This window comes from Streptomyces inusitatus (assembly GCF_014651115.1).
GTDB classification, from domain to species: domain Bacteria; phylum Actinomycetota; class Actinomycetes; order Streptomycetales; family Streptomycetaceae; genus Streptomyces; species Streptomyces amakusaensis.
Genome location: NZ_BMWG01000011.1, coordinates 1 through 57,671 on the forward strand (window position 1 = coordinate 1; position 57,671 = coordinate 57,671).

Genomic DNA, 57,671 nt, shown 5'->3' on the forward strand with positions numbered 1-57,671 from the left:
TCCTCCGCCTTGCGATCTGGGGGCACCTCCCGGGCCGAAGGCCCAGGGGGAGCACCAGACCCCGCCAGACCCTCCCTACGGGAGGACGACGCTACTTTGAAGACACTCCCTAGCGCCGCGCACGAGCCCCATCCGGCGTTCCGCCAACCCGGAACGAGCAGTTCACCCGTGCACGTCGTAACGGCCCCCGCTGCCTGCGCCCGGTGGCAGTCGTCATGATGCTGCGGCGGCGCGGACGCGCGCCTGCCCGATCGGAGCCGGAGCATGGTCCGGGAACGGCGTCGGGCTCGGGTAACGCCCGCCGTGACAGCTCCCGCATCGCGGCAGTCTGCCGCTCCACCGCTGCCGCGATCCCCGGATCCACCCGGGACGGTCGGGCGGCCTGGCGGTGCGCCTCGACCGCACGGCGTGGCGGGCACAAGGAGAGCGAGGCGACCGTCCACGACCTGCCCACGCGGCAGGCGGAGAGGGCACCGGCCCACAAGACCGCGGCGAAGAAGACGCCGGCCGGGACGGCCACCGCGAAGAAGACCACGGGACGGAAACTGAAGAAGTCGGCGCAGACCGGCATGCGGCCTCTCGGCAGCAGACGTGTGACTGAGTGCGGCAGTTGGCCCTTGGGCACCGTTGTTGGGCTACGGCTTCGCGACCTGGGAGCCGGTGCTGTGAGCCAAGGTCCGATGGTCGTCACCGAGACTGGCGTATGTCACCTGAGTCCTGCTGGGGGCTGTCTGCTGTGGCGCCGGTGGTGAGCAGGACGTGGTTGTGGGGGCCTTGTTCCAGATGGTTCTGCGGTGCGCGGACGGTTTCCCGCCCGGCCGGCCTGGTTGGCCTGCTCGGGCGGGAGACGCGCCTTTGGTGTGACCGTCAGTGGCCTGCGGGATCAACGTAGTTGACGGGGTCCCCGCTGCAGTAGGCGTACGCGTTGAGCCCGCCCGCGCCGAAGGGCGACGCGGCGTCCGGACTGTGGAAACGGGAGAGCGTCGGGCTGTAGGCGCGGTAGCCGTTGCCCAGGAGATACCAGCCTGTGGAAGAGTCCGGAGCCGGGCTCCCGGCCGGCCCGCCGCTGCCGTATGCCCCGTACTGGAGGCGCTCGGAGGCATCCTCACGGCGGCCCGCGGGCGTGAGCCTGTCGATGGCCGCGGGCAGTCCCCGCGCGATCTGTGCCGCAAGGTCCCGGGCTTCCACGCCATGGTCCGCCGCCACCGCGGCCAGCGGCCTGCCGCCGGCCTCCAGCACCTCGTCGGCCGACACCGGCTCATTGGCTCCGTCGGCGAACCAGGAGTCGGCCTGGTCCAGCGTCAGCGCCAGTTCGACGTCCCCAGCAACAGCCTGCGCCGGGTCCTTGCCCGTGAAGAGGATCGTGATGGCCAAGACATTCCCTCCCAAAGGCGGGCGCGCCATGCCCGACCGGCCCGCGCGCCATGCATTCATGATCATGACATCCGAAACACACCGTCCGGGCCCGCCCCCGGACCCGCCGGACTCTCCGCGCCCAGTGACTCCCGGTCTTCGGCACTGGCGACAGGAAGGCTGCCGTACGAGTGCTTGTGACCAGTCGAATGACTCGTTGGTGACAACCAGACCGCCTCGACGGACGTCAGCATCAAGATCGTCTATGTCTATCGGGTGATCGGTGGTCCCGCGCCGGGCTCGGACCGCTCCTGCCGCGGCGCGCCTGCACACCCGCGGCGGCCAGCGGCACAGCTGGCATCGGCGGGAACGGCCGGGCCAGCCAGAGCGCTCAGGGGCCGCCTATCGCGCTCAGTCACAAAGGCTGTGACTGAGGCACCGCCCCGGTGGTGGGGCTCAGCCCGGCAGCATGATCACCGCAAGGACGGCCATTTCCGCGAGGACCTGTGCCGCGAATGCCGCCCGCCGGACCGTGCCGGCGTGCTGGAGCCGCTCGGGCAGGAAGAGAACGGCGAGGAAGGCGACTCCGGTTTCAAAGGGCTTCGCCGACCGCTTTCACCGCGAAGGAACTGGCCGTGTCATTCATTGCGCTGCCGACCCAGGTCGTGCGGTCGTAGAGGTTGCTGATGCCACCGTAATTGGGCTCCGCCCACAGCTTGACCTGGCAGTTGTTGTAACTCCACACGGAGCTGATGGTGTTGTCGAAGCCGTGGCTGCTGAGGTTGCCGCTTCCGTCCCAGTCCGCGTCGTTCTTGCAGTAGTCGCCGTTGTCGCCGCCGTGATGGAGCGAGAGTGTGAGGGAGTAGCCCTGGTACGAGGCGTCCTCGAAGAGGACGGCGCCGACGCCGACGGCGAGGGTGCCGGCCGTGGTGCTGCGTGGGGCGGCTGTGTTGAGCCGGGCCTGGAATTTCTTGTCCGTGGCGGCTTCCGCAGGGGTGATGGGGGCGTTGGTGATGCGGCCGCCGGTGGCGGCAGCGATGCTCTCGCGGAAGGTGGTGTAGCAGGCGGTTGTCCCGGTGGCCAGGGTGGCGACGCAGTGGGGGCCGGTCGTGGCCCGGGGGGGCTGGGCTGCGGCGGCGGGGGCCGGAATCAGCAGGACGCTCGCGCACGCGGCTGCGGTGAGTCCGGTCACAGCTGTTCTCATGTTCATGTTCTTCCTCATTTCCGTTTGGGGTGGGGGCTGTTGTCCGGGGCCGGCCGGTGCGGCGGTGCGGGTGTTTACCCGCTGATCCCGCCACAGCGGGCGGAGCGGGGCACGGTCTGGCCGGGGATGGGGTGGTGCGGCCCGGGGCCCTGTCAGGTCCCCCGGCCCGGCGGCGTCCGCCGGGCCGGGCAGCTGTGGGAAGGGTTCGCGGCCCGGTCAGTCCGGCGGCGTGCGCGGCGGGGACGGGGGAACCGTTGACCGGAGCCGGAATCGTCGGCTGGGGGCTGGAGGTCCTTGGCTGCCCGTCACCCGGCTGTCAGCCGTGCCAGGAGTAGCCGTTCAACATGAGGCGGTCCAAGTTGCGGTCGCCGCTGCCACTAAGGGCATGCGGGACGTTCCGGTAGCCGCGTGTGGCATCCACGTAGAACCAGGAGGGGTCTGCTCCCCTGGTCGAGTTCGCGGCCCAGAGAGATAGCGCGGCCCAATCCCGTTGCAGTTCCACTCCGTACTCGCCGAGGGTACTTGAGTACATGCCGTTGTCTTCGAGGATGGACCCGTATCGCATGATGGTTTCAATGCGCCTTGCCATCCAGCCGAACCGGAAGGACTCGGAGGTCGCGGCAATGATGCGAATAAAGGCATCGCGAACCGCCGGCACATCGTTGGTACTGCTCAGACCCGTCAAGACAGCAATGGCGGCGGCCATACTTTGAATGGTGAGTCCCAGGTTCTGCCGCCTCTCGCCCGGGTCGAGCTGGCCTGAACCGCTGTACCTGCTGCCGAAGGCGAGAGACTGGAATTCGACATTCGGGTCGTTGAATACATGCCGGAGAATGTCCCGGGCGCGACGCGCATCTCCGTTCGCGACCATGTCGCGGAAGGCGTAGAAGCGAGACGGACGGTTGCGATCAGGTTGGGCTCTGATCCCGATGAGATAGAGGTTGTCTGCCCAGAGGTAGAGGGTCAGCCGGTGTTGATGGCTCTGATTCCGATCGATCACCTGGATCTCGATCAGATTATTCCCAATAGGCTCGGTGTGCCGCACATTGGCAACCGGTGTTGGCGTACCTATTGAGCGGTGGATGTCGTCGAGAAAGTGACGGAACGCATTGGCAGCAAGGCCGGGGTGCGTTAGACCGACGATGTCGGTGACGTCCCATCGGTGGGCCCTGAACCCGTACACCGGCGGCTGCGCGCGGGCGGGGGCGGCTGTCAGCACCGGCGTCAGGAGGGTGGCGGCCAGGCCTGCGGTCAGCAGGGAGCGCCGGCGAAGGGCATGCTGTTCGGTCATGGAGAAGGTGTCCCTGGTCGATGGGGTAGCACAGCGGGGCGTGGCCCCGAGTACCGCTTTCGTCCGCTGAGATCTGCCGCCCATTCCAGCACCGGGGCGGTTGCCGTCACCAGGCGGAACACCGGCGGAACACCGGCAGAAGCAAGGGCGTCCATACTTGTGCCGGATGATCAAGGCCCCGCCCGGGGGGCGTGCATGTGAGGGGGAACCATGACCACGACCACGGACGGTGGTTTCGGGCAGCGTCTGCGTGTCCTGCGCGCTGGTGCCGGACTCAGCCAGGAGCAACTCGCCCACGCGGCGGGGGTGAGCGTACGGGCGCTCGCGGACATGGAACGCGGCCGCACCAGGGGGCCGCAGTACAGGACCGTGAAAGCGCTGGCCCGCGCCCTGAAGCTGGACCCCGACGAGACCCGGGAGCTGGAGGCGGCCGCCGCCTCGGGGCGGTCGGGCACCGGCCGGGCACCGGCCGGAGCCCTGGACCTCCCCAGGGACACCCACGACTTCACCGCCCGCGGTCACGCCCTCGCCACTCTCGCCGCCCTGGCCGACACCGCGGAACCTGCCTGCCCGCCGGTAGCCGTCGTCGCGGGCGCGCCGGGCCTGGGGAAGACCGCGTTCGCCGTCCACGCCGCCCACCACCTCACCCCCCGCTTCCCCGACGGACAGTTACACCTCGACCTGCGCGCCATGGACCCGGAACCGATTGACCCCCTGGACGCGCTCGCCCGGCTGCTGACAGCCCTCGGTGTCACCGGCCAGGCCCTGCCCCGGAGTCTGGAGGACCGGGCCGCGCTTTTCCGCTCCCTCACCGCTGCCCGCCGTCTGCTCCTCGTCCTCGACAACGCCGCCGACGAACCCCAGATACGCCCCCTCCTCCCCGCCACCGGCCCCTCCCTCGCCATCGTCACCAGCCGCAACAGCCTCACCGGCCTCGACGCCGTCCACCGCCTCGACCTCCCCCTCCTGCGCCGCGAGGAAGCGGTCGAACTCCTCACACGCATCGTCGGCCCCGACCGGGTCGCCCGCGAGACACAGGCCGCCCGCGACCTCGCCGACCGCTGCGGGCACCTGCCGCTCGCCCTGCGCATCGCCGGACAGCGCCTCGCCGCCCGGCCCCGCGAAACCCTCGGAAAACTCGCCGCCCTCCTCAACCAGGAGGAACGCCGGCTTGACCTCCTCCAGACCGGCGACCGCCAAGTCCGGGCCGCGTTCGCCCTCTCCTACCAACAGCTCGACCCCGCCTCCCGCCTCCTCTGGCGACGCTGCGCCCTCGCGGCGGGCCCCGACGTCAGCCCTGAGACCGCCGCCCTCCTCGCCGGCATCCCGCTCCGCGACACCCGGCTCCGGCTGGAGGAACTCTGCGACCGCGGACTCCTCCACCCCGACCCCACCGCCGAGCGCTACCGCTTCCACGACCTCCTCAGGCTCTTCGCCGCCGAACGGCTCGCCGCCGACGACGACCCGGCGACCCGTGAGGAGGCCCTGGACCGGACCGCCCGCTGGATGCTCGCCCGCGCCACCACCGCAGCCCTCCACTTCGACGCCGAACGCCACAGTGCTCCGGCCGGTGACCCCGACCCCGTCACCGCCCCGGCCGACCGCGACCAGGCCCGCGCATGGCTGGAAGCCGAACGGGACCAGTGGCTCGCCGCCCTCGACCACACCCACACCGCCGGCCATCACCGGCAGGTTCTGGACACGGCCGAGGCCATGCACTGGTTCTCCGACCTCGCCCAGCACTGGCCCCAGTGGACCGACGTCTTCCGGCACTCCTCCGACGCCGCCCGCACCCTCGCCAGCCCGCATGAAGAAGCGACCCACCTCAACTACCTCGCCTGGGCCCACAGCATCTGCGCCCACAACCCCCCGGCCGCCCTCGAAGCCGCCGACGCCGCCCTCACCGCCGCACGCGCCTGCGGCGACCCGCTCCAGACCGGCTGGGCCCTCGCCTACGGCGCCGGAGCGCTGCGCCGCCTCGGCCGCACCGACGAGGCCATCGCTCGCCTGCGTGCCTCGGCCGCCTGCCACCACGACAACCCCACCACCCCGGGCAGACTCGCTGAACTCACCAGCCTCAATGGCCTCGGCGAGACCCTGCGCCAGCACGGCCGCGCCGACGAAGCCCTCGAACACCACCTGAACAGCCTCACTATCTGCCAGCAGGACCACCCCGGGCTCTCACCCCACCTGCTCGCCATCTACCGGGCCATAGCCCTGCGGCACCTCGGCAACACCTACGCCGCCCTCGCCTGCTGGCAGGAAGCCGAACCCCCCCTGCGCCAAGCCCTCACCGCCTTCGAACAAGCAGACTCACCCGCCCGCAGCGGACCCGTCCAGCTCGAACTCGGCCGCGTCCTGCTGCGCCTCGGCCGCCCCGACGAGGCCCGCACCACCCTTGCCGCCGCCCTCCACACCCTCACCACCCACCACCACCCCCTCCAGACCGAAGCCGCCACCGAGCTCGACGCCCTCGCCCCGACCCACCACTGATACCCGCCCTGCCCCTGGCCCTTTGCGAGCCGACTGGCCCAGGGCGCTAGCGCGGTACTCCGGCAGCGCGGTCTCCACGGCCTGGAGCGCGGCGTGGGCGACGTCCTTGCTATCGGAAACGCCCTCCCGCTCGTGATCACCGGCGGGTACGCCGTACAGGCCCACGGCCTGGTCGACCGGCTCTCGCAGGACCTCGACGTCGCCACCGAGAACCCGGCCCCTCTCGACGAGATCATCCGCACGGTCGGCGACGGTCTCGCCGAGCGCGGCTGGGGCGTCCCGGCACATCGAGTCCGGCCCGCTGGCGGGCCGGCTCATCGCCACCGACCGCGCCACCGGCGAGGAGTGCGAGGTCGATGTCCTCAAGGAAGCCTTCTGGGCCCCGCCGACGATCACTGAGTACGGTCCCGTCCTCGCTCTGGACGACGTGATCGGCACCAAGGCCCGCGACCTCGCCGACCGCGGCGCGGTCCGCGATCTCATCGACGTCCACGCCGCGATGCGGCACCGCTCCACCGCGGAGCTGGAGAACCTCGGCCGCCGCCACGCCCGCTTCGAGTTCAGCCTCCACGACCTGCGCGACCGGCTCCAGGGAGCCGAGTGGTGGGACGACCAGGACTTCGCCGACTACGGCCTGGACCCCGGGCACGTGGCGGACCTGCGCGCATGGGCACTGGACTGGGCCACCGACCTCGACAACCGCCTCCACCACAACGACCACAGCGACGACGGGTAACCATCTCCCCGACCCGACCCGACCCGACCCGACCCGACCCGACCCGACCCCCGACGCCGAGCCGGGGACCGGGCGTGCAGCGGAGCGCCGGATTTCGGTGCCAGTCCGGTAGGCGGGCGGTCTCCCCCGCACCCCGAAAACATGATCCCCTGCACCAGTCCGATCAAAGGGGGTGGGAAGCGGTGGACAAGGCACGCCTGTTCCAGAACGGCACGGCCGGACCCGTGGTCTTCGCGCGCGAGATCGGCGACGAGCCCTGGTGGCGTTGTCAGAAGACCTCGCTGGTCTGCGCGTTCTGCCTGACGCGCGTGGTGTCGGTGCGCTGTTCCGGTGGGCCGTGGTGCTTCTCGGGGTGCGCTGTTCCGGCTAGTGCTGTGACCGGGATGGTTCACCGTGGGATGGAGGCGGCTCACGAGACGAGCGCGGTCCGCGAGGCGAGTGGTATTACTGGTGGATGCAGGAAGAGACCGCGCGGTCCGCGATCGACACGTTCATCTCCGCGTTCAATGCCTCGGACGACGGCTATGTGACTGCGCTGCTCTCTCAGGCCCTGACCTCGGACGTGGTCTTCTGGGGACCGTTGGGCCGCAGTGAGGGGATCGAGGCGGTCGAGCGGTTCGTGCTTGACATCCGGCGCCACCCCGCGGGCACCGGCACGATGGTGCGCTGTTCGGCGGTGGACATGCCGGACGAGTGGGCCCGGTACCAGTGGGTCTTCACGACGCCGGATGGAGGCCCCCGCCTGGCGGGAACGGACGTCGTCCATCTGCGGCGGAGCCTCATCGACCAGGTCATCGTCTTCGCGGGGGAGATCGAGCCGTCCGCCTCCTGAGTCATTCTCCTCTGGCGCGCGCCGTCAGCTCATGCGGGCCGGTCACCGGAGCGACTTCGAACGCCCTTTCAGCGAGCTGATGGCGGCGCTGATCATGGAGCAGTGGTGGCACGGCATGTACTTCGCGATCGGCGCGGGCAGCCTGGTCGAGGCCCAGCCCGACCGGATCGCCGGCGACCGGGCACACAGCGAGGCGTCCACGGCGTGATCCCGGGCCCGGCCCTCAGGAGTCACGCCGTGCCGGGCATCGAACGTTCGGACGGTCGAGGTCCATCCGGATTGCCCCGCGGAGCGGGTGGGGAAAGCAGATGGCGGTGCCTGAGCCGCCCGCGGTGCGGCATCGACGAGGACGAGGGATGGTCGGACACCAACGGCCGCGGCTCGCGCGTGACGTGAAACACGCCTGCGCGGCCTACCCGCACTGACAGCAGTGTCGCGGACCCGGGCCGTGGCAGGTCCACCGCCGCCCGGGACCCTCCTTCCACCGCATTTGCGCGGAAAAGCGCCTTCGGCGTCGCTGTGACCGGGAAGGTCGTTGAGGAGGGCGGCGAACTGATGCTCGCCGTCAGTCACGGTCGACATCCTCTTGTTGGGCGTCCCGCCGTTCATCGTGTGCGGGGCGGGGTCATACGGGCGTGGAGCGGGGCCGCGCCGACCCGGCCCGAAACGGCGGGCGATCCCGGCGGGTCGGCTTCCTCGGGGTGCGGGCCCCGGCGGGCCGGGTGCGGACGGCGAGCACGGTGCATCCGGCGCTGCTGGACATCTGATGCTCGGTGCCGGGGCCCTCCACGATCAGATAGCCCTTGGCGATGGACATGCCGTCGCTCCGGGCGCAGTGTGAGCTCGCCGGTGTCCGTCTCGTACCCGACTGCAGCGATGTGCCCGGCGAGGTCGGGGGCGATGGCCGCCCACCGCTCGCGCAGCGCGCCGCCGGCGGCCGGGAGCTCCCAGGCCCGCTCGGCGATCAGCGCGCTGATCGCCGCACCGACCCCGAGCGGCTCGCGCCCGTCGCGCCGCACGTTCATCGGGGTCCCGCTGTCTGGGATGGCCTGGTACATCCACGGTGCCCACCCTCTCGGCGACACTGCCTTCAGGGTTCGGCTCCACAGCCCCGGCCACCCAGCCGAGCCCGCCGACTCCCTCCTGGTCGGCCTTCCGTTACCCGCGAGCGCCGCGGAGGATCGCGGCTGGTGGTGGTACGTCGGAGCCCTGCGCCGTATCACCTGTCTCATCTCCAAAACCAGGATCCCGCTCGCGTACGGAGACGACGGCGTGGCGGTGGTAGACGCCGCCGCTGTCCTGGAGCAGGAGAGCTTCCCGGATGAGCCGGAGGCCACGGTGGAGGATGGAGTGGACTACGTCATCGGCGACCTGCGCGGCGACGCGCTGTGGCACGAAGCCCCCGCATCCGCAGTGCCCGGCCTGTACCGCATAGTGGGCTTCGACCTGCGCACCTCCGACACCCTGTGCGTCTACCCGTCCCACCAGAACCGGGTGATCGGTATCGACCTCGCCGTACGGGACAGCGAAACCGGACGGCCGCGCACCGTGGGCTGGTGGGCCTCCGCCAAACTTATGGCCCTCCTCCGTCCTGAGGACCCCGAATCCCTCGCCGTTCATAAGGTGCCCGGAACCGAGGGACCGCGTCTGTGAGGCGGTCTACGACCTCACCCGCTGGGCCTGACCAGCCCCATCGCCCCGGTCCGCGTGTCAGGACGGATTTGGGCGTTCGGCTTCGGTGGCCTGGTGGCGGTAATGGCCCGCCGGACCGACGAGCTGGTTGCCGGGCTGGTCCAGAACTCGACCATGCCGCCGATGAATTCCTCCCGGGACAGGGTGCCGTCCCCGTCCCGGTCGAGGCGGCGGAACGCCTCGCCTGCCGCCTGCCGCGTCAGCGCGGGGAAGTGCCCGTGCTGGAAGGCGAAGGACTCCTCCCTGTCCACCGCTTCGTCGCCGTCCGTGTCGGCCACCGCGAGGAACACCTCCGCGCGACGCCCTCCAAGCCCGGCAGGAGGCCCCGGACAGGGAGAGGGGGCCGAGCTTCCACGGCGAGGAGGGTGAGAAAAGCCACACCCCGACATGGTCCCCCACGCACGCTAAAGTCGAGCTAGACCCGCCCTGAACTGGGATTTTGCGTCGTCCACAGAGATGTGATCGCCGCGGGTCGAGCTTTTCTGGAGGTTCGCATGACCGATCTGGCATTTCGCTCCGCAGGCCAGCTCGCTGCCGCCGTCGCGGCAAAGGAGGTATCGAGCGTCGAGTTGCTCGACCACTACCTCGCCCGGGTGGAGCAACTCGATCCGAAGGTGAACGCCATTGTCGCCCGGGACGAGGAGGGTGCGAGGGCCGCAGCGCTGGAGGCCGACCGCACGGTCTCGCGCGGCGGACCGCTCGGCCGCCTGCACGGCGTCCCTGTGACGATCAAGGACAGTCTCGAAGTTGCGGGAATGCGGACCACCGGGGGTTCGGCCCGCTGGGGGAAGCATGTCTCGACGAGCGACGCCGAGTCGGTCGCGCGCCTCAAGAACGAGGGAGCGATCGTGTTCGGCAAGTCCAACATGCCGCCGGACGCCCGGGACTGGCAGACCTACAACAAGGTCTACGGAACCACGAACAATCCGTGGGACCCGACCCGCGGACCCGGCGGTTCGTCCGGCGGATCCGCCGCGGCGCTCGCCGCCGGGCTGACCGGTCTGGAGCTCGGCGGCGACTCGGCGGGCTCGATACGGGTGCCTGCTCACTTCTGCGGCGTCTACGGGCTGCGCACGTCGTTCGGGATCGTGCCGAGGTACGGAAGCGTCTCGGGACATGCCCCTGGGACGCTGGCGGATTTCGACATGGCCGTGCTCGGTCCGCTCGGCAGGCACGCCGACGACCTCGACCTGGGTCTCGACATCCTCGCAGGAGCGGACCACGACCGCGCCCCGGCCTGGCGGCTGGAGCTGCCCGCCGCCAGGTCGACCACTCTGCGGGGCTTTCGGGTCGCGGCATGGCTCGAAGACCCGTTCTGCCCCGTCGACAGCGAGCTGGCCGCGATCATGCGGGCGACGCTGGAAGCGGTGCGGGCCGAGGGCGCCGTCGTGATCGAGGGCAGGGGACCGGTCGGGCTCGAAGAAACGATGGCCCTCTACGAGCCGTTGCTGATGGCGCAGAGCGGGCTGGTCGAGTCGGACGAGTCGTACGCCGGGCTCGTGGACTCCGCCGCCGCCGAAGGGGCCGCAGGCGGGTTCGCGTCGGACCTGACGGTCAGCTTCCGTGAGTGGCACGCGCTCGACGAACGCCGGCAGCACTCCCGGCGCCGCTGGTCCGAGTTCTTCCGCGATGTCGACGTGCTCCTCTGCCCGGTGACCCCCACGGCCGCCTTCCCCCACGACCAGCGGCCCGATCCCACCTGGTCGGTCCGGACACTGCGGGTCGACGGCGCCGACCGGCCGTATCGCGACATGCTCACGTGGATGGCACTGTCCGCGGTCAACCATCTGCCCGCGGCGGTGGCACCTGTCGGGACGACCCGGGACGGGCTTCCGGTCGGTATCCAGGTGATCGCGCCCCACCTGCACGACCGCACCGCGGTCCAGTTCGTGCGGTGCCTTGCCGAGGTGATCGGCGGATTCCGCCGCCCGCCGGGCTTCTGAACGCCGCCACCGGGATTGGGCGATGATTTCTGCAATCTTTTGGGCAGCACTCGTATATGAATAGATCCGGCGAGTGTCAGCTGTCTGAGTGATTGGAATGTTCGTTCACGGGCGGCCCGTGGATGAATATTTCGAGAGGTCCCGCCGGACTGTTCTGGCGGGACCTCTGCGACGTTTTGACGGTCCGGTCGATGATCTCGTCGTCGGGATGGGCATCCCCGGGCTGGCCCGGAGTTGGAGGTCTAGGCTCGCCGTCCGCTCAGGGCCAGCCGTGAAGCCATACGAGTTCGACTTCGGCACGGTGGGTGTAGACCCGGTACGCGATGGGGTTTGTTTGACCGGGCGGCTCTCGGAGCAACCCCCGCGCGGGCAGGGCGGATTTGACGTTCGGCCCGTACGCGGTGGTGATGGTCGAGCGACCCCCGCGCGGGCGGGGCAGACGCACATGCCGGTGGAGCGGAGTCTCACATGCGGTTGAGGCCGAACATCTGGTTCACGGCCTGTTTGATCGTGAGGGTGCCCTGGCGGCGGGGGCAGCAGCGGGGAACCGGAGGCTCCCGCTGGTCCTAGAGGGCGCTTCGGACGCTGCTGAGTCTGTAGATCGTGGGTCTTGTGGGGTCGTGTATCGAGCTGAGGCGTTCTCGCGGGATGTTCAGTTTGGCCGTCTTCAGAGAGCATGCGGGCCTACCTCGCCGAGCCGGCTCGCTGTCACAGGTCCCCACCGGGCCGGTCACGTGTTGCCGCACCGGGACCGGCCCGTGGCGCCCGCCCCGCAGGACCCCGGCACGGGTTCTTGAGCCCGATTTCAGCCGTTGCCGACGAAGTTCGCCGGATCTGGTGATTCTGCGAGCCTGAGGGCCTGGGGACGAGGCTCTCTCCGGCAAGGTCCGTCATATGAAACACCCATGTGAGCTGCCGCATCCTGCTGGGCCGGCCGATCTTCACGGGCGCGGTCCCGGTTCATTCCTCCCGGCCCTTCTCCCGGAGGCGCCGGAGATCCGGTCGCCGGATCGAGCGGCATGCCCGGGCGTCCTGGAGCCACTGGCGGAACGCGTCCACGCCCGGGACAGGGACCGGGCCGAGGACCGGCGAGCGCCTGGCTTCAACGCCGGGCCGACGGGGCTGGGCACATCGGCTGCCCGGGTGTTCAGGCCGGCCGCGGCGGCCGGGGCCGCCGCGCCGCCACCGCTGGACGTGCTGTGGACCCGCAGGCGCGCGGACGGTTCCCCGCTGGCGGCGCATGTCGCCGCGGTGCGCCGCCGGCTGGCCGAAAGTCCGGGATCGCGCCGCCCGGGCGGCTGGGTCTACGACCCGGAGGCGACGCTGGAGGCGATGAGGAGCGACCCGACCGCCTGGGGGCAGCAGTTCACGCCCTGGATGATGGAGTGCGCCGAGATGGTCGGGAACGGGCTGGCCCTGCTCGAAGAGATCCGTGAAATCCGGGGCCGGGGCTTCGGGTTCACCGCGTCGGGCCGGGTCGGGATGGCCCCGCTGACCGTCGGCGCGGACCCGGTGGGGGCGCTGCTGGCCCGGGCCCGGCTGGGGGAGAACGCGGGCCGGTCCACCAAGTCGAACCTGTCGACGTGCAGTTCACCGGACTGGGCCGCGGTGATGAACGAGTTCGGGCTCCAGGGCGTGGCCGCGTATCCGAACTTCGCCGCGGGCGCCTGGGGCGGCGGCCTGATGCCCGACACCTACGACGACTGGCGCCAGGACTACGTGGTCATCCTGATCTACGGCTTCTACCTCGAATACAACATCGACACCGCGTACGAGGCGAGCGGCAACAGTCTGACGCACGAGATCCTCTCGCTGTGGGACATGCCGGGCCTTCCCGCCGACCTGGTGGCGCGGCGGGCGCACGTGGAGGCCGACCTCGCGTTCTTCGACGCCAAGCGGCGCGACGAGGCCGACGCCCATCAGGCGGTCACCAGCGGCCTGGCCTCCTGGGTATACCGCGACCGGGACACCTGGCGCGACATGAAGGCCGCCGACAGCGGCTACTTCACCTACCACCTGTCGTTCCTGCCCAACGACGCCGGCCGCGACGACATGATGCTCACCGGCCTGGTCGCCGACTGGGCCGACATCGGCCCCGATCTCCGCTTCCAGGAGTGCGGCCAGTCCGTACTCGCCCTGACCCGGGGTTCGGTCGTCATGGCGGACCTGCTGGACGCGTACGAGCGGACCGTGTGGATGTTCAACACCCACTGGACCGAGACGGGCGGCATCCGCCCCGAACGTTACGCGGCGTGCACGGCGGTCCTGGCCGTCGGCCCGTGGCTGCTCGGCAACCACCGCCACGACGCATGGCGCTATTACGCCCTCGCGGCGGACCTGTCCCACGCGGCCCAGCAGCGGGACCTGTACGCCTCGGGCCAGCTCGCGCACTGCTACGCCGAGGACCTGACCCCGACCACCCCGGCCGGCGGGCCGCGGGTCGCCGTCCCGAGGCGCGACCTGCCGTTCGACGTCGAGGTCGAGGGCGTCCGGCACACCGGAACCGTCGGGCTGCACACCGTGATCTGCGACGCCGTCGCCCACGGCACCCTGCCCATGGGCGTCGTCGAGTACGAGTTCGTCGTCCCGTGGCTGCTGCGGGAGGGAAAGATCTCGCCCGTGGCCTTCCTCGAACACATGGACCGCGCCTACTGCTCACACTTCGCGCAGCTCATGCGGGCCGGTCACCGGAGCGACTTCCAGCGCCCTTTCAGTGAGCCGATGGCGGCGCTGATCATGGAGCAGTGGTGGCACGGCATGTACTTCGCGATCGGCGCGGGCAGCCTGGTCGAGGCCCAGCCCGACCGGATCGCCGGCGACCGGGCACACAGCGAGGCGTCCACGGCGTGATCCCGGGCCCGGCCCTCAGGAGTCACGCCGTGCCGGGCATCGAACGTTCGGACGGTCGAGGTCCATCCGGATTGCCCCGCGGAGCGGGTGGGGAAAGCAGATGGCGGTGCCTGAGCCGCCCGCGGTGCGGCATCGGCCACGTGCTGGCCCTCCCGGACAAAGCCGCACCGCAGACTCGTCGAGACCAGGAGGGTGCAGCCGCAGAAGACCGTCGCGTCTTGTCCCGCGCGTGGCCGGGCCCACCCGGGACTCGGCGCCCACGGGCGCAGGGTGCGCCGCAGGGCCTTCCCCTCGTCGAAGGGGAGGTTGAAGGAGTGGTTCCCGGCGCGCGCCGGTCAGCTTCAGCTCGCCGTCGTGCGAGCGGAAGAACAGGGCTCCGTCGCCGCGCTGTACGGCGGCGACGATCTCAGCCAGGGTCTCCAGCTCGCTCTCGTCGCCGTCTCCCCATTCCCCGGGCCCCAGGCGAAGTCCGACCAGGAGTAGCCGCCGACCCACAGCCGGGTCGTCGGCTCGGACAGGACGGCTGCGGTGAGGTCGGCGTTGCCGTCTCCTGTGGCGAGGAGGACGCTGAAGTCGGCGGATTCGAGCAAAGGTGCTCTGTAGTTGGCGGCGGCCGTCCGGAAGATCGCCCGTACGGGATGGGCGTCAGCCACAGGGGTTCTTCCTCGGGTTGCCGGCTCCCCAGTTGCCGTAGCGCATCGTGCCGGATGCCCGCAGTGTGCCCGTCGCCGTCCAGAAGGCAAATGCGTGTGGCCTGGACGTCGATGTCGCGCAGTACGCCGACGGCAGCGAGTTCGCGGCGCGACTTGACGCGGCCAGTGATGACCTCCTTCGCCGATGCCTCGACTGCTTCGACCGCGTGCTCCAGAGCAGTGAGGGGCTTCCCCTCGCCAGAGTCGAAGCCTGCCATGCGCAGCACTGCTTCGGCTGACTCCGTGGCCTGAGGCAAGGGCCACGGCGGCACCGTGCCCACCGCCATCACTCGGTCGTGGGCGGTGCGGCCGTTGCCCCAGTCCGGAAGTACCGCCGCCGTGAAGCCGCTGGGCACCTCGATCATCATGAGCCGCTCGTCGATGTGGATGCGCTCATAGCTGTACAGGCCGGTGTCCAGCTGGACCCGAACGCGTTCCGGCCGGCCGGGAAGCGCGGCGAAGGTCGTGGCGGCTTCCACGCCGATGACCTTCGCCAGTTGGCCCTCAAGGTTCTGCATCGCTCGTCGGTCGGGGACATGCGGCAGATTGATGACGCCGTACGGGGTGGGGTGGCGGGTTGCGCTCGTCATCGACCTGGACTTGCGCGGTGCCATGAAGTGCCTTCCTCGCAGGACGCATCAGTCGTCTGCTGATGGTCGTGGGTACGGTGATGCACCACGGCCCGAGGGCAAGGCACGGTCACCGCAGAGACTTCCCTCCCCTAAGGGCGGGCGGGTCCCCGAACGGGAGCTGCGCGGGCTCGTGCGCGGGCTGTGGCCTGGTTTGCTTGTGTGCCGCGAGTTCCGCGGGTGCGCTCAAATGCGAGCATAGAGAGCTGCATTCGTCGGTCCGATGCGAGCAATCTCGCCCGTGAAGGGCCGCTTGCGGTGACGGTCGGTAGTGCCGAGGATGTTCGGGTGAGGGTTGCTCTCGGAGGCGGATCGGGCCGGATCTGCCTCGTGGGCACCCTTGTAGAGGGCACCCACGTGTGCCTGCTCCTCGCGGCTCAGCTTGCCAAAGTCTCTGCTTGCCTTCGGACGGATCAGCCGATCGCCGAGTGTGCGAAGGCAATTGTGGCACCGAAGGGGGCTCCGCCGGCGAGCGCGGCGGTGGCCGACTGGTCACCACGCTCTCCCGGACAGGGCTGATCATCACCGCAGACAAAACCGCCTACGGGGGCACCACCGGCAAGGTCGCCCTCTGGGAGACCCCGAGAACGCCGTTGGCGACAGCGTTACCACAGGCCGCTACCTAGTGGTGTGGGTGAGCATCACCAAGCACTCGCCAGCCCCCGCTACCACGGCTCCCACCTGCCCACGGAGATGCGCGGCCGGATCGAGGAGTTCACCCGCCTCTCCCCGCCCTACCGCCTCGGACCGCCCGTTCCCCTGGTGGCGATCACCCCCTGACCTACAGGGACGCGAGGATCCGCGCCTCCTTCCCGGGAGCGATTCCGTGGTCCGCCCACCGAGGATGGTCCACGGGACGCCCGTCCCCCGACCCCCACCGCCGCGGCGGGAGCGCGTGGACCCGCGGGCCCCGCCGCCACCGGGTGGATGACCGCTTCCGTGGACGGCAGGATCGGTCCGCACTGGGACGCGTACGCGCCAGACCCCCGGTACCGTGCCCCGGAGCTGGACATGCCCGGCGGCGAACCGACTCGCGAGTCCGACGTGTACGCGCTCGGTGTCATCCTCATGGACGCGGCAACGGGCGAGGGACAGGGGGAGTATCAATCCGAAGCCACGTTGGCGCTGCCCGCTGGCCTGCTCTCTCCCGACTGGAGGGCGATTCTGGAGGCATGCACGCGGAGGGAGCCCGCGCGCCGGCCGTCTGCGGCCAGGCTGCAGCGTGCCTTCGACTCCTTTGCGCTCCAGCGGCCCGGGGGCGGCCAGCCCATGCGGGTCTCCCTCGGGCTTGATCCCAGCCTGGATCCGGTGGGACTGGACCTGGAGAGCGAACACCGCGGCGGCCAGGGCCCCCATCTCCTGCTCTGCGGGCTTCCGGCCGCAATCCGCAGGAGCGTCCTGCGTCGCGTGCTGGACCAGCTGACGCGGCAGAACCCGACAGGTCTCGAACTGGTCCGTGCTGACTACGACGGACGCAGTGGGCTCATCGGCTTCGAGGACGTCGCGCGCGATGTCTCATTCCTCAGCCTGAGCGACCAATCGGCGTACATCCTCTCGTTCTGCGAGAAGCTCCGACAGGAAGTCACGAAGCGCTGGAACATGCTGGGGAGGAGCATCGACGACTCAGACTTCGGGGCGCTCGCACACCACGCGAAAGAGTACGGCATCCCGCATATTCTGCGACGCCTCGTCGTCGTTGTGGAGGACTTCCAGAAGGTGCTGCTGCTGGCACCGGAAGTGTTCACGGCGCTGAGACAGGTTGCGATGGAAGGGCCACGGATCGGCATGCATCTCATCGTCAGCACCGACGACACGAACGAAGCCACGCTCGCGCGGGTATTCGGGGAACTGAAGCCGGCGCGCATCGATCTGCGGGGCCAGCGGCGGCGGGACGGCGACCTGACCGTGCCTCTGACGGCGGAGGCGACCCTGCAGGTTCCGTCGGCGGACGGGCCGGTGTCCTTCCCCGCAGGAGTATGAGGCCGCCGCCTTCACCGTCGTGATCGCCCTTGCCGCTGCGGGTGACAGCGGCCTTCGCACCCTTTCCTGTCTGATCGGTTGATGGTCGCCTACTTGGGGGCCGGTTGGGGACCGCGCGGTCTGGCGACGTCTTCCGGGGAGGGGCTGGACGGCGGGGCTGAGGGGCGCGCGGACGGGGTTGAGGTGGGCGGTGAGGGCTGTCCCGCCGTTGACGAGTGCGTGGGAAACGACAGACCGGTAGCCGCATCGGCGGATACCGTGGGCCAGGCGCACTCAGCGGTTCGGACGGCGTGGAACCGCTCTCACCAGGAACGCTCGTTCTGCGGGACGCCCGCTGTGACGGTCCCCCACGAGTTGTCCCGTACCTCGTGGAGGAGGGCCGACCCGTTGTCCCAGGGAGGCACGGCCGGATTCAGGGGCTCCCGCCGCGGGGCGACAGCCATTGGCCGGAGGAGTGCCAGGCGGAAAGGACGCCTGGCAGGTAAGGAGATCGCATGCTGAAGAGCCCGTCACCGATCCGTTGCCCCGAGTGCGCGAGCGAAGAGGCGCAGCCGCACCTGGTTGGGACGTCTGGCGGAAACCGGGAAGTCGTGTCCTTCACCTGTGTGCGGTGCGAGGCTCGCTGGTGGGCGTACGAGACGCCGACGGCAGTCGCGCCGAACTATATGGAGGCCTACGGCGACGCGCCGTCGCTGGCGGCGGAGGAGGCCGTCTTGGAGATGTGGCGGCAGGGGATCGCGGTGCGTGCGCAGGCGGCGAGAGCGGGCGATGGCACCCCGGTCGATCAGGGCGGCCTGCGGTTGTTCCTTCTGCGTCAGGCCGCGTTCGCCGACCGGACAGCGCGGAAGTGGGAGCTCGCCGTGTACTCGGACAGGGTGCCGTCAGGGAAGGTCGCGGAGGCGAGCGCGATGGCTGATGAGACGGCGGCCGCGCTTCTGCGGATCGATCTGGAGATGGACGGGATCCATGTGGAGAGCCCGCTCGGGCCCAGCTCGCCGGAGTGGAACACTCCCGGTGGAGCACGTGCGTACGTGCGCACAGAGTATGTGGCCTGGCGGGAATGGAAAGGGGACTCGGCCGCCGCCTCCGGGTAACAGCTCGTGGGGGCCGGGCACCTGGACCGGAATCCCGGCCATGGGCCCGGCCCCTCATCCGGGCCCGGCCCCGATGCCGCCAGCGGGGCCGGTTCTCCCAGCCCCTGTGGCGCGCGGTCTGTTCGTGGGCACCGACTCGGTCGGCAGGGGCACGGGCCGGCCACGGCGGAGCCCGGAGTGCTCACCCGCCTGCGGCTGCGGCACGCTGAGCTCCTCCGGCCCGGCGACTCTTCCGATCAGAGGCGCTTCCCTCTGCCGTGATCACTTGTCTGGCCGTCCGCTTCATGGAAGCGCGAGGCCAGAAGGCGTTTGAGTACCTTTCCACTGGGGCCGGTGGGCAGGGTCTCCGCGAACTCGACATGGCGGGGATGTTTGTAACCGGCCAGGCGGTCTCGACTCCAGGCGACTATGTCGGCCGCCAGCCCGGGGGTTTTCGTGAACTCCGGCCGGGCTATGACGACCGCGTAGATCTCTTCGCCCAGGAGGTCGTCCGGGATTCCGATCACCGCGGTCTGCTCGACGGCGGGATGTCGCATCAGCACCTCCTCGATCTCACGGGGATAGACGTTGTAGCCGCCGCGGATGATGATGTCCTTCTTCCGGTCGACCAGCCGCAGACAGCCGTCGGTCTCCAGCACGCCCAGGTCACCGGAGCGGAACCAGCCGTCGACCAGAACAGCGGCCGTCTCTTCGGGGAGGCCGAGATATCCGGTCATCACGTTGTGGCCGCGGACGACGACTTCGCCCGTGTCCCCCGCGGGCAGCAACTCGATGCGGTCCTCAAGGTCGGCACGAGCGATGCCGACCTCGACGCCGGTGATCGGCGTCCCGACCGTGCCCGGCCGAGTGACCGACCCCGGTTGGTTGTAGGCGACACACGGGGAGGTCTCGGTCAGCCCGTACCCCTCGTACACCGGGCAGCCGAACATCTCCTGGACCCGGTTCAGTACAGGTACCGCCAGTGCCGAACCGCCGCTGTACGTCCGTCGCAGCCGCGGCGCGGGCGCGCCGTTCGCCACTGCCTCCAGCAGGGCGTGATACATCGTCGGCACACCCATGAAGACGGTGCAGCCGTACAGGTCCATCAGTTCGAGTGCGGTGACCGCGGTGAACCTGGGCATCAGGACGACGGCCGCGCCGATGTGGAACGCCACGCTCATCAGGCATGTCTGGCCGAAGGCGTGAGACAGCGGAAGACCGCAGAGCAGTACGTCATCGGGGTGGACGTCGAAGGGGGATACGGCCGTCACCTCGATGTTGGTGACGATGTTGCGGTGCGTGAGCATGGCCCCTTTGGGGCGGCCGGTGGTGCCCGAGGTGTAGAGGACCGCGGCGATGTCGTCGGGGGAGGAAGGGAAGTAACCCGGGGCGGGAGGCGCCGGCTCACGCGAGTCAAGTCGTACGGCGTCAGGGTGCTCGACCCCGATGGTGAACAGTGTGACGCCGTCTCCAGCCGTCTTCGCCCCTTCGCCCACCGTCGTCTCCGCGCAGACCAGCGCACGTGCGCCACTGTCGGCCAGGATGAACTCGATTTCATCTGAACGCAGTTGTGTGTCCATCGGGACCACGGTGGCTCCCAGGGCGAGCGCGCCGTAGTAGACGATGGGGAACAGGGGAGCGTTGGGCAGCAGCATCGCGACCCGGTCACCCGGCCGGATCCCGTGCCGCCGTAACTCGGCCGCGCAGGCGCGTGCCAGCTCCCACAGCAGCCGGTAGGTGAGGGAGGCGGATCCCCAGATCACCGCGGGCTCGTCCGGCCGCCGTGCCGCCGTGTCCGCGAGCACGGCGGCCAGCGGCCGGGTCATACCGCCTCCTTGACGGCCGAAGACGATCTCTTTCGCTCGGAGGCGGTCGGGATGCCCAGGTCGAGCCAGATCCCGGCGAGCGCCTCCGCGAACTTCTTCACATCAGTCGCGGTGTGGGTCGCCGACGGCGCGATCCGCAGCAACTCCTCACCCTCGCGCACGCTGGGAGCGTTGATGGCCTGCACATAGATGCGGTGCCGGCTGAGCAGTCGCGCCGATGCCCGCTTGCACAGTGCGTCGTCGCCGACGACCGCCGAGACGATGTGCGAATCCGAGGACTTGAAGGGGATGTCGGCCTCGTTGAGGAGACTGTGCAGCAGCCGGGCGTTCTCGGCGAGCCGCCGCCGTTCCACCTCCGCTCCCCGCAGATGCCGCACCGCGGCGAGTGCGCCCGCCGCGTTGGCCGGCGGCAGCGAGGTGGTGAAGACGAACGCACGGGAGACGGCTCTGACGTAATCGATGAGATCACTCGGACCCGCGATGTAGCCGCCCACCGTCCCGAGTCCCTTGGCGAGCGTGCCCATGATGACGTCGAACCGGTCGGCGACGCCCTCGCGCGCCGCGATCCCCGCGCCCTGCGGACCGTACATCCCGATCGCATGCACCTCGTCGAGGAACGTGGTCGCACCGAAACGCTCCGCCAGGTCGGCGATCTCGGCAAGCGGGGCGACGTCGCCCGACATCGAGTAGACCGACTCCAGCACGATCAACTTCGGCAGATCCGGGTCGGTCTCGTCGAGTAACCGCGCCAGATGATCGACATCGTTGTGTCGGAATATCCGCTTGGTCGCGCCGCTGTGCCGCAGCCCGTCGATGATCGAGGCGTGGTTCAGGGCGTCCGAGAACACGACGGTGTCGGCCGGAGTGCCGGCGAGCACCGTCAGCGCACCGTCATTGGCGGCATAACCGGAGGTGAACAGCAGTGCCGCGTCCTTGCGGTGCCAGTCGGCGAGCTCCCGCTCCAACTCGACGTGCAGGCGGTTGGTGCCGCCGATGTTGCGCGACCCCCCCGACCCCGCACCGAACTTGGACACCGCATCGTGTACCGCGGCCAGCACGAGCGGATGCTGTCCCATGCCGAGGTAATCATTGCTGCACCACACGTTCACCTCGGTTTCCCCTTCGGGGATACGTGCCACAGCGCTCGGGAAGTACCCGGCGCGCCTGCCGATCTGGAGGAACTCGCGGGCAGGAACCTTTACCGGTGTCGATTTATCTGTGAAGTGTTCCAGATGCGTTGGCATGGTCTCCGACTCCATGATGGGATTTGGTTTGCTTCAGGTGTGCGACACGTACTCCAGGCGGAGGCGTGGCTTATCAGGTTTTCCGGCGGAGTTCAGGGGAATTTTGTCGAGGATGTTTATCTGTTCGGGGACGTGCGCTGCCGAGAGAATATTGGCCAGGTGCCCGCGCACCTCGCCCATGCTCACCGAGACGCCCCGGCGTACGGTGATTGCCGCGTGCAGATGTTCCAGGCCGTCCTTTCCCAGGAAGCCGTATGCGACTGCCTGAGTGATTCTCGGAATTGTCATCATCGCGCGCTCGACCACGGTGGGGTACACCTTCACCCCGTTGATCTTGACCATCTCGGCGACCCGGTCCAGTAAGTGCAGGTAACCGTGCTCATCGCGGTATCCGATATCACCGGTGTGATACCAGCCATCACGGATCGCTCGCGCGGTCAACGCCTCGTCGAGATAGCCGTCCATGACATGCGGGGACCGAACCCGTATCTCTCCGGTCCGGCCGTCGCTGAGTGGAGATCCATTCTCCAGATCGCAGATGCCGATCTCGACACCGGGGAACGGACGCCCCACTGTCGCCAGCAAGTCCGGTTCGGTGTGGTCCTCTGGTGCCAGGCAGCTGATCCTGGCGCTCTCGGAGGTGCCGTACTGCTGGAAGAGGATGGACCCGAACAGCTTCACGGCTTCGGTGAGCCGGGCCGCCGCCGCCGGGCTTCCGGCGTAGTCGAGGTGGCGCAGGCTGCTCAGTCCGGCAGCTGCCGCATCGCTCAGCCCCAGCTCTTCAAGGCGGTCGAGAATCTGATAGAGATGGCTGGTGGCCATGAAGGTCCGGGTCACCGAGTGCTCGCGCACCGAGTGAATCCAAGGGTCCGGTGCGAACGCCTCCAGCAGTATCAGCCGGCCGCGGTCGATCAGCGCGGCATCGGCCAACTGCGCGACCGTCTGGCTGAGCGGGGTGCCGACCAGCGCCGTGATCTGCTCGGCCTCCCGACCCTGGGCGATCGTGCCGTACACCACACTGTCCCAGGACCGTCGTGACTTCCTGATCCCCTTGGGCCGTCCGGTGCTGCCGCTGGTGAACGCGATGGCCGCCAGGTCTTTTGGCGACCAGGGGGCGGGGACCGCGGGTCCCGGACCGCCGCCGGGCGTGACCTGCCGCGCATCGGGCACATCGGGGCCGATCAGCGCGATACCGGCCGACCGCGCCAGCTCAGCCGCCCGGTCGGCGCTGTCCTGATCGGCGTACAGAGCCGCGGCCCCGGTGCTCCGGAGCATCTCCAGCTGATCGTCGATCGCGAGCATCTCGGTACTCGACCCCGGATTGGCCGACCGCAGATGTCCGACTGAGGCCCTGAGCAGATGAGCCGCGTGCCGGACAGCGAGGATGTCCGGGCTGTTCGACGCCGTCAGAACGCCGACGACCGTGCCGTGCCCCACGCCGGATTCGTGCAGGACCCGGTGGATCCCGGTCACCGAGCGCAGATGCTCACCCCCGGTGATCCAGGAACCGCGATAGTGCAGCACCGGCCTTTCCGGCGCCTCCGCGAGAACGGAAAGCAGTTCGGCGACATAACCGCCCGCTGTCGCCCACCACTCCCGGATATCGGTTGCCATGCTGATCTCTCCCTCTGCCCTGTCTCTCACTGGAAAGCCCTTGGGGGTGTGACAGAAATCAAAAGCAGCCGAGAACGGGCATCTCACGTGCGGGCGCGAGAGCTGGACGGTCAGGGCCCTCCTGATGAGGCCGCCGCTCTCAGTCGCCGGCGTACTCGGCACGCACCAGCCAGCTCCGCGAGGGCCCCTTGCGCTCCCGGGGCTGCACCTGGAACTGCCAGTCATCGTGTGTGGCACCCGGTTCGCCGGGCTCCTTGACCTCGCGTGTCCGCCAGCCGGCCGAGGCGAGATATTCCTCGGGCTCGTCGGTGCCGAACAGCCAGGGCGTGCCGTCCTCTTCCAGGTTGCGGCGGAACGCTCGGGAGAACGGGCTGCGCAGCAGTGCCTGGCTGACGAGATCCACCCCCAGCCAACTGCCTTGCGCCGAGGCCGAGCCGAGGGTGCGCAGGAGACCGGTCGCCTGTTCCGGGGTGAGGAAGAACAGCAGCCCTTCGGCGATCCACAGGGTGGGGCGGTCGCGGTCGAAGCCGGCCTGTTCCAGCTCTGGCAGCCACTCCCGGCGCAGGTCCACGGCCACTTCATGGCGGGTCACCCGCGGCTGTGCGCCCAGGTCGGCCAGCCGACGGCGCTTTTCCTCCAGCAGCGCCGGGAAGTCAACTTCGTACGCGGTCGCGTCGTCCGGCCAGTCCAACCGGAACAGACGGGTGTCCATGCCGGCGGCGACGAATACGATCTGGCGGACGGCGTTCTCCGCGAGGATCTGTTTGATGCTCTCGTCCAGGTACCGGGTGCGGATCGCGATGAACGGGGCCAGCCCGCTGCCCCGGTTCTTCTCCAGCAGCTCGAATCCGCGTGGCGCTGCCAGCGCGCGGGCGTATGGGTCCTGGAAGATTGCCTGGTCTCCGCGTTCGGTCTCCAATGCCCGGGCCGCGGCTGTCCACTGGGCTGTGTACGACACTGTTTCCATCGATATGCCTTTCTTCGCGCGTGTCAGGCCGTGATGAAGAACGCTTTCTCGATCGTGGCCAGGGTCTGGAAGTTCTGGATGTCGATGTTGTCGAAGTCGATCTCCACGCCGGTGGTGCTCTCGACCACGTAGACCAGCTCGACGAAGGTCAGCGAATCGACCAGACGGGTCTGGATGAGGTTTTCCTCGGCGTCGATGGTCTGCCGTTCCGGATGCCGCCGCAGGATCCAGTCGCGGACTTCGTCAATGCTGCCTGTCACTGCCATGTGCACTCCTGTGGTCGGGGTTGGGGGCCGTGAACGCCACTGCCATGGCGCAGGAGGCGTCGTGGGTGATGCTCACCGCGATGTGGCCGACGGCGGCGAGCCGCGCGAGTTCGGCGGCCCGGCCGGTCAGCCGTACGACTGGCCAGCCGCCGTCGGCGGTGAGGATCTCGATACCGCGCCATGGCAGGGTCTGGTCCGGCACGTGGAACAGCTTGAACACGGCCTCCTTGGCCGCCAGCCGGCCCGCGATGCCTGGAATATCTGGTTCATCGGTGCTGTGGAAGAGGCGGATCTCCTCGGGAGAGAGCACCCGGGCCAGCATGGCCTTGTCGCTCACCAGGTCATGGACCCGTCCGAACGGGACCATGTCGATACCGACCCGGCCGTGTGCTGTCACGGGAGTCGCGTGGCGGGGCCCCGGACCGCGGCCAGCGCCCGCTCCGCGGTGCCGTACGCGTCCAGCAGCACAGCCAGCCAGCGCTCAAGACCGAAGGCCACACAGCTGGTGAAGGCGTAGCCGGGTGCGTCGGCGAGCCGGATACGGCAGCGTTCGCCGAAGAAGTTGCGATGCGTATTGACCGACGCGATGGCCAGGTCACCGGTCTGGAACTCGTGCTTGACCGGGCTGAGCCTGGACATCAGCGCCCGTGTGCCGCTGTTTTCGAAGAACGGGTCCGAGGCGGCCACCCGCTTCAGGTCCAGTCCCAGCGCCGCGCCGAACGCGGTGATCCGCTCGGTGAAACCGGCCAGCACCTGTTGGGTGTGTTCGTAGGAGCCCAGGGCCACGATCTCCCGCATCCGGAAACTGGCCAGCCGCCGCAGCGGGACGTAGTGCTCCTCATTGCGGAAGCACTGGTTCACCAGGGTCACCAAGGTGTCCTGCCCGAGTTCGACGCCTTCGTAGAACAGGTAGGCGCCGAAGCAGGTCGAGTGCGGCAGGCCCAGCCGGGAATCCTGTAGGTCGGCCGGGGTGAACCGGCCGTTCGCCGGCTTGGGCGGAGCACCCGTCAGCTCCAATGGAGCCGCGACCAGAGCGAGGTGCGGGAAGTTCGTGTACACGTCGAACTTCTCCAGGTCCGACACGGGATATACCGGTGGCGGAAGAATCTCCCGGGCACCGGCTGCCCGGCCCCAATCGGTGAATACGCCGTCCAGTTCGCGCAGCAGATCGGTCTGGTCCGGGTCGAGAACGGCCAGTGCGCCGGAATGCGTGATCGGTACGGAGTTCGCGGTCATGGGATGATTCCGATCTTCTCCAGGAACTTCGAGGTCTTGCGGAAGACGCTTCGTTCGAACTCCGCCCGAGTGGGCGACACCAGAAGCTCCTCGCGCACGGCCAGCGGGTCGGCGAGGCCGGCGTCCCTGTAGACATGCGGGTTGAACAGGGACTCGAAGCTGTACGTCAGGTACCGGCGCAGGTAGTCGGCGAGGCCGGCCAGCTCCTGCTCGGTCGAGGTGCGCCTCACGTCGGCGAACAGCACGGTGACCAGTTCACGGCCGAACGCGATGTGCCTGGACTCGTCCTGGTGGTGGATCCGGTTGATGGCCCGGACGGTGTCGTGCAGCCGGTCGTCCGTCGCCATCCGGGAGTTGAAGTGGTCGACCAGCTCCTCGAAGATCAGGATTCGGACGAAGACCAACAGGGTCTCCACTTCCGGCTTTGGCATCTCCATGCCCGCCCCGGACGGCTGCCGGTAGATCTTCTTGCCGTAGCGCAGACAGAATTCGGCGAAGAACCACATGTGTTCGTTCTCCTCGCCGATGAAGTGGTGGAAGAACTCCGACGGCGTCTCGAATCCCTTGGTATGAATGCGACGGGTGACCTCGATGAGGAGTTCCCGGATGCCGTGCACATTCAGACTGTAGAAGTTGATGCTCTCGAACTTGGAGAGTGCATGCAACTGCTGCTCGGTCAGGCGCTCCGCGACGGAAGTTCCATAGGTAGTGGTCAGCTCCGGGCTCATCCACCACATGTCGTCCGGCAGGATTTCCGGCCATTTGAACAGCCGGTAGGGGTTGTAGTAGTCGTCGATCGACTTGTCGCGCAGCCGGTCGAGGATCTCCAGGAACCGTTTATCAGGGTTGATCAGATTGCTGACCATGATGTGCACCACCTCATTCGTGTGTGCCAAAAATCCAGCAGCCGCAGAATCCGTCGGCCTGTTGGTGACTGCTCGATGCTTGAGTGTGATCCCCGGCCGCGGATTGAAATCTGACATCCGGCATCGGACTCGGAGGATCTTAAAATTTTGCTGTCGGCACATGCAACAGCCGGAATAGGGCGGCCGGATGTGGCCACCCTCTACTTGTGCGAGTGATCGGCAATCGGCCTGCACATGTGGTTATGGTGATTGGCGCCGACCGGTTCACCGGGTACGGCCCCTTCGGGGCTTGACCGGCGATGACCCGGTGCTGAGAGAGACGAATTCAGATGGGATCAGCATTGGCTGCAGACAAGAACGCGATGAAACCGGCTCTGGTCACCACGGCCTCGGGTATTGTCGCGGGCCGAGCCCACGACGGAGTCGTATCGTTCAAGGGCATCCCGTACGCGGCGGAGCCTTACGGCGACAACCGCTTCAAGCCCCCACAGCCTCCGCCGGCGTGGGACGGAGTCCGTGAAGCATTCGAGTACGGCCCCTGCGCACCACAACCCAACACCTACTCACTCGTGGACGCCACACCCCTCTACCCATGGGGAACCGACTGCCTGAGCCTCAATGTCTACACCCCGGATCCGGGGGCGGCCCGGCTGCCGGTGATGGTTTGGGTGCATGCCGGCGGCTACATCTCCGGTGGCGCCTCCACCTCCCGCGCGGACGGATCGGTCTTCGCGCGCGAAGGTGTCGTCGTGGTCGCCATGAACTACCGCCTCGGCGTGGACGGATTCCTGTCCGTGCCGGGCGGCATCGCGAACGCGGGAATGCACGACGTCGTCGCCGCACTGCGCTGGGTGAGCGACAACATCGCGGCATTCGGCGGCGACCCGGATGCCGTCACCGTGTTCGGGAACTCCTCAGGCAGCGCCATCATCGCGGCGATCGCCAAGACCGCCGCCGGTGAGGGCCTCATTCACCGGGCCGTCCTGCAGAGTCCCTGCCCGACACTGGTCGTCGGGGCGGCCGAGGGGCGCGCGATCGCCAAGCGCGTCCTCGCCGACCTGGACGTCGGCACGGACCCCCGCGACATCCCGCTCCGGGAGCTGCTGGGCCGCCGCCAGCGGGCCTTGGACGTCCGCTTCCGCGACGCACGCCGCTGGCACCCCTACACCTACTGGTTCAGCCCCTATCTGCCGGTCGTGGACGAAACTCTCTTCACCGACTCCGCACTGAGCGAACTCATCCCGCCCTCCGTCGATCTGCTGATCGGAACCAACCGGGACGAGTCCCGGTACTTCCTGATGCGCAACGGACAGTTCACATCCGCCACCGAGCAGGACCTCATCGACGCCCAGAATTCCTACGACGTGCCCGAGGCGTGCCGCGCTGCGGCCCGGTCTCTCTACGGGCATCTGCCGCTCGGAGAGCAACTTGCCGAGACGGTGACCAACTGGATATGGCGTGGCCCTGCCATCGAACTCACCCACCTGCATGCCAAATCCGGCGGAAACACCTTCGCCTACGAATTCACCTGGCAGGGGTCCCCGGCTTTCGACGGCCGCTACGGTGCGGCACACTTCCTTGAGGTCCCCTTCCTCTTCGGCCAGCTCGACGACCCTGCCTTCGCTCCCCAGGTCGGCCCTGACGCTCCCGCGGACCTGGGCAGTGCCCTGCGCCGCGGCTGGATCCAATTCGCCAGGAGCGGCGATCCCGGCTGGCCCCGCTACGACGACGAACGCCGCTCGGTAATGACCTTCGACACCTCGTGCCGAGTCGAGGCAGATCCCCGCGAGTACCATCGCGCGGCCTGGGACGCTCAACTCGAAAAATCAACTCCGTAGGTGACCAAGCCGACGCCGAATTTAGGCGTCCCGTCCGGGAGCATCCTGATGCGCAGCCTGATCATCGACAATTACGACTCGTATACTTTCAATCTCTTCCAGCTGATAGCCGAGGTGAATGGGTGTGAGCCGGTCGTTCTGAAGAATGACGATCCGGCGCTGACCACGCTCGACCTGGCAGAGTTCGACAACATCGTGATCTCACCCGGCCCCGGAAGCCCGAGCACCGCACGTGATCTGGGGTATGTCAGGGAAATCCTGGACAGGGCTCAACTGCCAGTTCTCGGAGTCTGTCTCGGCCATCAGGCGATCGCCCACAGCGCCGGAGCGACGGTCGACCGCGCACCGCGGCCGCGGCACGGCCATCTCACCAGGATCCGCCACACGGGCGATGAGCTGTTCAGCGGCATACCGCAGGATTTCACCGCCGTGCGCTACCACTCGCTGTGCGTCGAAGAACCGCTGCCCCCGGAGATCGAGACCACGGCATGGGCGGAGGACGGTGTCGTCATGGCGATCCGGCACCGAACCCGCCCACAGTGGGGTGTCCAGTTCCACCCCGAATCCATCGCCTCGCAGCACGGCCGCGAGATCATGACCAACTTCAAGGACATCACCCTCTCCCGCGTCGGCGCCCTGCGATCGGACGGCACGGCTCGCCACCGGGCGCAGGAGCCGCTGACGTCCGCCGAACCGGCACCTCCGGCCGACACGGCCGGCGACGCCTACCAGCTCCTTGAGCTCAGGATCCCCGGTGCAGTGAACACCGAGGCGGCATACGCGGAGCTGTTCGGCCTGTCGGAGTACGCCTATTGGCTCGACAGCAGCCGTGTCGAGCCAGGACTGTCCCGGTTCTCGTTCCTCGGCGACGCCGCAGGTCCGCTCAGCGAGGTGCTGACCTACCGACTCGCGGACCGTGCGGTGCACGTGCGCAACGCGGCGGGCGCGCATACACAGGACGGCACCATCTTCGACGTCCTGGAACGCCGCCTCGCCGAACGTCGGCTGACCGACCCCGGGCTGCCGTTCGACTTCACCGGGGGATACGTCGGCTATTTTGGCTACGAGCTGAAGGGCGACCTCGGCTCCCCCGGCCGGCACCGCGCCGAAACACCCGACGCCGCGTGGATATTCGCGGACCGTCTGATCGCCGTCGACCACCAGCACGACCTCACCCATGTGGTCGCGTTGCACCGCGGCGACACCGAGACCAGGAAATCCGCGCAGAAGTGGATCGACAGCACCGCCGCCACCCTGGTCTCACTGCCCGGCGCGCCCAACGCCGCGCGGGAGACCGCCGACACGGTCGGCGACACCGCGGATCCGAGCTTGTCGCTGTCCCGGGACACGCAGGGCTATCTCCGTGACATCGAGGAATGCCAGCGCCGGCTCATCGCCGGCGAGAGCTACGAGATATGCCTGACCAACAAGGTCAGGATCCCCTTCGACGGCGATGACCTGATGTATTACCGCAGGCTGCGCGGGTCCAACCCGGCACCGTACGCGGCACTGCTGAGGCTCGGTGAGGTAACGGTCTTGAGCGCGTCGCCCGAACGCTTCCTCAAGATCGACGCTGATCGCGTGGTGGAGACGAAGCCCATCAAGGGAACGGCACCCCGCGGCACCGATCCCGCGCACGACGCGGAACTGGCCGCGGAACTCGCGAGCAGCACCAAGACCCGAGCGGAGAACCTCATGATCGTCGATCTGCTGCGCAACGACCTGGGCCGCGTCTGCGAGATCGGCAGTGTCGGCGTTCCGAGCTTCATGGCGGTGGAGTCCTACGCCACGGTGCATCAACTGGTCTCCACCGTACGAGGAGTCCTGCGCCCGGAGACCAGCGCGGTGGAGTGCGTACGCCATTGCTTCCCAGGCGGATCGATGACCGGCGCGCCGAAGCTGCGCAGTATGGAGATCATCGACGGACTGGAGACGGAGGCGCGGGGTGTCTACTCGGGTGCGCTCGGATATCTCGGGCTGACGGGAACGGCCGATCTCAGCATCGTAATCCGCACTGCCGTGCGCCGCCGTGGCGAACTGAGCATCGGCGCCGGCGGTGCCATCGTCTTGGACTCCAGTCCCGACGGCGAACTCGACGAGATGCTGCTCAAGGCCAGAACCTCACTGCGGGCACTGCCACCGCTGCCGACGCACACCGGTCGGCGCCGATGAGGCGCTCATTCTCTCCGAGGACGGCAGGCCGGCCGGAGGAACGACGACCAGCCTGCCGGGGCGGCGCCGCGTGGACGGATCCGGTGGGCCCGTCCGGACATGCCGGCGGCCGATCGCGTCAGGAGTAGGCACCTCGGTGAACCAGGTCGTGGCGGAGAAACCGGATCTGAAATGACAAGGTGGCGAGAATAGTTCGTTAGTCCCGGACTATCGAAGTATGTGCTAGCGTCGTCGCCATGAGACCGCTACCCGAGCTGGCACCCGAGACGCTGACTCTTGCTTCGGTGCTGTACGCGCTCGGCGACCCACTGCGCCTGGAGCTTGTGCGGCGAGTCGCCGCCGACCCCGGGATGACCTGTGCGCCCGGGGGCCTGAAGGTGCCGAAGTCGACACTGACCAATCACTGGCGCATTCTGCGCGAGGCGGGAGTGATCAGGATGGCCGCCGACGGCCGATTCCGGCGAATCTGGCTGCGCGCCGAAGAGTTGGAAAACCGCTTCCCGGGTTTGCTCGATACGGTTCTGCGCCTCAGTGCCGACGAACCCATGGGCGCCGCAGTGCCCTAACAGCGATGCTGCGTTTGCGCCTGTCCACAAGACCTTATGGAGGTTTTGCAGATGGACTTCGCTGACTTATCGCCCACATATGCGCGCGGTTATCAACCGGGTTGGCCTGTGGAAGCGGAAGTGAAACGAGCCCGCGATGCACTGGCCCGGGCAGATCCTTTGGTGCCGGCTTCGGGAATTCGTCGCTTACAGGCCCGGCTGGCGGAACCAGGATTTTTACTGCACGCAGGCGACTGCGCCGAGACCTTCCGTGACAATACGCGGACATCGGTGGCGAAGCGAGTGTCACTGCTGCACGCCATGTCTGATGCGATCGAGGCGAAATCCGGCCGACCAGTGGTGATGGTCGGCCGGATCGCCGGTCAGTACGCGAAACCACGCTCGGCGCCGACGGAGCACCGGACAGGGATCACCCTGCCCTCTTATTTCGGGGACGCCGTGAACGATACGGACTTCTCGGCAGCCGGGCGGACCCCCGACCCCTGGAACCTGGTTCGTGCCCACGAGCATTCCAAGAAGACCCTCTCCCATCTGGAGGGATCGGGAGTGTTCGCCTCTCACGAAGCGCTGCTGCTCGATTATGAGCAGCCGCAGACCCGTCGCAGTGCGGACGAGGGGCGAGTCTACGACCATTCGGCCCACCTGCTCTGGATCGGCGAACGTACTCGATCACTGACAGGGGATCATGTCGACTTCGCTGCCGGGATAGCCAACCCGATCGCGGTGAAGATCGGGCCGGGCGCCACCCCGGCAGCCCTGATGGGCCTGCACGCTGTGCTTAATCCGGAAAATTTACCTGGCCGGCTGGCCTTCATTTTCCGGATGGGCCGCCACCGGGCGTATGACCTTGCCTACGCCATGCTGAGCAGAATCATGGCGGAGGGCTGGACGGATCGGGTCATCTGCGACCCAATGCACGGTAATACGGTCGTCAGCCCGGCTGGGTTGAAGACACGGGTGGTCGCTGCGATCGAGGCAGAAACGCGTGAGTTCTTCAGCGCCTGCAACGACACAGGAGTAACTCCGGGTGGAATTCATCTGGAGGTGAGTGGTGACGATGTCAGCGAATGCGTTCCGGCACGGGTGGACGATACGTATCTCGCGATCAACTACCGCAGTGCCTGTGACCCCCGGCTCAACCCGGAGCAGGCTTCTTATCTCGCGCAACTGGTGGGTGAACTGCTGGTTTCACATCGCCATTTCGTTCAGCGGGAAGAAATGACAGCCTCAAGAAGATAGATATTTCTGGCGTCCCTTGAAGTCATCTTGCTGTTTGTTGTGGCTGCTTGCGGTGAGGCAGTTCTCAACAGGCCGTTTGATCTTCTTGTGTCCGGCCGGGGTCAGTCAGAAACGTCGATGAGCCGGAGGGTCGGCTCTTGTCTCATCGCAGGATTCACCGCGACCGGAAGTGCTAGAAGGAGTTTGCCGCGTGTCCTTAGAATCTCAACCAAACCGGTCGGTAGTGCTCGCTGTAGCCTGTGTGGGGCAGTTCATGGTGCTACTCGACAGCACCATCGTGGGCGCAGCGCTCCCGGACATGCAGGATCGATTGGACACCGATCTGTCCGGACTGCAATGGATCGTCAACTCTTATGTCCTGCTGGTTGCCATGCTGTTGCTGTCCGGCGGTGTCTTCGCCGACCGCTTCGGCCGCAAGCGGATGTACCTGTCCGGCGTCGTGGTGTTCACCTTCGCATCCGTGCTGTGCGCTTTCGCGCCTTCGCTGGCCTGGCTGGTCACCGGACGAGCTTTGCAGGGCATCGGGGCCGCGGCCCTGAGCCCCGGTTCACTGGCCCTGCTCGCCTCCGCCTATCCCGTTCCGCGGGAACGCGTCAAAGCGATCGGCCTGTGGGCCGGTATCAGCGGAATCGGCCTGGCGGCAGGACCGCTGGCCGGCGGCATCCTGGTGAGCGCCTTCGACTGGCGCGCGATCTTCCTGGTCAATGTGCCCATCGGTGTCGCGCTGGTGCTGGTGGCCCTGCCCGCCCTGCGCGAGTCCCGCAACCCCAACGCGTCGGCCATCGACGTCCCTGGAACGATCCTCTCCATCCTGGGTGTCGGGGCACTGACCTACGGGCTGATCGAGGGCGGCTCCCAAGGCTGGACTTCGGGGACCATTCTGGCCAGCTTCGCCGCCGCGGCGGTGATCTTCGCCGCGTTCATCACCGTGGAACGGCGTATCTCGATTCCGATGATGCCGCTGCGGCTGTTCCGGAACCCGTTGTTCACAATGTCCAACGTGGCTATGGTCATGGTCGGTTTCGCGCTCATGGGCTCGGTCTTCTTCTTCTCCCAGTTCTTTGTCACCGTGCAGGGCACCTCGATTCTGGAAGCCGGACTGGCGACTCTGCCCATCTCGCTCAGCATGGCGATCGTCAGCCCGTATGCGGGCCGGCTGGCCGCCAACTACGGCTTCCGGATTGTGGTTACCAGCGGCCTTGTGCTGGCTGGACTGGGGCTGTTGACCCTGGTTGCCGTACACGCGGACACCAGTTACTGGAACGTGTGGTGGCGGCTGGCGATCACCGGTGCCGGTTTCGCTCTGGCCATGTCACCGTTGACCGGCGCCGCCATCCAGTCCGTCGACGCGCAGGAAGGCGGTCTCGCGTCGGGCATCAGCAGTACCTCCCGGCAGATCGGCGCGGTGCTCGGCGTGGCGGTGCTCGGAGCCATCGTCACCACCCGGGAATCCAGCGGCGCGTCCTTCGAAGCCGGCCTCGACAGCGCCTTCGCCATCGCCGGAGCCGTCTGTTTGATCACCGCCGTCTGTACTGGCCTGTGGCTTGTGAAGTCCGAGCCCGAGGGAGCCCCTCTCCCGGAGCCGCAGCGGAAGGCGCAGCCGATCGACTGACGTCGGTCATGGCACCGTCGATGTGGCATCCGGTGCACCGCGCGGCGACCCCTCGCACTGAAGGCCCAGTGACCAACGGCGATTGCTGGGACTGCCATCACCTGATGTCCGGGAGCCCTTCCGACAGAAGGGCACCGGCCAGGAAATCGAGTCGGCTGTCAGGCGCCTCTCGTCGGCGGCCCACTCCCTGGGTATCCTCAAAGGAAGGCGTCACGCCCCTGATGAGCAATCCTGTGCCGAATCCAAGCCATCCGAATCCAGTGCTCTCCGCAGTGCGCCACCCGGCAGTAATTTTTATTGGGAAAGGAATAGACGTAAACGGCACTTCTGGGTGGCGCCGGTCATGAATCAGGAATCCGCTGAAAGTGACATGCTGGACACGGCCGAGCGGCTGCGGATGCGGCTCCAAAATGTTGATCCCGATGTGGAAGGCGAGCTGATCGTCCGCGTCTACGAATTCACCCTGGCGCATCAGCCCGCCACATTTTCCCAGGTGGCGACCGCGCTCCGTATGTCGATGGCCGACACCAGGCGAGTCGTTGACCTGCTGTGTGAACTGCGGATCCTCAGGAATGCCGAGGAGTCCGAGAGCTTCAGGGCCATACTGCCGGAAGCCGCACAGAACGAACTGGTCATTCCTCTGCAGCAGGCGGTGAACGAGAAGCGGCGGGAACTCGGAAGCATCCATGAGCGATTACATGCGCTTTCTGGTATCTTCAGCACCCTGGGCAGATCACAGCACCGCAATGACAAGATTGTCCATCTGCTCGATCCCCAGCAGGCGTCGTCCTACTTGATTGATTCCCTGGAGAGCTGTACATCGGAAGTCCTGGCCATGCAGTTCCCCGACGGCGAACCACGCCTTGCCTTTCAGCCGTGTGAGCTGGCGAAGGTATTGCACATGGCTCCATTCCGGCTGCTCTGTCCGCATTCGGCCCGGGCCAAGGCGACCACCAGGACTCGCCTCCGCCAAGTGGTCGACTCGGGTGCTCAGGTGCGTACGACCAACCATATCTTCGGCAACTTCATCCTCGCCGGCAGCGAAGTGGCGTTCATTACCCACCAGGCGCCGGACGAGGAATTCCCCAGTACCGTAGCCGTCTACGAACCGATGGTCATCTCTCTGCTGCACCGCCTGTACGAATTCGCCTGGCAGTCCGGTATGGACTTCGAAGCCGACGTCGTTTCCTACGGGGAGACGCTGCCTGATCTCAGTGCGGGAATCATTACTCTGCTGGCGCAGGGGCTGAAGGATGATGCTGTTGCTCGCCGCATCGGAATAGGGCCAAGGACATTTCGGCGTCACTTTTCCGACATCATGGATAAGCTGGGCGTCTCAAGCCGATTCCAGGCGGGGGTTGTTGCGGCGCGGGCCGGGCTCGTCGACGGCGGACCAATCGAGGGTCCGGTGTGAGGTTCGGCCTCACCCGGCCGTTTGGGCGTGCGGAGTATGTCCTGCGGTTCTCGGCCAGGTGCTGTGGTGCCGGTATCGGCGCCGTAGCACCTGGCCGGTCCAGGTTCCCATGAGAGCCCGCCACGCCTGGTCAAGCGGGCTGCGGAGCGCGTACATCCGTCCCTGCCCCCGCCCAGCCGGGTCCGGCCATTCAGCCGACGCGCCTGGTCGGCCGCCCGACCCGCGAGATCAGGCAATGCCGATGGAGGCAACCACAACCACAGCGGAGGCGGCCGTCGTCGCGACCGCGGCGGTCTGCGAGACGGTGCCGGCGGACTGCGTCACCGAGGGCGCTGGAGCGGGTGTCGGCAGCGGTAGAGGGGGACTTGGCCGGGGCGGGAGTGGATAATGTGTACGCGGCCGAAGCGCTTGCCGGGCCGGGGAGTTGACGTACGGGGAGCTGCGGACTGCTGGAGGGGGCGGGCTGTGAGCGGTGGCCGACGAGTCGTCGTGGTGGTGACGGGCCTGGCGGTGGCGGTGCTCGCCGGGGGGCTCTCTTTTCTGAGCTGGGACCGGGCGGACCAGCTGGCCGGGGTGGTCTCGGCACTGGTCGGTGTGGCCGGGTTGGGTACGGCCGTGTACGCGGTGCTCCTCGCGGACCGGCCCGCCGCCGTCGAGGTGTCCCGTACCGGCCGGGCGGTCGCCCGGGGTGGCGATGCCAATACGGGTGTGATCGCGCCCGCGTCCGGAAGCGGGGCAGGACCGCTCTCCGTCAGCGACACCGGGGACGCCCGCGCGGACGGCGGCGGCAGCGCCAACACCGGTTACCGGCAGAGCTAGAGCTTCTCCGGCCCGTCAGAGCGAGGAGCGACAACAGGATGGCCGAGCGCGGCAGAGTGGTGGTACGGGACTCGGGCGACGCGTCGGCCCAGGGCCCCGGGTCGCTCGTCAACAGCGGAGTGATCAACGGCCCGGTGCATCTGGCGGCCCGGACCGCTGCCGTGTCGGGCTATCTGCTCCAGGTCCAGGAGGCCATCGCCGCGGCCGACTTCCGCGGCCGTGCGGAGGAACTGGCCGAGCTGGCCGGCTTCTGCACCGAGTCCGACGACCCGGAGCGCGCCGCCTACTGGCGCTGGCTGGCACCGGCCTGGGCGGGCAAGTCCGCGCTGATGGCGCAGTTCGTGCTGCACCCGCCTGCCGGGATCGACATCGTCGCCTTCTTCATCACCTCCCGCCAGGCCCGGCAGAACGACGCGGCCGCGTTCTGCGAGATCGTCCAGCGACAGCTCTACGCCCTGCTCCACGAGGAGGAGCCACTCGTCACGCCCGCGACCCGCGACGAACAACTGCGACTCGCCCTGAGCCGCACCGCCCGGCGTTCCGCCGAACGAGGCCGCCGACTGGTTCTCGTCGTGGACGGGCTGGACGAGGACCGGGGCGTCACCCCCGGCCCGGACTGCCACAGCATCGCCGCGCTGCTGCCGAGGGTTCCCCCGTACGGCATGCGGATCGTTGTCGCCGGGAGACCGCACCCGCCGGTGCCGGGCGATGTCCCTTCGGACCACCCGCTGCGCACCACCCGCGTCAACCACTGGCTGGAGCCCTCCCCGCACGCCCAGGTGGCCCGGTGGGACGCGGAACAGGACCTGGTGCGGCTGCTTGACGAACCGGGCCCCGGCCGCGATCTCGTCGGCCTCACCGTGGCCGCCGGAGGCGGTCTCAGCGCGGCCGATCTCGCGCACCTGACCGGCAGCAGCTCCCGCCGCGTCGAGCGTGAACTGCACGCCGTCACCGGCCGCAGCTTCCGCCACCACACCGGCCACGGGGACGCCGACCGCCCCCGTGTCTATCTCCTCGCCCACGAGGAGATCCGCCGCAGCGCCGAGGGGCTGATCACCTCCGCCGAACTCACCGACTACCGCACCCGCATCCACCACTGGGCCACCGCCTACCGCACCGCCGGCTGGCCCGCCGACACCCCCGAATATCTGCTGCGCGGCTACATCCAGCAGCTGCGGGAGCTGCGCGACACCGCCCGTCTGACGGCCCTGGCCCGCGACCCGGCCCGCCACGAACGGCTCTGGCGGGTCACGGGGACGGACTACGAGGCGCTCAGCGAGATCTCGGCGGCGTTCGAACTGCTGCTCGCGGACGAAAACGGTGACCCGGACATCTCCCAGGCCCTGGGCCTGGCATGGGCCCGCGACCAGCTGTACGACCGTACAAAAAGCCTCCCCCATGAACTCATCGGCCTGTGGGCCCGTCTCGGCCACATCGACCGGGCCGTCAATCTGGCCCGGTCACGGCGCGACGAGTACGACCGGGTAAGCGCCCTGGCGGCCGTCGCCCGGGTCCTCGTAGCCACCGGCCAGCCGGAGCGGGCGGCCGAACTGGCCGACGTCGCGGAGACGATCGATCACCGGGACCTCTTCCTCCAGTCGATGGCGGAGGGACTGACAGAGGCCGGAGAGCATTCCGAGGCCGTACGAACAGCACGGCAGATCGTCGCGGAACCACAGAAGGCGCGGACCCTGGTCGGCATCGTCGAATCGCTGGCCGCCGCCGGAGCGGCGGATGACGCCGCCATCCACGCCGATGAAGCCTGCGAGGCCCTCGCGGCGGAGAGTGGCCTCTCCACGCAGGGCGGGATGTTCGGCGCGTTGGCCGCCGCGCTCTCGCTGGTCGGCAAGGACGAGAAGGCCGGAGAGCTGGCGGAACGAGCGGCCGCCTTCGCCGCTGGGTGCCCCCTGGAGTACCAGGCGCAGCATCTCGCCCTGGCCGCGCGCCGGATGGCCAGGGCGCCCGGGCTCGTGGGGCTGTCCGCCCGATACGCCGCGCATTCGGCGACGCTCGCGGACGCGCTCGACGACCCCGAGGGCGTGAGCTGGCTTCTCTCCGAGGTCGCCGGGGCACTGACCGCCACCGGGCAGCACGACCGGGCCATGCGGCTGATCGACAGGCTGCGCACCGACTCTGTCTCCTGGGAGGAGGCGGTCTGCGCCTGCGCCATCGCGACGGCGGAGGCGGGCGACTGGGAGAAGGCGCTGCGGCTCGCGGAGCCGATTGAGGGTTTGGTCGACAAAACCCGTGTCCTCAACGCTGTCGGCGCGGCGCTGGCGAAGTCCGGCGACCCGGTCAGAGCCGAGGAACAGGCGCGGCGGAGTCTGGATTTCATCGGTGAGGTTCTCGATCCGCGCTGGCGTGTGAAGCTACAGGCTGACATGGCGGATTTCCTGTACCGGGCCGGCTACCCGGATCAGGCCCACGCGGTCGCGACCCTGGCCATGGACGACGCCTGGGAGAACGGGGTGTCCCTCCGCAGGACATCCACGCTGGCCGAGCTGGCCGGTACGGCGAGCGGATTGGGTCACACGGCAGCGGCCCATCGCCTTGTCCACGGTGCCCAGGACGTTGCCCGAAGCTCGCCGTACGCCTACGGACGGCTGATCGATTTCACCAGAGTGGCCACGGCCCTGTACCGGACAGGCCGCCATGACGAGGGCGAGGAACTGCTCTCCCGGCTGGCCGTCACAGCTCGTCAGGAGCTGGATCGGTTCACGGTGGCCTCGGCGCTGGAGCACATCGCTGGGGTGTTCGGCACAGCAGGACACCCCGAGAGAGCGGGAGAGCTGGCGCGAGAGATTCTGGAGCTGGCCCGTACGGCGGACAGTCCGTTCCGGCGGAGTGAGGACAGTCTCGCCGCCGCCGGCGCTTTTCTCTCCGCGAAGGATGTCGGCAGCGCCATGGAGCTGTGCGCGAGCCTGACGGAAGACGATCTTGCGGAGTTTCTGTCCAGCGTTGTACAGACTCTGGTGGAGACCGGTGACCTCGGTCGGGCAGTGCGGATCGCCGACGAGATCGACGTCCGCAGCGAACGTGAACGCAGCCGGGGGTACATCGCAGCGGGTGAGGCGGCCCGCGGTGACCTCGCGCGGGCCTTGGTGCTGCTGAATGAGATCTCGCACCCCTTCATACGGGCCACGGCCATGTCCGCCACCGTCGAGGGGATGGTCACGGCGGGGGCGCTGGACGAGGCCCGCGCTCTGTGCGAAACGATCGATGTTCCGGAGCAGCGCTTCACTGCTCTCGGTGCCGTCGCCCGATCCCTCGGCCCCACCCCTCAGGGCCGCCTGACGCTGGTCACAGCCCTCACCCTCGGGCCCTGGGACGCGCTGATCCCCGGGATCGCGGCCGTCGCCCCCGATCAGCTCCCGCTTCTGGCGGATCTGCTCCTGGACTGAGTGCCCCGAACGCCGGTGTCCCGGGCCCCGAGTGCCGCCGGATATCCTGCGTCGTTCTGAAACAAGCCAGGAAGGTCCTCATCATGAGCAGTGCCGCGTCGCCCTTTCCCGATCGGATCGAACTCAGGGGGGAGGGCCTCGTCCTGCGTGACTGGACGGAAGGGGACCTGGCCGCGATGCCGGAGTTGTTCGACCATCCCGACGTCGCGTACTGGACGCCGATCGTCTCGCCCTTCGACGAGGCGGCGGCTCGCGCACGTCTGGACCGAAGCCGGCGGCTGAGGGCGGAAGGCACGGCCATTCTGCTCGCCATCACCGTGGACGGCGGCGCGCCTCTCGGCGAGGTGATGCTTCGGCGTGCCCCCGAGGGCACGGAACTCGGCTACGCGGTCGGCCCGGCGCACCGAGGTCAGGGGGTGGCCGGGCGGGCGGTGCGGGTGATGGCGGCGTACGCCTTCGGGGAACTGGCCCTGGACCAGGTGATCCTGGAGCTTGAGGCCGAGAACGCCGCCAGTGTCGCCGTGGCCACCAAGGCGGGGTTCGGCCTGCTCGATGTTCCGCTGATCAAGGGCGAGGAGAAGGGGCGGCCCTATGCCCTGCAAACGTGGGGTCTGAATCGCCCCTGAGCCACAGCGCCCAAGGGCGAGAAGCTCGCCGAAGCCCAAGGCCGAAGGTCCCGCAGGCCGGAAGGTCCCGCCGGGGACCGGATCCTGCCACACAGCGTTGAAATCCGGACTGCGCGCGCTGCCTGATGGAACGCCCATGCATATGGAGCCGTCCTTCCGCTTGGCAATCGGCTGCGACCCGGTTACGGGTGCTCCCCCCGGCGGCAGCCGGACCGTGACGGCGAAAGAGGTTTTGTGGAGCAGCTGTGGGAACGGGAACACGCCCTGGACGAATCCGCGCGGTGTGCCGCCCTGGCACGGGCGGGCGAGGGCCGGTGGCTGCTGCTGCACGGGGATACGGGTGCCGGGCGGAGCGCCCTGCTGAGAGAGGTCGTCCGGCGGGAGTCGGCGGACGGACGGATGCGCGCGCTGCGGGCCCACGCGGCCCCGGGGGAGGAGGAATTCGCCTACGCGCTGCTGCGCCGCCTGTTACCCGGGGCCGGACCGCTGCCCTTCGGCGGGCTCTCTCCCAGCGCGGAGCAGCGGCTGCTCCACCGTCTCACCGAGCATCTCGCGGCCCTGGCCGCGCAGCGGCCGGTGCTGCTCGCGGTGGACGACATCCATCATGCCGACGCGGCTTCGCTGCGGTGGGTCGCCTATCTCTCCCACCGGCTGGTCCGGCTGCCCGTACTGCTCCTGCTCACGGCCTGTACCGGCCCCGGTCACTCCGGGGCCCTCTTCCCGCCCGGCGCGGGCCAGGAACTGCACACGGACACGGGCGGCCGTGTTCCGCTGTATCCGCTCGGATCCGAATCGGTCGGCCGGATCCTCAGCAGCAGGGCGCTACGGGGCGACCCGGCCCGCCGGGCCGCCGCCATGGGCGCGGGCAACCCCGGTCTGCTGACCGCCCTGGCCGCCGGGTCGGCGGCGGGGAAACCGGAGGACCTCGCCGCCGGTGCCGCCTACCGTGCCGCTCTCGCCCACTGGCTCAGCAGCCCCGCCGCCCCGGCGCGCGGGCCGGTCGCGCTCACACTCGCTCTGCTGCCCCGGGCGGACTCGCCGTCCATGGGTGACATGCCCCTGATCGTCTCTGCTGTCGTCCCCCCGCCCGACCGGTCCGCCGTCGACAGCCATCTGACCGAACTCATGTCCCTGCTCGCCGCACCCGGGGTCCGCGAGGCCGTCCTCGCCACCGCGACCGACCAGGAACTCCCGCATTACCGCCGCCGTCTCGCCCACGCACTCTACGAACACGGCCGGCCCGCCTCCAGCATCGCCCCTCTCCTCCTGCACACACCCCAGACCGGTGAACCCTGGATCACCCACACCCTGGAGGAGGCGGCCGAGCACGCCCTGCGCGCCGACGACCCCGAACACGCCGCCGGAATTCTTCGGCACGCCCTGACCGGCCCCGTCGAGCCCACCCGTCACTGCGCCCTCACCCTGCGGCTCAGCGCGCTGGACATGCTCCACTCCTCCCGGACCGGCATCCGCCGTCTGCGCGCGAGCCTGCAACGGGCCGACTGCCACGACCCGTACGCCGTCTCCGAATCCCTCAGCGGCGCACTCGTCGCCCAGGGCGATGTCCGCCACGCCCTCCAGATCCTCAAGGAGACCGGCCGCGCCGTCGCCGACGACCAGCTCAACGCGACCCTGCGGATCGCCGTCGCCGGGCTCTCCAACCACGACGCCCGCGAGTGGCACCACACCGTCCACGACCTGCGCGAACTGCAAAGGACCGCACAGCCGTCGGTGGAACCCCTGGTCTGCGCCCTGCTCACCATCCACGAGGGCGGCACCGGCCGGATCGACGTCCGCACCGCCACCGAACGGATCACCTCCCGCCTCCACCGCCCCATCGATCACCGGCTGCGCACCGGGTTCATCGCGGCCGCCGCCGCGATCCTCGAATGGGCCGACCAGCTGGACGAGGCCCGGAATCTGGTCGACCGCGAACTGCCGGCCACCTCCGTGCTTCCGGATCTCACCAACCAGGCCCGCCAGCAGCTCATCGCCACCCGCACCCAGGTGGACCGCAAACTAGGCCGCTTCCGACAGCTGATCGAACAAACCACCCCCCTGGTGGAAGCGGTCCAGGACCACGACGTCCAACTGCCCTACCTCCGTGCGCTGACCGCCTGCGCCTGGTACGAACTGGGCAGCCCCGAACGGGCCTGGCAGCTGCTCGACGCCCTGGGCCCCCTGCCCGACAACACCTCCTGGACCTGGGACGAAGTCCTCTACACCCAGGGCCGTCTGCACCTCGGAGCCGGCGACTGGCACCAGGCCCTCGCCGTTCTCACGGCGCTGGGAGCCCGGATGGACCGCCGCGGCTTCGTCAACCCCGTCGGGCAGCCCTGGCGCACCGGCGCCGCCGCGGCGCTGGTCCGCCTCGGCCGCCACACCGAGGCCCGGACCCTCGCCGAGGAGAACCTCCATCACGCCCACGCCTGGGGGACGGCGCGTGACATCGGCACCGCCCTGCGGACCCTCGCCCTCACCCTGCGGGGCCGTCCGGCCCTGAACACCCTGGCCGAAGCCGCGGACATCCTCCGTACCGCGCCCGCCCCGGCGGAGCTGATCGAGACCCTCACCGACCTCGGCCGGGCGCAGACCGACACCGGAAGCACCTGCCAGGGCCACGCCACCCTGCTGGAGGCACTCCACCTCGCCCGGACCCTGCTGCCCCCGCAGCCGCCGGGCGGGCTCTTCGAACCGCCGACCCCACGCCTCGTCGCCGGGGCCGAGCACGCCCTGCGCCGGTACGACGCCCGCCGCCGCCCGGCGGCACCGGCGGCCCCCTCCACGGGCCTCACCCCCGCCGAGCGCCGTATCACCGAGCTGGCCGTCCAGGGCCTGACCAACGATGAGATCGGCTCACAGCTGCACCTTGCCCGCCGCACCGTGGAGACACATCTGACGAAGGCGTACCGGAAACTCGGCATCACCCGCCGCACCCAGCTCGCCGCCAAGGTCGGCGAAGACTCTGTCCGGCGCTGACCCGTGACGCCCGGATCCCGCCGCCGGGCGGGGCCTCCGCGTCGGCCGCCCGGCTCTCCGGGGCGCGCAGCCAGGCGGCTGTGTCGCGGGGCAGCCCGAGGCGGTGCGGGGGGCCGCTGGTGAGGAGGAGGGTGTGATCCGGTGGCAGGGGGACGGGCCGGTCGCCGAAGTTGACCATGCAGAGCAGGTCACCCCGGTGGAAGGCGAGGACGTCCGGCCCGCCGGGCAGCCATCGCAGCGGAGCGCCGGACGCGGCCGGGCCCGAGCGGCGCAACCGCAGCGCGGCCCGGTACAGCTCCAGGGTGGAACCGGCGGCGCCGTCCTGGGCCGCCACGGTCAGTCCGGCCCACCGCCCGGGCTGCGGCAGCCAGGGTTCGGCCCCGCCCCGGGTGAAGCCGTACGGCGGGGCCGAACCCGACCAGGGCAGGGGGACCCGGCAGCCGTCGCGGCCCGGGTCGGTGCCGCCGGAGCGGAAGTGGACCGGGTCGCACAGCCGTTCCGGCGGGATGTCCTCGACCTCCGGCAGGCCCAGCTCCTCGCCCTGGTAGAGGCAGGCGGCCCCGGGCAGCGCCAGCATGAGCAGGGCGGCGGCCCGGGCGCGGCGGGTGCCCAGGGCGAGGTCGGTGGGGACGTCGCGGACCTTGGCGGCGAGGTCGAAGGATGTGTCGGTCCGGCCGTACCGGGTGACGGTACGGGTGACATCGTGATTGCACAGCACCCAGGTCGCGGGGGCCCCGACGGCCGTGTGGGCGTCGAGGGCGGCCTCGATCCGGCCGCGCAGCGGCCCGGCCGCCCACGGACTGCTCAGGAAGTCGAAGTTGAAGGCCCCGTGCAGGACGCCGGGACGCAGATAGCGGGCGAACCGGTGAGGCTCGTCGGGCAGCCAGATCTCCCCGGCCAGGACCCGGGGGTCGGGGTAGGAGTCGGCGATGGCGCGCCAGGAGCGGTAGATGCCGAGGAGTTCGTCGCGGTCGACATAAGGATGCGGACCGCGGCGTTCGTCCGGGGCGTTCGGAGCGTCCGGAGCGTCCGGATCGGGCAGGTCGGGCAGGTCGGGATCCTTGGCCAGGGCGACCGCGGTGTCGATGCGCACCCCGGCGGCGCCCCGGTCGAACCAGAAGCGGAGGACGGACTCGTACTCCGCTCCCACCCGGGGGTGACTCCAGTTGAGATCGGGCTGCTCGGGCGTGAACAGATGGAGGTACCACTCGCCCGGAGTGCCGTCGGGCAGGGTGGTGCGGGTCCACGCGGGGCCGCCGAATTCGGAGTTCCAGTTGTTCGGCGGCCGTTCGCCGCCGGGCCCCCGGCCGGGGCGGAAGTGGAACAGGGCGCGCTCGGGGCTGCCCGGGGGCGCGGCGAGCGCCGCGCGGAACCACGGGTGGGCACGGGAGACATGGTTGGGCACGAGGTCGACGAGGGTCCGCAGCCCCAGCTCGCGGGCCGCGCCGATCAGCCGCTCGGCCTCGTCCAGGGTGCCGAAGTCGGGGTGGATGCCGCGGTAGTCCGTCACGTCGTAGCCGCCGTCGGCCATCGGGGAGGGATACCAGGGGGTGAACCACAGAGCGTCCACCCCCAGCCGGGCCAGATACGGCAGCCGGTCCAGGACACCGGCGAGATCGCCGGTGCCGTCGCCGTTCCCGTCGGCGAAACTGCGCGGATAGATCTGGTAGACGACGGCGTTCCGCCACCAGTCGGCCCCGGTCACGGCGGAGTCCGGCACCGGCATGGCCGTCACGGCCGTCGTCCCGGGGCCGGATCGGTGGAGCCCGGGGCCGGCTCGACGGAGTACGGCGTATCCGCCAGGTCCACCGCCCACAGCCCGGGCAGCACCCGGTCGGCCGCGGAGTAGTCCAGGGAGCGGGTCAGCTCAGTGGGGACGGCGGTCACGGTGATCCCGGCGGCCTTGGCGGCGGCCACCCCGGTCAGCGAGTCCTCGAAGGCGACACAGCGCGAAGGCGGCACACCGAGCCGGGCGGCCGCCTCCAGATAGACGGCCGGGTCGGGCTTCCGGCGGGGCACCTCGTCGCCGCCCACCACCGTGTCGAAGAACTCCCCGATGGCGAAGTGGGACAGCCAGCGCGAGACCCACTCCTTGTCGGCCGCCGACGCCACCGCCACGGACAGACCGGCCGCGCGCAGCCGGGGCAGCAGCTCCCGGACGCCCGGCAGCAGCCTGATGTGCTCGGGGGTCATGAACCGCTCCCACAGCCGGGACAGCCGCTCCCCGAGCTCGGCGTGCGTACCGGCGCGGTCGGCGGGAGAGCCCGCGGAACCCGGCCGGCCCGATGCGCCCATGGGATCCAGCAGCAGGTCGAACAGGCGCGGGTAGCCGTCGGGCCGGCCGCACACCTCCTCGGCCCACAGCCGCGCCGGGAGGGTGGCTCCGTGCTCCTCGAACAGGGCGGAGCAGGCGAGGAAGTCGGGACGTACGGAGTCGATCAGGACGCCGTCGTGGTCGAAGATGACGGCCGCGGGGGCCGAGGGCGGGCGCGGGACGCTGGGGTCGGTCATGGCGGCGGTCACAGCCCGCGGACGATTCGGGCGGGGTTGCCCACCGCGAGCACCTTCGGCGGCAGGTCCTTGGTGACGACGCTCCCGGCGCCCACCACGGTGTCCGCGCCGATCGTCACCCCCGGCACGACGGTCACCCCGCCGCCGAGCCAGACCCGGTCCTCCAGGGTGATCGGCCGGGCCTGCTCCCACATGGTGCGGCGCAGCTCGGGGTTGAGGGGATGGTTGGCGGTGAAGAGCTGGCTGCGGGGGCCGACGAAGACGTCCGCGCCGAGGGTGATGGGGGCGCAGTCCAGCATCATGACATCGAAGTTGACCTTCGTCCCGGGGCCGAGCTCGATGAAGAACCCGAACTCGCACAGGAAGCGGGGCATCACCCAGCCGCCCGGCCCGAGCCGGCCCAGCAGCTCGCCCAGGACCGACTCACGGGTACGGAAGTCGCTCAGCGCGGTGCCGTTGAACCGGTCCAGCAGGTCCATGCAGCGCTTGCGGTACGGGCGCAGGGCGGGGTCGGTGGCCGAGTACAGCTCTCCGCTGGAGAGCCGGGCCTTGATCCGGGCCAGTTCGGCCAGTTCGGCCAGTTCGGCCGGTTCAGCCGGCTCGGCGGAGGCGGAGGCGGAGGCGGGGGCGGGGGCGGGGGGCCCGGCGGCGGGTTCCGCAGGTGCGGACGGGGTGCCGGGTGTCGTCGGGTTCATCGGGTGGGGAACTGCCTTTCTGCGTACGGTCCCGGCCGCTCAGCCGCGGCGGAGCCGGAGGGTGATCGGCCGGTGGTCGGAGGCGGCGGGCCGGGCCCCGTCCGGGTGCAGCCGGGGGTCGTCCAGCGGCTGGTACGAGGCCAGGTCCGGGGCGAGGGCGGGAGCCAGCAGGAACAGGTCGATACGCCGTGCCGCCTCGCCGGCCGGATGGAAGCCGACGGTCGGCGACCGGTCGCCGGTCCTGGCGCCCGCGTCGACGAGGAGCGGTTCCCGTACGGGGCCGAGCAGCCGCTCCAGCGGCGCCCGGTCGGCGCGCTCCTCGCCGGGCGCCGTGTGGTCGGCGCGCCGGTGGCGGGGGACGGTGGACCAGTCCGGCTCCGGGTCGCCCGGCGGCACCGTGTTGGCGTCCATGGCCAGCAGTGTGGGGTGCGGCGCGCCGGGGTCGGCGTACTGACGCAGATGGTCGGACTCGATCCGCCGGTTGGTGGCGCTGAACGGGTCGAGGTGGGCCACGACGAACCGCAGGGGCCCCGAACGGCCCGGCAGCAGCAGGGTGACGCTGCCGTGGCCGTGCCACTGGGCGAGTTCGGGCTCCGCCTGCTCCACCTCGATCAGCTCGATGTCCCGCTGCCAGAACACGGCCAGATTGCAGCCGGTTCTGGCGGGGAAGAGCACACCGTCCATCCCGAGGGCGGACTTGGCGTCCTCGAAGAAGGCGCCGTCCTCGAACTGCCAGCACCATCCCTCGGTGGTCATCAGCACCCGGGGCCGGTGGTCCAGGACCAGATCCCGCTGGAGGTGCCAGCGTTCGTCGCTGCCGTGGTGGCGGTCGATGCCCGCTTCCCAGAGGTTCCAGAACATGATCAGGTCGCACTGGTCCGGCGGGGTCATTTGATCCCCACGACCATGGACTCGGGGCCGTCCAGGTGCTCCACATACGCCTGGCCGAAGCCCGCCTCGCGCAGCCAGTCCAGGCACTCCGCGCCGGTGTAGTCGAAGCCGCCGGGGACCTCGGAGTGCATGATGAGACTGAGGATCAGCCCGACGGCGTTGCTGCTCCGCTCGTCGTCGATGAGCGTCTCGTAGATCAGCACCGCGCCGCCGTCCGGCAGCGCCTCGTGGGCGGCGCGCAGCAGCCGCAGCTTCTCGTCCCGCCCCCAGTTGTGCAGTACGTGCCCGAGGACCAGCACATCGGCGGAGGGGAGGGGGTCGTGGAAGAAGTCGCCCTCCTGGAAGGTGATCCGGTCGGCGACCCCGAGGCGTCCGGTGTACTCCAGAAAGCCGGCCCGGGCCGGGGGCAGATCGAATCCGATGGCGGTCAGATGGGGGTGGTGGGCCAGGACATGGCCGGGCAGCGCGCCCTCTGCGCAGCCGATGTCGGCCAGTGAACGGTACTTCTCCCAGGGGAACTTCACCGCGATGGCGCGGGCCGGACCCATGCTGAGCGCGGTCATGTCCTTCTGGAACTCGCGCACCGACTCGGCCGCGGCGTACATGGTCCGGTAGAAGTCCCGGCCGTTCTCCGCCTCGTTGACGGCCCGGCCGGTGCGCAGCACCCGGGTGAGGTCGTCGGCCATGCCGGGGCACTGGGTCATGAAGCTGCCGCCGAGATAGGTGGTCGGCCGGTTCGCGTCCAGATACTCGGCGGCCTCCGGCGAGTTGGCGTACCGGCCGTCGGCGCGCACCAGCAGTCCGAGGGCGACCAGGGCGTCGAAGAAGTCGGCGGCGGGCCCGGGGTGCAGGCCCAGGCGGTCGCGGAGGGCGGGGCCGGTCAGCGGTGTTCCGGCCAGTTCGGTGAAGACCCCGACCTCGACGGCGCTGAGCATGGTCCTGGTCTTCCAGTGGGCCCACATCAGGTCGGTGACGGGCTGCGGCGAGATCATACGGAGGTCTCCATTTCATGGCGGGGGCCCGGCCGCGGCGCTGTGGCGCCGGAGCCGCGGGCCAGCCGGGCGGCGACCATCACGGCCAGTCCGCACAGCAGCGTCAGAGCGGCGAGGGCGAGAGGGATCACGGCCGGGTGGCCCGGGGCCGCCAGGCCGATGAGATAGGGAAGAGCGGCGCTGCCGACGAGATTGGCCACCAGCAGCACGGAGTTGACCCGCTGGGGAGCGGGCAGCAGGGCGTTCGCCCAGACGAGCGCGGTCGGGAAGACGGCCCCCAGGGCCAGCCCGGCCAGCCCGTAGGCCACCGGGGCCACGGTGCCCACCAGGGTCGCGGCCAGCGCTCCGGTCGCGCCGAGCAGACACAGACCGATCAGCCGGGGCCGGGCGAGCCGGCTCGCCGCCCACGGCACGACCAGCCGGCCGAGGGTGAGCCCGGCCCAGAACAGCGCGGTGGCCCGCGCCGCGTCGGCCGGGGAGTGGCCGACGCCGGTCAGATGCGTCGACTCCAGTGCGCCGATCCCGGCCTCGACGCCCGCGTACACCAGCGCCAGCAGGGCGAAGACGGCGAGCAGCGGCGCCGACGGGCGCGGGGCGGGGCCCGTGGCGGGACGGCCGGCGCCGTCCCCCACGGCCGTGGCCCGTACCAGCAGCAGCGACAGCACGCCGGTGACCAGGAGCAGCCCGGACACCTCGCCCCAGTGGCCCACCAACAGCGGGCCCAGTGTGGCCCCCGCGCCGAAGCAGGCGTGCAGCACATTGAGCAAGAGCGCCGCGCGCGGCATCGAGGGCTGGGCGAGCCAGGTGTTGAGGCGCAGGATCAGCCCGCCGTACCCGGCCCCGGCGACCAGGGCGAAGACGCACAGCAGCCACCAGTCCGGTGCCAGGGCCATGCCCGCGGCACCGCCCGCGAACGCCGACAGCAGCGCGATCGACAGCGGCCGGCCCGGCAGCCGCCCGGAGCCGATCCCACAGCCCGCGATGGCGATCAGCGCGCCCAGGTTGTAGAGCACGACCAGCTCCGTGCCGCCGCCGTCCGCCAGCCCGTACTCCGACCGCAGCAGCGGCAGAGCCGCCCCCAGCGCACCGGTGACCGCGCCGAGCAGGACGGAGAGCGCCAGCGCCGACCCGATCGGCAGCCAGGATCCGGTGGCCGGTGCGCGCCCGGTCACCGGCGGTCGTCCAGGGGGACGGGGCTGAGGCGCAGCGGCTCGAACCGGGCCGTGGCGGACGGGGAGAACGGCGCCTGCGCGAAGACGCCGAGCCGCAGTTCCGGGGCCGCGAAGCCGGGGAAGGTCCGGGCGAACCGCCAGTCCTCCCGCGCGGACCGGCGGAAGAGGACCGCGAGCCGGCGGCCCTGGCGGGTCAGCAGCAGATCGGCGGTGGGGCCGTCCAGGGCGGGTCCCATCGCCTCGTCGGACAGCGGGCGGGACAGTACGGTGACCACGGCCCAGCCACCGGCCTTGGTGCGCTCCACGCACACCTTCAGCCAGCCGTCCTCGCCGTGCAGGGACAGGCCCCCCGCGTCGCCCAGCGCCGAGCCCCGGACGGAGATCCGGGTCCAGACGGTGAAGTCGCCCGTGACGGTCCGTTGCAGCAGCGGCAGCGAATCCGCCTCGTACGAGCCGGGCAGCGCGTACAGATCCGCCCCGCCCGGAGCCTCGATGCGCAGCGACTCGCCGGTGCGACGCCAGGACAGGGGCCGCCCCTGCCACTGCCAGCCCGCCCCGGCTCCGGCCCTGGCCCCGGCTCCGGCCTCGTCGCCTGCGCCTGCCCCGCCGTCGTCGTCGGGCCAGGGCAGCTCGGTACCGATGGTCACGGGGCCGTCATCCCGCCGTCGACACTGATCGCCTGACCGGTGATCTTGGTGGCCGAGGCCAGGAAGACCACCAGCTCCGCGATGTCCTCGGGGGTCTGGAACTCCCGCTGGGGGATCATCGAGCGCATCCGGTCCCAGCACTCGTCCTCGCTCTCCCCGGGGCGGGTGAACTCCGAGAGCAGATACCGCCACATATTGGAGCGGACGATGCCGGGGCAGACGGCGTTGACCCGGATTCCGTCGCGGGCGACCTCCTGGGCGAGCGCGGCGGTGAAGCCGACCACGCCGAACTTGGCGGCGCAGTAGTGCGCGACCTTGGCGAAACCGGAACGGCCGGAGACCGAGGAGAAGTTGACGATGGCGCCGCCGCCGGAGGCGCGCAGCAGGGGCAGGGCGCTCCGGGCGGACAGGAAGACACCGTCGAGGTTGCCCGAGACCACCTGCCGGAACTCGGTCAGCTCCATGGTCTCCACCGGGCTGACATGGGTGACCCCGAAGGCGTTGACCACCGCGTCGAGGCGTCCGGACCGCTCGGCGAGATCCGCGTACAGCCGCCGGACCTGCTCCTCGTCGCTCGCGTCGGCCTGTACCGCCCGTACCTCCAGCCCCTCCCCGGTCAGCCGGGCCGCGAGCTCCCCGGCCTCGGAGAAGCCGGTGACCCGCGCGGACCGGTAGTGGTTGAACGCGGAGGGCAGGGTGTCGGTGTCGGCCACCACGACCCGCGCCCCGCGCCGGGCGAACCCTTCCACCACGGCGGCTCCGATGCCCCGGCCACCGCCCACGACCAGCGCAACCTTGCCGGTGAAATCCCTTGCGAAGTCCATGTCTCTCATTCCTCTTTCTCTCCGGCGCCCGCGCCCACCGGCGAAGGCGCGAGACGGTAGGTCAGCGGTGGCAGCACCAGGGCGTCCAGCAGCCGGGGGAAGGCCCGGTAGTCGGCGAGATTGCGGTCCGGCCGGTCGACCAGCTCCCGCAGTGCGGCCCACTCCCCGGAGTCCGTGGCGTTCCCGGCGGCACGGGCGTCCAGCGCGCGGTGCACCGCCCGGTCGCGGCGTCCGAAGAAGTCGGTGAACAGCCGCTCGGCCCGCTCCAGGGCGAGCCGCGGATCGACGCCGGTGCGGGCGGACACCCGTACCGCCCGCGGCAGCGTGGTGTCGTGGCCGAGGACGGGCCCGACCGGTTCGCCGGACAGGGCGCGCAGAAACGTATCGTCCCGGAAGGGGGGCGCGCTCCGGACGGCGGCCGGGGCGTAGTCGCGGTCGAGCAGCTTGCGCGTCAGCGCGTCCTCGTCGATCCGGCCCAGCGGTCCGACCCGGCTCATCGTGAACTCGCTCGCGGTGTCCAGGGCGGTGGGGACCAGATTGCGGGCGGGCAGCAGCTCCACGGCGGGGCCGACGTCTGCCGCCAGCACCGGCACACCGTGCGCCAGCGCCTCCAGCACCACCCGCCCGAGGGTCTCCCGGGAGGCCGTACTGGGGAAGAGCAGCACATCGATCCGGGCGAAGAAGTCGGCGAGCCGGTCCTGGCCGACCGTGCCGAGCAGCTCGACGGCATCGGGCGGGACACCCAGCCCGTCCAGGGCCGCGCGGACCGCGTCCGCCTCCCAGCGGGGATGGTTGGGCTTGCCCGCGCACACCAGGCTCGCCCGGCCGCCGCTGTCCCGGTGACAGCGGGCGAACACGGTCAGCACCTGGTCGAAGTTCTTCGCCAGCGACAGCGCCCCGAGATAGCCGACGCGCAGCGTCTCCCCGGGCCCCGGGGCGGGGACGGGATCCCTGCGGGGCAGCCGGTCCAGCATGGGGTAGGCCACCGCCGAGTTCTCCTCGGTGACGGAGGCGAAGTGGCGGACGAACAGCCGGCGGGTGTACTCGGTGGGGAAGAGCGCCAGATCGCCGGGGAGCACCAGCGGCGCACACAGCTCCTCCTGGGCCCAGTAGCCCGACCACAGGGCGGTGTGCACCTCACGCACGATCCGGAAACGGCCGCCGGTCCGCTGCCGCCAGTGGTGATAGAGGAAGGCGTACGGCCCCGACCCCGCGTAGACCACGTCGCCGGGCCCGGCCGACGCGACGCTCTCCGCGCCGCGGGTCAGATCGTGCCAGGCCACGGGGTGACGCCGGGTCAGCAGCCCGGCCGTCTCCCGGTGCATCAGGATGGCTCCGTCGAGAATGCCCTCGTCGTCCGGAGCCCGGTAGTCATGCGTATGCAGTCGCATGAGCGTCCTCCCCGTCCCCGTCCCCGTCCCCGTCCGCGTCCCCGTTGCTGTTCCCGTCCGCGTCGCCGACGTCGTCCCGGAGTCCGCGCAGCAGCTCGCCGAGCTGCTCCGGGCTCATGCCGTGCAGCCGCAGCTGCTGGTCGTGCACGCGGTTGGCGATGTCCTGGCGTACGGCGTGCACCCGGGCGGGGAGCAGATACGCGGTGCGCAGCCGCTCGCCGAAGCCGCCCTGGGCGCCGTTGTACTCGACCGTCAGGAGCCGTCGGCAGGCGCGGAGCCGGGCCAGCGTGGCACCGTCCAGGACCGGGTCCAGGGCCGCGCAGTGCAGGTGGGGGATGCCCAGGCCGCGGTTGGCCTCGGCGACGAGCACCCCGGCGTAGCCGAAGGTGACCACGGCCGCCTCCGGCCGCTCGTCGCCGGGCGGGGTGAGCCAGGTCGCGCCGTCCACATCGGCGGCGCAGTCCGCCGGGGGCGGATCGAACCTGGCGTCGACGGCGCTGATCACATGGGCGGTGTCCGGATGCCGCCCCAGCCGGTCCAGACAGGCGGCGAACTCGGCCGCGGTGACCGGCTCGTACACCCGGGTGTTCAGCAGCTGTCCCAGCAGATTGGTGGCGTTGTGCGCGCCGCCCCACGCGCCCCAGCTGCGCCCGGCCAGCACCAGCAGATTGCGGACGCTGGTGGTCGCCTCGGTGAGCATGCTGAGCGAGTCCATGTAGTACATCGCGTCGGTGGCGACGACCTTGACGGTCTCCTCGGGCAGGGACAGCGTCATCCCCAGGCTGAGGGTCTCCGCCAGCCCGGTGTTGCTGTACGGGACCGCGCCGCGCAGACCGAAGCGGGCCGCCATGTCGGCGGTGAACACCACCAGATCACGGCCGGTGCGCTCCTGGTAGGCGGCGAGCGCCTGGCCGGAGGTCCCTGCGAAGGGCGCCTTGGGCGCCTTCGTCGGCGCGGCGGGCGCGGCGGGCTTGAAGCTGTGGTCGCCCTTACGGGTATGGCACACCAGGGCGGCGGAGGTCGGCGCGGCCAGCAGCTCGCCGAGGGCGCCGCGGACGGTGCCGGTGTCCAGGCCGTCGACCTCCTCGACCCGGTCGAAGTAGCTCGCCAGATAGCCGCGGCTGAGCGGCTTGAGGAGCGGCTCGATGCCCTTGTCGTTGGCGTCCACGACCAGGATCAGATTGGTGAGGTCCGCCTCGTGGGCGAAGCGCAGACACTCGAAGACCACGCCCTCCTGGAGTTCGCCGTCGCCGGCCAGACAGACCACCTTGCGGTCCACCCCGCGGCGGGTCAGGTCCCAGGCGAGGCTGACGGCCTGGGCCACGCCCACCCCCAGGCTGTAGCGCATGGTGTTGGCGAAGCCCAGGTCCTGGTGGACGACGCCGGTCAGCCCGCCCTGGTGGAGGGTGGCCAGCGGCGCGAACGGGAAGGCGCCCCGGACATAGTGCTCGGCGTAGAAGGCGGGGGCGATGTGCCCGCGCCCGACGATGAGATCGGCGGGGCCCGGCCCGTCCTCGGGCACCAGGCCGAGATCGAAGCAGGCCCGCACGATCGGGAGCGAGGACAGATTGCTCTGGTAGTTGCCGGCCCCGGCGATCTCGTGCATCCGCAGCAGCACGCGCGCGCTGTCGTCGTAGAGCCGCTCGGGCACCGCGGCGGCCAGCTTGCGCAGGCTCTCCGGCAGCGAGCCGCTCCAGACACCCGCCTCGAACTCGTCGAGCTCGCGGCGGACCACGGCGCGCTCCCGCTCGGTGAGGCGGGGCGGCGCGGTCGGGCGCTGGAGGATGGTCCGCAGCGTGTTCACCGGCCCGCCCCGCAGACCTCGTCCAGGGCCTCGCCGAGAATCCGCAGCGTCTCGTCCGCCTCGGCCTCGGTGGTCACGAACGCGGGAGCCAGCACCAGCCAGTCGTCCTGGCCGCGGAGGATCAGCCCCCGCTCCAGACAGGCGCGGGCGACCCGCTCGCCGACCGGGCCCTGCTCGCCGTCGGGGCCGGTGAGCTTCGCGCCGTACAGCAGACCGATGGAGCGCAGGGTGCCGCGCCCTTCGACCAGCTTCCGCAACCGGGGCTCGATGAACCCCGCCAGGTCCCGTATCCGGGTGAGGTAGTCGCCGTCGTTGAACAGGGTCACGGCGGCCAGGCCCGCCGCCGAGGCCATGGGGTTGGCGGCGTAGGTGTGGGAGGGGGCGAAGGAGCGCGGTCCGCCCTCGTCGCCGAGGACGGCGGCGATCCGCTCACTCATCAGCACGGCGGCCAGCGGCGCGTAGCCGCCGGATATGCCCTTGCCGACGCACATCAGATCGGGGGTGACCCCGAAGGTCTGCGCGGCGAAGGGGTTCCCGGTGCGGCCGAAGCCGGTGACGATCTCGTCGAACGCGAGCAGGATGTCGTGCCGGTCGCAGATCTCGCGGAGGCGGGTGAAGTAGTCGGCCGAGGGAATGGCCATGCCCCGCAGATGGATGACCGGCTCGATGACCAGGGCGGCCACCGAGTCGGGCCCCTCGGCCTCGATGGTGCGCTCGATCATCTCCGCGGCCAGCGCGGCGGACCGCTCGGGCTCGACGCCCCAGAAATCCTCCAGACAGTCCGGCGGCCACACATGGACGACGCCGGGCAGCCCCGGTCCAAAACGGCTGACGTCGGGGCGGCCGGTCAGGCTGAGCGACCCGAAGGTCGCGCCGTGGTAGCCGTGGTAGTGGCTGAGGACCTTGACCTTGTCGGGCCTGCCGTGCGAGCGGTGGTAGAGCCGGGCCAGCCGGATCGCGGCCTCGATGCTCTCCGAGCCGCCGTTGACCAGCTTGGCGGCCGTGATGCCCTCGGGCGCCAGATCGACCAGGGCCTGGGCGAGGCCGAGCGCGGCGGGGTTGGCACCGTGCAGCGGGGGACTGAACGGCAGGGTGCGCAACTGCTCCTGGACGGCCCGGGCGATGGGCTCGCAGTCGTATCCGAAGCAGGTCACGAACACCCCCGACAGGGCGTCCAGATAGCCGCGCCCGTCCGCGTCGGTCAGCCGGACCCCCTTGGCGGAGGTGAAGAGGCGGGAGTCGGCGGAGTGGGGGACCTCGAAGCAGTAGGCGGACAGATCGGTGGGCCACGGCGAAGCCGCGGTCTGCTGTGCGGGCATGCGGGGACTCTCTCTCTGCGGGGAGGGGGAAGGGGGACGGGGAGCGGTCGGGGAAGGCGGCGCGCGGCGCGAGGGCGACTCGGGCCGTACGCGCGGTGAGGCGGGGGACCCGGACGCGCGGCCTTGGGAAGGACGCGCGGTCGGTCACGGGCCGGGTCGGCTCACGCGGCGGGAGCCGTGAGCAGCTCGTGGATCTCCCGTCGGCGCGCCGGTGACAGCAGGTCGAAGTAGCCCAGCCAGACGGGGCTGAGGATGTTCCGCTCCAGGATGTCCTTGGCGATGTCGACGATCACCGGGAGCGCATGGGCCATGAGCAGCGGCATCAACAGAGCCTCCTCGCCCGGCCGCAGCAGCCCGCGGGCCTGTGCGGCGGCCGTGAAGGCGGCGAGCGAACGGCGCCGACCGGCCGGGTCCGCGACCCGGCCGGCCGCCTCCGCCAGCCATGCCAGGTCCAGCAGCCGGTCACCGAGGTGCGCGTTGTCGAAGTCGAGGACGCCCTGGACACACGGCTGTCCGGCGGGGCCGTCGGCGGCGAGCAGGAAGTGGTGGTAATGCAGGTCGCCGTGGACCACCCCGGGCCGGGGAACGGGGTCCCCCGCGGCGGGCACCCCGGCCGCGCGCGGCAGCCGCCCGGTCGACACCACTTCGCGCAGCGCCCCGGCCGCAGCCCGGTGCCAGTCGCTCCCGCCGCGCTCGGCCAGCGGCAGCAGCCGCTGTTCGGCGTCCTTGAGCGCCGTCGGCCAGTGCTCCTCGTCGACCAGCCGGGGCAGCGGGACACGGGCCAGCTCCGCCGTCACCCCCGGCGGCAACTCGTCCAGGGCGGTACGCAGCTCCAGCCCGGTGCGCACAACCTGCTGGGCCTGCGCGAAGGTGAACGAGGGGGTGGCGGCCCCGTCCAGCCGGGGACTCAGCTCGCAGACCAGCCCCTGGCACCACACGCTGGTCGCGCCGTCCGGAGTGGGCACCGCCGCCGGGACCGGCACGCCCCGGTCCCGGCAGTGCGCCGCGATCCGTTCCCTGAGCGGGTAGAAGGGGCGCCGCCGTACGGCGTCCGGGTTCAGCTGCACCTTCAGCACATGGGCGCGGCCGGGCAGGTCCACCTGCCACAGCCCCGCGGTGTGGCTGAGCGGCGCGGCCCCGCCGGAGGAGAAGGGCCGGACCGGCGCCCCGGCCCAGGGCTCGCCCCAGCCCGCCGCCAGCACTCCGCGCACCCACTCCGCGCTGCCGGGCGATGCCGTACCGGGCGCGGGGACCTCGTCGCGGCGCTGCTCCTGCCATTCGTGACTGCGCATGTCGTCCTTGCTCGCGTGGGCCGGTGGGCGGCGGCGGTACCGCCCCCGCCGAAGGGATCAGCGACGGAGACGGTCTGACGGGTGACCGCTTCGGCCCGGGGTGTCGTGCCGGTGCGGTCGGTGGCGCCGTGACCGAGCATGTCGGGCCGGGCGCGGGCCGGGCATCGTGGAAGACCGCATGGCTGGATTCGCGTGCGGGCGCGAATCGATCTCGTGGATTGCCGTATGCCGGGTCCCTGCCGGCGCGGGGGCGGAGCCCCCCGTACCCCCCGCATCGCCCGGGCGGGTTCGGCGGTCCGGCCGGCCGCCTCGAATAGAGGTTTTTCGGAAGGCAATTATTTGGTGAGCGCCGCCACCGTGGGTGGTCGGCCGAAATCGGAAAGTGTAAACGGAATATATGAATCCCGAAAAATTGCTCAGCGTTGACCGGGGATAACGGAAACCCGCGCCTTCCTGTGTCGTTGCGCGAACGGCCGCCCCACCGCTCGTTGCCGTCCCGAACAGGTGTCGAATTGGTTTACGCACACAGGGCACTGTGGATCATAGGTGGGCATACCCCTGAGTGTGCCGGTCGATTTACCTCCGGGTTTTAAATATCACTTGCCCGGCCGGGCAAGTGGTCAGTAATTTTCCGGCTAGCCATTTCTTCCGAAGTTTCTCCACTTCGATATCGGGCTAGG

At 69.8% G+C, this 57,671-nt stretch carries 45 protein-coding genes and 1 pseudogene; 20 read left to right on the plus strand and 26 right to left on the minus strand.

From position 1 onward, the window contains the following. Positions 1-867 precede the first annotated feature (867 nt). The 3 genes from IE247_RS17990 to IE247_RS18000 form a co-directional block, all read right to left on the minus strand. Positions 868-1,374, minus strand: coding sequence for an RHS repeat-associated core domain-containing protein (locus IE247_RS17990; protein ID WP_373305577.1), 507 nt, complete (start codon positions 1,372-1,374; stop codon positions 868-870). A gap of 571 nt (positions 1,375-1,945) precedes the next feature. After that, positions 1,946-2,557 carry a hypothetical protein gene (locus IE247_RS17995; RefSeq protein ID WP_229869191.1) on the minus strand — a complete coding sequence of 204 codons (612 nt, stop codon included), beginning with the start codon at positions 2,555-2,557 and terminating at the stop codon, positions 1,946-1,948. A gap of 316 nt (positions 2,558-2,873) precedes the next feature. Further along, positions 2,874-3,848, minus strand: a complete 975-nt coding sequence (locus IE247_RS18000; RefSeq protein WP_190124181.1) for a ribosome-inactivating family protein — start codon at positions 3,846-3,848, stop codon at positions 2,874-2,876. Positions 3,849-4,058: 210 nt separating this feature from the next. Here IE247_RS18000 and IE247_RS18005 point away from each other — a divergent pair, with 210 nt between their 5' ends. From IE247_RS18005 to IE247_RS18020, 4 genes and pseudogenes are all read left to right on the plus strand, one after another. After that, the gene (locus IE247_RS18005) at positions 4,059-6,341 is read left to right on the plus strand and encodes an ATP-binding protein (RefSeq protein WP_190124182.1); all 2,283 of its coding nucleotides are present in this window, start codon (positions 4,059-4,061) and stop codon (positions 6,339-6,341) included. An 81-nt stretch (positions 6,342-6,422) separates the two neighbouring features. Continuing rightward, positions 6,423-7,077, plus strand: a pseudogene (locus tag IE247_RS18010) (nucleotidyl transferase AbiEii/AbiGii toxin family protein). A gap of 454 nt (positions 7,078-7,531) precedes the next feature. Then, positions 7,532-7,909, plus strand: a complete 378-nt coding sequence (locus IE247_RS18015; protein WP_190124183.1) for a nuclear transport factor 2 family protein — start codon at positions 7,532-7,534, stop codon at positions 7,907-7,909. A gap of 31 nt (positions 7,910-7,940) precedes the next feature. Continuing rightward, positions 7,941-8,117 carry a hypothetical protein gene (locus tag IE247_RS18020; protein ID WP_190124184.1) on the plus strand — a complete coding sequence of 59 codons (177 nt, stop codon included), beginning with the start codon at positions 7,941-7,943 and terminating at the stop codon, positions 8,115-8,117. Positions 8,118-8,534: 417 nt separating this feature from the next. On the opposite strand, the gene IE247_RS18025 is transcribed toward IE247_RS18020, so the two are convergent. Continuing rightward, positions 8,535-8,726 (minus strand): hypothetical protein, encoded by a 192-nt coding sequence (locus tag IE247_RS18025; RefSeq protein ID WP_229869192.1) that lies wholly within the window; start codon positions 8,724-8,726, stop codon positions 8,535-8,537. 83 nt (positions 8,727-8,809) lie between these two features. Between IE247_RS18025 and IE247_RS18030 the strand changes: the two genes are divergently transcribed. Then, positions 8,810-9,562: a hypothetical protein gene (locus tag IE247_RS18030; protein WP_190124185.1), complete on the plus strand. Its 753-nt coding sequence runs from the start codon at positions 8,810-8,812 to the stop codon at positions 9,560-9,562. A gap of 14 nt (positions 9,563-9,576) precedes the next feature. Here IE247_RS18030 and IE247_RS18035 read toward each other — a convergent pair whose 3' ends face one another. Continuing rightward, complete coding sequence (locus IE247_RS18035; protein WP_229869193.1) at positions 9,577-9,879, minus strand: EF-hand domain-containing protein; 303 nt, start codon at positions 9,877-9,879, stop codon at positions 9,577-9,579. 216 nt (positions 9,880-10,095) lie between these two features. Here IE247_RS18035 and IE247_RS18040 point away from each other — a divergent pair, with 216 nt between their 5' ends. Further along, positions 10,096-11,544 (plus strand): amidase, encoded by a 1,449-nt coding sequence (locus IE247_RS18040; RefSeq protein WP_190124187.1) that lies wholly within the window; start codon positions 10,096-10,098, stop codon positions 11,542-11,544. Between the two features lie 1,143 nt (positions 11,545-12,687). Beyond that, positions 12,688-14,394 (plus strand): hypothetical protein, encoded by a 1,707-nt coding sequence (locus IE247_RS18045; RefSeq protein ID WP_229869194.1) that lies wholly within the window; start codon positions 12,688-12,690, stop codon positions 14,392-14,394. Positions 14,395-14,800: 406 nt separating this feature from the next. On the opposite strand, the gene IE247_RS18050 is transcribed toward IE247_RS18045, so the two are convergent. Continuing rightward, positions 14,801-15,700: a hypothetical protein gene (locus IE247_RS18050; RefSeq protein ID WP_190124188.1), complete on the minus strand. Its 900-nt coding sequence runs from the start codon at positions 15,698-15,700 to the stop codon at positions 14,801-14,803. A gap of 645 nt (positions 15,701-16,345) precedes the next feature. Here IE247_RS18050 and IE247_RS18055 point away from each other — a divergent pair. From IE247_RS18055 to IE247_RS18065, 3 genes are all read left to right on the plus strand, one after another. Further along, positions 16,346-16,495, plus strand: a complete 150-nt coding sequence (locus IE247_RS18055; protein WP_190124189.1) for a hypothetical protein — start codon at positions 16,346-16,348, stop codon at positions 16,493-16,495. 159 nt (positions 16,496-16,654) lie between these two features. Continuing rightward, complete coding sequence (locus tag IE247_RS18060) at positions 16,655-17,695, plus strand: hypothetical protein (protein ID WP_190124190.1); 1,041 nt, start codon at positions 16,655-16,657, stop codon at positions 17,693-17,695. A 494-nt stretch (positions 17,696-18,189) separates the two neighbouring features. Continuing rightward, complete coding sequence (locus tag IE247_RS18065; RefSeq protein WP_190124191.1) at positions 18,190-18,789, plus strand: hypothetical protein; 600 nt, start codon at positions 18,190-18,192, stop codon at positions 18,787-18,789. 236 nt (positions 18,790-19,025) lie between these two features. Here IE247_RS18065 and IE247_RS18070 read toward each other — a convergent pair whose 3' ends face one another. From IE247_RS18070 to IE247_RS18105, 8 genes are all read right to left on the minus strand, one after another. Beyond that, positions 19,026-20,594: a long-chain-fatty-acid--CoA ligase gene (locus tag IE247_RS18070; RefSeq protein WP_190124192.1), complete on the minus strand. Its 1,569-nt coding sequence runs from the start codon at positions 20,592-20,594 to the stop codon at positions 19,026-19,028. Continuing rightward, positions 20,591-21,838: a 5-aminolevulinate synthase gene (gene hemA / locus IE247_RS18075; protein WP_190124334.1), complete on the minus strand. Its 1,248-nt coding sequence runs from the start codon at positions 21,836-21,838 to the stop codon at positions 20,591-20,593. Before hemA ends, IE247_RS18070 begins: the two co-directional genes overlap by 4 nt. Positions 21,839-21,871: 33 nt before the next feature. Beyond that, on the minus strand, positions 21,872-23,452 hold the full coding sequence (locus IE247_RS18080) for a class I adenylate-forming enzyme family protein (protein ID WP_190124193.1): 1,581 nt from the start codon (positions 23,450-23,452) through the stop codon (positions 21,872-21,874). 139 nt (positions 23,453-23,591) lie between these two features. Further along, positions 23,592-24,419, minus strand: coding sequence for a class I SAM-dependent methyltransferase (locus IE247_RS18085; protein ID WP_190124194.1), 828 nt, complete (start codon positions 24,417-24,419; stop codon positions 23,592-23,594). 23 nt (positions 24,420-24,442) lie between these two features. Beyond that, a complete protein-coding gene (locus IE247_RS18090; RefSeq protein ID WP_373305578.1) occupies positions 24,443-24,679 on the minus strand; it encodes an acyl carrier protein in 237 nt (78 codons plus the stop codon). Then, on the minus strand, positions 24,663-25,082 hold the full coding sequence (locus IE247_RS18095; protein WP_229869195.1) for a holo-ACP synthase: 420 nt from the start codon (positions 25,080-25,082) through the stop codon (positions 24,663-24,665). The genes IE247_RS18090 and IE247_RS18095 overlap by 17 nt, the downstream gene beginning before the upstream one ends. Then, positions 25,079-25,921, minus strand: coding sequence for a class-II aminoacyl-tRNA synthetase family protein (locus IE247_RS18100; protein ID WP_190124196.1), 843 nt, complete (start codon positions 25,919-25,921; stop codon positions 25,079-25,081). The genes IE247_RS18095 and IE247_RS18100 overlap by 4 nt, the downstream gene beginning before the upstream one ends. Further along, positions 25,918-26,787, minus strand: coding sequence for a diiron oxygenase (locus IE247_RS18105; RefSeq protein WP_190124336.1), 870 nt, complete (start codon positions 26,785-26,787; stop codon positions 25,918-25,920). The genes IE247_RS18100 and IE247_RS18105 overlap by 4 nt, the downstream gene beginning before the upstream one ends. A 329-nt stretch (positions 26,788-27,116) precedes the next feature. On the opposite strand from IE247_RS18105, the gene IE247_RS18110 reads away from it, so the two are divergent. The 10 genes from IE247_RS18110 (at position 27,117) to IE247_RS18155 (ending at position 43,453) form a co-directional block, all read left to right on the plus strand. Next, positions 27,117-28,625, plus strand: coding sequence for a carboxylesterase/lipase family protein (locus tag IE247_RS18110; RefSeq protein ID WP_190124197.1), 1,509 nt, complete (start codon positions 27,117-27,119; stop codon positions 28,623-28,625). Positions 28,626-28,673: 48 nt separating this feature from the next. Then, positions 28,674-30,797, plus strand: coding sequence for an aminodeoxychorismate synthase component I (pabB, locus tag IE247_RS18115; protein ID WP_190124198.1), 2,124 nt, complete (start codon positions 28,674-28,676; stop codon positions 30,795-30,797). 236 nt (positions 30,798-31,033) lie between these two features. Then, positions 31,034-31,363: an ArsR/SmtB family transcription factor gene (locus IE247_RS18120; RefSeq protein WP_190124199.1), complete on the plus strand. Its 330-nt coding sequence runs from the start codon at positions 31,034-31,036 to the stop codon at positions 31,361-31,363. A gap of 51 nt (positions 31,364-31,414) precedes the next feature. After that, positions 31,415-32,602 (plus strand): 3-deoxy-7-phosphoheptulonate synthase, encoded by a 1,188-nt coding sequence (locus IE247_RS18125; RefSeq protein ID WP_190124200.1) that lies wholly within the window; start codon positions 31,415-31,417, stop codon positions 32,600-32,602. Positions 32,603-32,792: 190 nt separating this feature from the next. Beyond that, positions 32,793-34,214 (plus strand): MFS transporter, encoded by a 1,422-nt coding sequence (locus IE247_RS18130; protein ID WP_268247211.1) that lies wholly within the window; start codon positions 32,793-32,795, stop codon positions 34,212-34,214. Positions 34,215-34,557: 343 nt separating this feature from the next. Next, complete coding sequence (locus IE247_RS18135; protein ID WP_190124202.1) at positions 34,558-35,628, plus strand: helix-turn-helix transcriptional regulator; 1,071 nt, start codon at positions 34,558-34,560, stop codon at positions 35,626-35,628. A gap of 465 nt (positions 35,629-36,093) precedes the next feature. Then, the gene (locus IE247_RS18140) at positions 36,094-36,447 is read left to right on the plus strand and encodes a hypothetical protein (RefSeq protein WP_229869196.1); all 354 of its coding nucleotides are present in this window, start codon (positions 36,094-36,096) and stop codon (positions 36,445-36,447) included. A 38-nt stretch (positions 36,448-36,485) separates the two neighbouring features. Next, on the plus strand, positions 36,486-39,848 hold the full coding sequence (locus tag IE247_RS18145; protein WP_190124203.1) for a P-loop NTPase family protein: 3,363 nt from the start codon (positions 36,486-36,488) through the stop codon (positions 39,846-39,848). Positions 39,849-39,931: 83 nt separating this feature from the next. Next, positions 39,932-40,474 (plus strand): GNAT family N-acetyltransferase, encoded by a 543-nt coding sequence (locus IE247_RS18150; protein WP_190124204.1) that lies wholly within the window; start codon positions 39,932-39,934, stop codon positions 40,472-40,474. A gap of 234 nt (positions 40,475-40,708) precedes the next feature. Then, complete coding sequence (locus IE247_RS18155; protein WP_229869197.1) at positions 40,709-43,453, plus strand: helix-turn-helix transcriptional regulator; 2,745 nt, start codon at positions 40,709-40,711, stop codon at positions 43,451-43,453. Here the strand turns inward: IE247_RS18155 and IE247_RS18160 are convergent. The 12 genes from IE247_RS18160 to IE247_RS18215 all read right to left on the minus strand — a co-directional run bounded on the left by IE247_RS18160 (position 43,398) and on the right by IE247_RS18215 (position 56,991). After that, entirely contained in the window at positions 43,398-45,179 is a 1,782-nt protein-coding gene (locus IE247_RS18160; protein WP_190124339.1) for a glycoside hydrolase family 13 protein, read from the minus strand. The genes IE247_RS18155 and IE247_RS18160 overlap by 56 nt on opposite strands. Positions 45,180-45,184: 5 nt before the next feature. Further along, positions 45,185-45,964, minus strand: a complete 780-nt coding sequence (locus tag IE247_RS18165; RefSeq protein ID WP_190124205.1) for an HAD family hydrolase — start codon at positions 45,962-45,964, stop codon at positions 45,185-45,187. An 8-nt stretch (positions 45,965-45,972) separates the two neighbouring features. Next, the gene (locus IE247_RS18170; RefSeq protein ID WP_229869198.1) at positions 45,973-46,659 is read right to left on the minus strand and encodes a sugar O-acetyltransferase; all 687 of its coding nucleotides are present in this window, start codon (positions 46,657-46,659) and stop codon (positions 45,973-45,975) included. 39 nt (positions 46,660-46,698) lie between these two features. Continuing rightward, the gene (locus IE247_RS18175; RefSeq protein ID WP_190124206.1) at positions 46,699-47,550 is read right to left on the minus strand and encodes an endonuclease/exonuclease/phosphatase family protein; all 852 of its coding nucleotides are present in this window, start codon (positions 47,548-47,550) and stop codon (positions 46,699-46,701) included. Then, positions 47,547-48,542 (minus strand): methyltransferase, encoded by a 996-nt coding sequence (locus IE247_RS18180; RefSeq protein ID WP_190124207.1) that lies wholly within the window; start codon positions 48,540-48,542, stop codon positions 47,547-47,549. Before IE247_RS18180 ends, IE247_RS18175 begins: the two co-directional genes overlap by 4 nt. Further along, a complete protein-coding gene (locus IE247_RS18185; protein WP_190124208.1) occupies positions 48,539-49,714 on the minus strand; it encodes an MFS transporter in 1,176 nt (391 codons plus the stop codon). Before IE247_RS18185 ends, IE247_RS18180 begins: the two co-directional genes overlap by 4 nt. Further along, the gene (locus IE247_RS18190) at positions 49,711-50,361 is read right to left on the minus strand and encodes a DUF1349 domain-containing protein (protein ID WP_190124209.1); all 651 of its coding nucleotides are present in this window, start codon (positions 50,359-50,361) and stop codon (positions 49,711-49,713) included. The genes IE247_RS18185 and IE247_RS18190 overlap by 4 nt, the downstream gene beginning before the upstream one ends. Further along, a complete protein-coding gene (locus IE247_RS18195) occupies positions 50,358-51,185 on the minus strand; it encodes an SDR family NAD(P)-dependent oxidoreductase (protein ID WP_190124210.1) in 828 nt (275 codons plus the stop codon). Before IE247_RS18195 ends, IE247_RS18190 begins: the two co-directional genes overlap by 4 nt. Before the next feature lie 5 nt (positions 51,186-51,190). After that, positions 51,191-52,576: a glycosyltransferase gene (locus tag IE247_RS18200; protein ID WP_190124211.1), complete on the minus strand. Its 1,386-nt coding sequence runs from the start codon at positions 52,574-52,576 to the stop codon at positions 51,191-51,193. Next, a complete protein-coding gene (locus tag IE247_RS18205) occupies positions 52,557-54,380 on the minus strand; it encodes a 1-deoxy-D-xylulose-5-phosphate synthase N-terminal domain-containing protein (protein WP_190124212.1) in 1,824 nt (607 codons plus the stop codon). Before IE247_RS18205 ends, IE247_RS18200 begins: the two co-directional genes overlap by 20 nt. Beyond that, positions 54,377-55,699 carry an aminotransferase family protein gene (locus IE247_RS18210; protein ID WP_190124213.1) on the minus strand — a complete coding sequence of 441 codons (1,323 nt, stop codon included), beginning with the start codon at positions 55,697-55,699 and terminating at the stop codon, positions 54,377-54,379. Before IE247_RS18210 ends, IE247_RS18205 begins: the two co-directional genes overlap by 4 nt. A 161-nt stretch (positions 55,700-55,860) precedes the next feature. Beyond that, positions 55,861-56,991, minus strand: a complete 1,131-nt coding sequence (locus IE247_RS18215; protein WP_190124214.1) for a phosphotransferase enzyme family protein — start codon at positions 56,989-56,991, stop codon at positions 55,861-55,863. Between the last annotated feature and the right edge of the window lie 680 nt (positions 56,992-57,671).

Coding starts and splice junctions, on each gene's coding strand:
- IE247_RS18100 (WP_190124196.1), bottom strand. CDS start 25,921: ATGACCGCGAACTCCGTACCGATCACGCATTCCGGCGCACTGGCCGTT.
- IE247_RS18175 (WP_190124206.1), bottom strand. CDS start 47,550: ATGACCCCGCCGGACCAGTGCGACCTGATCATGTTCTGGAACCTCTGG.
- IE247_RS18065 (WP_190124191.1), top strand. CDS start 18,190: ATGCTGAAGAGCCCGTCACCGATCCGTTGCCCCGAGTGCGCGAGCGAA.
- IE247_RS18150 (WP_190124204.1), top strand. CDS start 39,932: ATGAGCAGTGCCGCGTCGCCCTTTCCCGATCGGATCGAACTCAGGGGG.
- IE247_RS18085 (WP_190124194.1), bottom strand. CDS start 24,419: ATGGAAACAGTGTCGTACACAGCCCAGTGGACAGCCGCGGCCCGGGCA.
- IE247_RS18170 (WP_229869198.1), bottom strand. CDS start 46,659: ATGAACCCGACGACACCCGGCACCCCGTCCGCACCTGCGGAACCCGCC.
- IE247_RS18135 (WP_190124202.1), top strand. CDS start 34,558: ATGAATCAGGAATCCGCTGAAAGTGACATGCTGGACACGGCCGAGCGG.
- IE247_RS18125 (WP_190124200.1), top strand. CDS start 31,415: ATGGACTTCGCTGACTTATCGCCCACATATGCGCGCGGTTATCAACCG.
- IE247_RS18050 (WP_190124188.1), bottom strand. CDS start 15,700: ATGGCACCGCGCAAGTCCAGGTCGATGACGAGCGCAACCCGCCACCCC.
- hemA (WP_190124334.1), bottom strand. CDS start 21,838: ATGCCAACGCATCTGGAACACTTCACAGATAAATCGACACCGGTAAAG.
- IE247_RS18080 (WP_190124193.1), bottom strand. CDS start 23,452: ATGGCAACCGATATCCGGGAGTGGTGGGCGACAGCGGGCGGTTATGTC.
- IE247_RS17995 (WP_229869191.1), bottom strand. CDS start 2,557: ATGAGAACAGCTGTGACCGGACTCACCGCAGCCGCGTGCGCGAGCGTC.
- IE247_RS18110 (WP_190124197.1), top strand. CDS start 27,117: ATGGGATCAGCATTGGCTGCAGACAAGAACGCGATGAAACCGGCTCTG.
- IE247_RS18180 (WP_190124207.1), bottom strand. CDS start 48,542: ATGATCTCGCCGCAGCCCGTCACCGACCTGATGTGGGCCCACTGGAAG.
- IE247_RS18030 (WP_190124185.1), top strand. CDS start 8,810: ATGGCCGCCCACCGCTCGCGCAGCGCGCCGCCGGCGGCCGGGAGCTCC.
- pabB (WP_190124198.1), top strand. CDS start 28,674: ATGCGCAGCCTGATCATCGACAATTACGACTCGTATACTTTCAATCTC.
- IE247_RS18165 (WP_190124205.1), bottom strand. CDS start 45,964: ATGACCGACCCCAGCGTCCCGCGCCCGCCCTCGGCCCCCGCGGCCGTC.
- IE247_RS18105 (WP_190124336.1), bottom strand. CDS start 26,787: ATGGTCAGCAATCTGATCAACCCTGATAAACGGTTCCTGGAGATCCTC.
- IE247_RS18200 (WP_190124211.1), bottom strand. CDS start 52,576: ATGCGACTGCATACGCATGACTACCGGGCTCCGGACGACGAGGGCATT.
- IE247_RS18210 (WP_190124213.1), bottom strand. CDS start 55,699: ATGCCCGCACAGCAGACCGCGGCTTCGCCGTGGCCCACCGATCTGTCC.
- IE247_RS18005 (WP_190124182.1), top strand. CDS start 4,059: ATGACCACGACCACGGACGGTGGTTTCGGGCAGCGTCTGCGTGTCCTG.
- IE247_RS18015 (WP_190124183.1), top strand. CDS start 7,532: ATGCAGGAAGAGACCGCGCGGTCCGCGATCGACACGTTCATCTCCGCG.
- IE247_RS18020 (WP_190124184.1), top strand. CDS start 7,941: ATGCGGGCCGGTCACCGGAGCGACTTCGAACGCCCTTTCAGCGAGCTG.
- IE247_RS18160 (WP_190124339.1), bottom strand. CDS start 45,179: ATGCCGGTGCCGGACTCCGCCGTGACCGGGGCCGACTGGTGGCGGAAC.
- IE247_RS18025 (WP_229869192.1), bottom strand. CDS start 8,726: ATGTCCATCGCCAAGGGCTATCTGATCGTGGAGGGCCCCGGCACCGAG.
- IE247_RS18000 (WP_190124181.1), bottom strand. CDS start 3,848: ATGACCGAACAGCATGCCCTTCGCCGGCGCTCCCTGCTGACCGCAGGC.
- IE247_RS18040 (WP_190124187.1), top strand. CDS start 10,096: ATGACCGATCTGGCATTTCGCTCCGCAGGCCAGCTCGCTGCCGCCGTC.
- IE247_RS18145 (WP_190124203.1), top strand. CDS start 36,486: ATGGCCGAGCGCGGCAGAGTGGTGGTACGGGACTCGGGCGACGCGTCG.
- IE247_RS18215 (WP_190124214.1), bottom strand. CDS start 56,991: ATGCGCAGTCACGAATGGCAGGAGCAGCGCCGCGACGAGGTCCCCGCG.
- IE247_RS18195 (WP_190124210.1), bottom strand. CDS start 51,185: ATGGACTTCGCAAGGGATTTCACCGGCAAGGTTGCGCTGGTCGTGGGC.
- IE247_RS18070 (WP_190124192.1), bottom strand. CDS start 20,594: ATGACCCGGCCGCTGGCCGCCGTGCTCGCGGACACGGCGGCACGGCGG.
- IE247_RS18120 (WP_190124199.1), top strand. CDS start 31,034: ATGAGACCGCTACCCGAGCTGGCACCCGAGACGCTGACTCTTGCTTCG.